Below are 56889 nucleotides of genomic sequence, written 5' to 3'. Positions count from 1 at the left end.
TGCGGCTCATGGGTGGACGTGCTCTGGTCCCACTCCAGCCGTTCGACGATCTGGGTACCCACGGCCTCCACCCGTACCGGTGTCCGCGCGAGATCCCCGGTCGTGTCTGCCGCGGACACGACGACGGCCACGGCCCCGTCGACGGGTACGTCGCAGTCGTAGAGTCCGAACGGTGTGGTGATCGTCCGGGCGTCGAGGTAGTCGCCCATGGTGAGCGGATCGCGGTACACCGCGGTGGGGTTGAGTGCCGCGTTGGCCCGCTGGTTCAGCGCGATCCAGCCTAGGGTCTCCCGTGTGGCCCCGTAGCGGTGCAGGTAACGGTGGGCCGTCTGCCCGAGGACGTGGGCGGCCGACGTCGCCCCGAACGGCACGCCCCAGCCCATGTCGCCGGTGATCCGGCCGCCTTTCGGACGGATCACGCCGTGGCGCAGCAAGTCGTCGTGGCTGGACTGCCAGACGGTACGGAAGCACAGCACATGACGGACCAGTCCCGCGGAGACGGCCAGCATCGCGGCGATGACCGAACCACCCGGACCGAAGGTCTCCGTCCCGCCGTTGTACCAGGTCGGGCGCAGGCGCAGCGCGGCCTCCACGGCGGTCACCCCGCCCTCTCCCATGCCGCTGTCCAGCGCGCCGCCGGGGTAGGTGGACAGGCCGTCGATGTCGTCCATGGCCAGGCCGGCGTCGGCGACCGCGGCCTCGCAGGCCTGGAGGGCAAGGGCGAGCGGATCCGCCCGAAGGCGTCGGCCGAGCACCGACTGACCGATGCCCGAGATGACGGAGTCGTCCTCGAACTTCCGCGTACCCAGCATGGGCCGTACGTGAGCGCGGACCTCCTCCGGGCCCATCTCGTCAGGCGGCAGCACAGCGGGGTCGGGCTGCTCGGCGGCCGGTCGGAACAGCGGCAGCCAGACGTCTTCGACCTGCTCGAACGTCACCTCCACGCGCATACCGAGGCGCACGTCGTCCGGCCGGCAGTCCACCAGCCGGGTGGTCAGCCGCGCCCTCGGGTCCTCGTCGAGGGCCACCTGGGCGACAACGGTCGGTGACGGCAGCCCAGGCAGCTGAAACCGGTGACTGACGGTGAAACCGAAGAGGACTCCCCGTCCGGACACCTCGCGCACGTCGAGCTCCCGGCCACGGCAGTGGGGGCACACCGGCTTGGGAGGGTGGACCAGGCCGGAGCAGCTCCGGCACCGCTGCAGCCGCAGTCTCCCGTCGGCGCCGGAGCTCCAGTAGAACTCCGTCTGCGGAGTGACGAACGGCAGGGGCCGTCCAGGTGCGCTCACTTGTGCTGTCTCCTGTTCTGGGAGCCGTGTCCTTACCGCTCGGCGGGACCCGGCGGCAGCGCGGTGACGGGCGCCGGGTCGGGCACGCTGCCGCTGGGCATGTTCTCCGCCCCGCCGGGCGAGCCGACGCCCGCGAAGAAGTCCGCGTTGTAGCGCGTGAACGCCGACCATTCCTGCGGCAGGTCGTCCTCGTAGTAGATGGCCTCGACCGGGCAGACCTGCACACAGGCGCCGCAGTCCACACACTCCTCGGGCTGGATGAACGCCATCCGGGCGCCCTCGTAGATGCAGTCGACGGGGCATTCGTCGACGCAGGCCTTGTCCAGGACATCGACACAGGGCTCGGCCACCACGTAGGCCATCGGGTACTCCAAGCGGGTCTCGCGGCACGGGACGGGGCCCGGTACCGGGGTCGGGAAGTCGGCAGACGAGCGTCGGCCGCGGAGCGGGGGACCGATCAGTCGTCGAGCACGGCCCGTTCCCTGCGTACGGTGACCGGTTCGGCGAGGCGTTGTTCGTCGACGGCACGCTGTAGCTTCGTGAGTGTCTCGGCCAGGCCGGCGCCGAGCCGTTCGCCCGGCGTGAAGGTGGCCGGCAGGTGCTTCATCCCGTTGATGACGCCGGTGGTGTCGTAATGCACTGCCCGCGCCGGGTCACAGGCGAAGTCCGGCATCCGGTCGAGCACGGCCCTGAGCATCGTCTTGAACGTCGCCCGGGCGACGTTGGAGCCGATGCACCGGTGGATGCCCAACCCGAAGCTGGCGTGCCGGTTGCCCGTGCGGTCCATGCGGACGGTGTGCGGATCGTCGAACACGGACGCGTCCCGGTTCGACATCGCCCAGGAGAGCCAGACCCGCTCTCCCTCGCCGAACCGGGTGCCGTTGATCTCGACGTCCTGGGAGATGGTGCGACCGTCTCCGACAGCGGGGGTGAAATAGCGGAGGAACTCCTCGGTGGCGCTGTCGCGCAGTGACTCCCACTGGCTGCTCAGCCGGTCCCGTTCGCCGGGGTGGTGCGCGAGCCACTCCAGGGAGTGCGCGGTCAGTGCGGTCGTGGTGTCGAAGCCGCCGCCGATGAGCAGTTGGACCACGCCGAGGGCTTCCCCGTCGTCCGGGCGGCTGCCGTCGATGTCCGCGGTGAGCACGGCGTTCACCAGACCGGGACGGGGATTGTCCCTGATCCCCCGCAGGCTCTCGGCCAGCCGTCCGGCCATCTTCACGGACAGGTCCCGCACCCGCTGCCAGTCGGGGGAGCCCGGAGGGGTGTAGACGCTGGCGTGCGTCGGCTCGCAGTAGACGCCCCAGTCCGCCAGCGGCAGGCCGAGCATCGCCATCGTCAGGACCGCCGGAACGATGTTGGCCAGGTCGTCGACGAAGTCGATGCTCCCGGTCTCGATCACCTCGTCGAGGCAGGCGCGGGTGATCTCGTCGATCACCGGCTGCCAGCGGGCGACCGCCGCCGGGGAGAGGTAGGGGTTCAGGGCGTTGCGGTAGTGCCGCTGGGCCGGCGGGTCCATCTCGATGAACCCGCCGACCATGCCGTTCCGGCGCTCCTTGGGGATCGCCGGGATGGAGATGCCGTCGTAGCCCCGCCGTTCGTTGCGGACGTCGGCGTCGTTGGAGAGCACGTCCGCGCGGCGGGCCAGGTCGAACAGCTGCCTGTTGCCGGTGACGAACCAGTGGCCGCCGTGCTCCTGGTTCCACGCCACCGGGCACTTGGCGTGGAACTCGTCGCTGAGTCCCTCGAAATCGGTGCGGTACCGGGTGCTGTGCCGGTCCAGGCTGATCCGGTCACCCGTGCGGCGGGAGTCACCGGTGCGGTCCTCTTCGGCGGTCATCGTCCTTCTCCTGTTTCCTTCGCGGGACCGGAATTGACGGTTCAGAACAGGACGATCGCCTGCTCGGGACAGGACCGGGCCGCCTCACGGGCGAGTTCCTCCTGGTCCGCGGGCACTTCTTCGGAGACCGCCTGCGCATGGCCGTCCTCGTCCCGCAGGACGAACAGCTTCGGGGCGGTCATCGCGCACAGGGTGTGGCCCTGGCAGACGGCCCCGTCGACGCGCACCTTCATCGCCGTACTCCTCGCCGTCTCAGACATGGAAGTCGTGGAACTTCAGGTAGGACCCCGCGTCGACCCGCAGTTGCAGCCCGGTGACGTAGCGGGACTCGTCGGAGGACAGGTAGACGACGGCGTTGCTGACGTCGAGCGGCTCGACGTACGGAACGGGCATCGCCTGCTGCCGGGGGAAGGACTCCAGGGCGTCCTCACGCGTGGGGTTCTCCAGGTCGGGCCGGAACGCCCGGTACATGGGGTCGCTGTTGAGCATGTCGGTGTTGCAGTTGGTCGGGTGGACCGCGTTGGCCCGGATCATCCTCGGGGCGACGTTGCGGGCCACCTCGTGGATGAACTCCGACAGGGCCTTCTTGGCGTACGTGTAGCCCGACCCTCCGGGGTTCACACCGGGCTCGGCGACCTTGTGGCCGGTCATGAACGCGGCGGCGGATCCGGTGGCGATGATCGAGGCACCGTCGGGGAGGTGGGGCAGCGCCGCGTGGACGGCGTTGACCACTCCGAGGAAGTTCGTGTCGACCGCGTCGGTCCAGGCCTGCAGCGGCGGCTGCCCATGCAGCGGCATGACGGCGGCGTTGGCCACGACCACGTCGACCCTGCCGAGCGTGGAGATGCCCTGCTGCAGGGCGTCCGCGAGTTGTGCCCGCTCGCGGACGTCGGCCTCCACGGCGACGATCCGCCGCCCCTGCTGTTCGACGAGCCGGACCGTTTCCTTGAGGTCGTCCGGCGAGGCGAGCGGATACCTGTTCGAGGCTATGTCCCGGCAGAGGTCCACGGCGATGATGTCCGCGCCCTCCTCCGCCAGGCGCACCGCGTGGCTGCGTCCCTGTCCGCGGGCCGCACCGGTGATGAACACGACCTTGCCCTCAACACGTCCCATGTCCGGGCCTTTCTGGGAAGAAGTGACTTGCCGTCCTTCGCGCCGCGGCGGCCGAGGCCGAAGGTGCGGGCCGGATCAGCCGGCCGCCGGATAGGCGATCGTCTTGACCTCGAGGAAGTCCTCAAGGCCCGCGACGCCCCACTCGCGGCCGAGGCCGCTCTGCTTGTAGCCGCCGAACGGTGACTCGACGTCGAACCAGCTGCCGCCGTTGACACCCACGGTTCCCGTGCGAAACCGCCGGGCAAGGGCCATCGCCCGGTCCAGGTCGGCGCTGAACACGGCTCCCGACAGGCCGTACATGGTGCTGTCGGCGATCCGCAGAGCGTCCTCGTCGTCCTCGAACGGGAGGACCACCATGGCGGGTCCGAAGATCTCCTCCTGCGCCACCGGGGCCTTCGGGTCGACGTCGGCGATCAGGGTCGGCTCGACGTAGTAGCCCTTCTCGAACCGGGTCTGCGGCTGCCCGCCGACCACGACGCGCCCGTCGCGACGGGCCGACTCGTAGTAGCGCAGAATGCTGTCACGCTGCCGGGCGTTGACAACCGGTCCCATCAGGTTGGCCGGGTCGGTCGGGTCGCCCCAGGGGACACGCGGCAGGGCCTCGGCGACGACGCCCACCGCCTCGTCGTACCGGGCCCGCGGCACGAGCAGCCGGGTGAGCGAGGCGCAGCCCTGTCCGGCGTGCGCGCACAGGCCCGTGACGAGCGAGGGCAGGATGCCCTGGAGATCGGCGTCGTCGAGCACGACCGCCGCGGACTTGCCGCCGAGTTCCAGCGTCACACGTTTGACGGTGTCCGCGGCGGCGGCCATGACCCTGCGCCCCGTGGCGGTCGAGCCGGTCAGGGTGACGGCGTCGACGTCGGGGTGGGTGGCGAGGATCTGGGCGACGTTGTTGTCACTGGTCGTCACCACGTTGAGGACGCCGGCCGGGATGTCGGTGTGCGTCGCGGCGATCTCGCCGAGCGCCAGCGCCGCGCTCGGGGTGTCCGGAGCAGGCTTGAGCACCACCGTGCAGCCGGCCGCGAGGGCGCCGGCGACCTTGCAGATGTTCAGGTAGAAGGGGTAGTTCCAGGGTGTGATGGCGGCGACCACACCGGCCGCCTCGCGGCGCACGATCCGGTTGGTGGGACGGCCGTGGATCTCCTTGACCGGCAGCGGGCTCTCGAACTCGTAGCCCTCCAGCAGGCGGATGTAGTGGTCGATGTACCGGATCGGCTCGTCCAGTTGGATGCGGTAGGTCAACCTGACCGGGCTGCCGGTCTCGGCGACGATCAGCGGCCGGAGCTCTTCGACCGCACCGAACAGCGCGTCACGCAGCTGTGTCAGGCACCGTCGGCGCAGTGCCACGTTCGTGGACCAGTCGGTGGTGTCGAAGGCCCGGCGGGCGGCTCCGATCGCCCGCTCGACATCGGTCGCATCACCGTCGGGCGCGACGCCGATCGTCTCCTCCGTGGCAGGGTTGATGTTGTCGTAGGTGCGGTGGGTACCGGACTGGACCAGGGCGCCGTCGATGAGCATGCGGGTGCCGAGCGTCGACATGGAAACTCCAGGAGAAGCGGCGTAGATCGGTCACGGCGCGGTGAAGTGCGCGCCGCGGGGGTGACGGTCGGCGCCGGACCGCTCAGCGTCCGGCGACCGCGGGAGATCTGGCGCACAGGGTCCGGTGCTTCAGGGCTCGGCCGGTGGCCCATGACGCGGTGTGCGTCGACCGGCCGACCGAGTTCCTGGCGGCGTTCGGACGCGGCGCCGCGGACCACGGCGATGTCGTTGCCGACGCACTCACTGGCGCCGTGCGCGAACGCGGCGGCCGAGCTTCGCCCGGCGGTCCCGCCCAGGGCGCGGCTGTCGGCGCCACCGCGCCCGTTCACCGGGGGCGCCCCATCGAGGCGAGGGCCGCGTCCGCGGCGTCGAGGACGATTCCGGGATGGCTTGCGGTGCCCTTGGCCACCTCGGCGATCAGCCGGACGTCCTTCTGCAGGAGCGCGCCTGCCCGGTCGCCGGCGGTGCGGAGAGTGAATTCCGGCTCGCGCACCATGCCCGCCCCGAAGCTCCTCCCCGTTCCGTGGGCAAGGACGACGGAGAGCTGTGCCGGGTCGACCCCAAGTTCCCGTGCGAGGGCGAAGGCGCTCTCGGCGACGCCCATGTTGGCTGCCAGGAGCAGGTTGTTGACGAGCTTGGCCCGCTGGCCGGCGCCCACCGGGCCGAGGTGGACGACCGGGTCGCCGTAGGTGACGAAGACATGGCGGCAGCGCTGCACGGCGTCGGTGTCCCCGCCCAGCATCACGAGCAGCCGTCCCTGTTCGGCGGCCGGTCCGCCGCCGCTGACGGGCGCGTCGAGGACCGCGATCCCGCGCTCGGCGGCCCGGTCGGCCAACCGCTCGACGGTGTCCGGCCGCACCGTGCTGTGGACGGCGATCACGCTGCCCTCGGCCAGGTGCCACAGGACTCCGCCGGGGCCGGTGACGACCTGCTCCACCGCGGCGTCGTCCAGGACGCATACGCAGACCAGGTCGCCGGCCGCCGCCAGTTCGGCCGGCGAGGCGGCCAGTGCGGCGTCGGTGTCCCGGAACTCCGCGAGTGCCTCGGGCCGGCGAGCCCACAACGTGGTGGGGATGCCCGCCTCGGCGATCCGTCGCGCCATCGGACCGCCCTGACTCCCCAGGCCGATGAAGCCGACCCGGCGCACCTCGCGCGGACCGCTCATGTGACCGCGCCCGCGATCTTGAGTTCCAGCAGCTCGTCGTCGGTGAGCCCGAGCTCGCGCAGGATCTCGTCGGTGTGCTCGGCGAACAACGGACCGCGTGTGAGTCGCGGTGCCTCCCGGTTGAACTGCACCGGGTTGGCAATCAGTTGACGGGTGATCCCGTCGGCGTCGACCACGTCGGCGATCTGCCCGAGCTCGCGCAGCGCGGGGTCGTGGCCGACCTCGTACGTGTTCTGGACGACCGCCCACTGGCCCTCGATGTCCGCGAAGGCGGCGACCCATTCGTCCTTCGTCCGGGAGGCCAGGATCTCGGCGACGAGGGCGGCCGCTTCCCCGGCGTTGGCCATCAGCTTCTCGGCGGAGTCGAACCGCGGGTCGTGGGCCAGCTCGGGACGCCCCGTTTTCACACAGAAGTCGGCCCAGTATCGGCCGGGTTGGAGCATGACCAGGGAGAGCCAGCGGTCGTCGGCGGTCCGGTAGAGGCCGCTCAGCGGATTGCTGGGATTGCCGATCCTGGGATCGGGCTTGGGCAGTGGCCCGCCCGCCATGAGCGCCAGGTTGACGTTGAGCTGGATCGCCCAGGCGCCGACGCCCAGGAGTGAGATGTCCACGGTCGGTGCGGTACCGGTCCGGTCCCTGGCGAAGAGTGCCGCGGCGATGCCACCGGCGATGGTCATCCCGCCTATGTTGTCTCCGTACGCGCCGGCGGGCTGCGGGATGACCCAGTCGGAGCCGGGCGGGGTCACCGAGTCGGCGGTGCCCGCCCGCGCCCAGAAGGCCGTCCCGTCGTAGCCGCCCTTGTCGGCCTCTGGCCCGCTGTGCGCGAAGCTGGTCCCGACGGTGTAGATGATGTCCGGGTTGACGGCGCGGACGTCCTCCAGGTCGATGCCCAGTCTGGCCCGGGCTCCCGGCAGGAAGTTCGTCAGGAACACGTCGCTGGACCGGATGAGTTCGTGCAGGACCCGCTTGGACTCGGGCTTCTCCAGAGAGAGGCCGATACTGCGCTTGCCCCGGTTGGGTCCGTCCATGATCGGCGCGAAGCTCGACCCCCTGGAGACCACGTCCTGGCCCAGCGCCCTGACGAGACCCCGCTGGGCGTCTCCCTTCTCCGCGTGCTCGATCTTGATGACATCAGCACCCCAGTCCGCCAGAACGGCGCCTGCGGAAGGGACGAAGGTGAACTGCGCGACCTCCAGGACACGCACACCTTCCATGGGTTTGAACACGCGACCGAACCTCGCTTCCTCAAGGGAACGAACGGCCTCCGGGGCAGTGACTGCGGCGGAAAGGCGAGACGTGGAGCGGAGCTCCGCCCCACGAATATTTCGATGTAAGTATATTCATCAAAACATCGAACTCAAGAGTCACGACGCCAGCAGCGCAACGAGATCACGACGGACGACCTTGCCGGTCGGCGTGGTCGGGAACTCCTGGACGAAGACCACACGATCGGGTGTCTTCGAGCCGCGCAGCCGGTCCCGCACCCACGTACGCAGTTCCGTCTCGTCCGTCCGGCCACCGGGACGGGTGATGACGAAGGCACCGATCACCTGGCCCCATTCGTGGTCCGGCACGCCGGCCACCACGCAGTCGAGGACAGCGGGGTGACGGCCGATCACTTCCTCGATCTCGGCGGGCGCGATGTTCTCCCCGCCCCGGATGATCGTGTCGTCGGCCCGGCCGCGGACGAACAAGTAGCCGTCCTCGTCCAGGTAGCCGCGATCCCGTGTGGGGAACCAGCCGTCCTCGCCGACCAGGCTGCCGGCCTCCAGGTACTCGCCCGCCACCTGGGCGCCCCGCACGAGGATGTCGCCGATCCGTCCCGGCGGGCAGGAACGGCCGCCCTCGTCCTGCACCTCGATCTCCACCGACGGCAGCGCCCGTCCCACGGAGCCGAGTCGGCCACGCACCGCCGGGTCCTGACTCGACAGCGCCGCCCGGTGGTCCTCGGGGCCCAGTACGGCGATCGACGAAGCGGTCTCGGTCAGGCCGTACGCGTTGACGAAACCAGCCTCCGGAAAGAGCCGCAGCGCCTCCTCCACCACGTCCCGGGCCACCTTTGCCCCACCGTAGGAGATGGACCGCAGAGAAGCGGGACCCTGCTCCCCTCGCCGGCGCAACTCGGCGACGATACGGGCCAGCATCGTCGGCACGACCATGGCATGCGTGACCCGCTGCTCCCGGACCAGGTCCAGCCAGCCCTCCGGGGTGAAGCGGTCCAGGTAGACCACCCGCCGACCGCAGTACAGGTTGGACAGGGCGTTGGCGACGGCGGCGATGTGGTAAGGAGGAACGCTGACCAGCGTGGCGTCATCCTCCGGCACCGAGCAGAACTCGACGGAACCGAAGATGTACGCGGCCAGGTTGCGATGCCTCAGGACCGCGCTCTTGGGGGCCGCCGTCGTGCCGCTGGTCATCAGCAGCACGGCGATGTCGTCCTCGCCGGTCACGAGCGCCGCGGACGGGTCGGCGTTCGCCAGCGGGAGCCGCAGGAAGTCGTCGGCCCCGACCGCGGGGAGTCCGGGCACCCGGTCGGGGGTGTCCGTCACGACGAGAGGTCTGTGCTGGCGACTCAGCACGTCTGCGAGTTGCTCCGCACCGAGTCGGTAGTTGACCGGCAGGAAGGGGACGCCGGCAAGAGCGGCGGCGAACAACGCCACCGGAAACGCCGGGCCGTTCGGGCCTAGGTACACCACTCGGTCCGCGCCGACCGCCGTCACGTGGGCGGCGCCGGCGCGGGCCCGCGCCCGCAGGCCCGCGCCGGTGACTCCGTCGACGCGGTCTCCGAGCAGTACGCGGCCGGGCATCCCGTCGGCCACCATGTCAAGGATCATCGGGAGGTTCATGGATCGCTCCGCTGCATCGGTGAGGCGGGCCGCCTCGCACGGCACCGCTGTCCTGACCGTGACCTCGCGAACTGCGCGACGGCAGCAACCGGCTGACGGCTCCTCGCCCGTGGCGATGCCCTGCGGCAACGGACTCACGGAACCGGACTGTCGCGCATACAGGGGTACCGGCGCGCCCCTCACCTGCCCAGTCCAGCCTCTTCATGGCCGGGCGGCGCCGACACCTGAAGCGGAGCCGCCTCATGGACGGCTCCGCCGTACCCGTCGCAACGGCGAGCAGACCACAAGCGTAGATGCTTGTCAATGTATCAATTTGCAGCTCCGGATCTCCAGAGCATGCTGAGGGCCCCGCGCCGCGCGACACCGAGCAGGCGGCCCGGACCTGCACACATCACACGCCCGCTCCGCGCACGGAGTGTTCGTCAGGCACCTGACCCGCGAACGCCGTTGCCCCCCTGTACAGTTTGCCCGTCGCAGAGGGAAGGGACCGACAGATGACGGCGGACGCGGTACTGGTGACGGAGCCCAGCCCGGGCGTCCGGGTGGCCACCCTCAACCTTCCCAAGGTCCGCAACGCCATGACGGAAGAGCTGACGCAGGCGTGGAACACGGCCGTCGACCGCATCGCGGCGGACCGCGACACCCGCGTGATGGTCGTCACCGGCGCAGGCAGTTCCTTCTGTTCGGGGGCCGACCTGTCGTGGCTGGACCAGGGGGCGGCGGAGGATGTCACCATCGACCGGCTGCGCGACCGGATGCTGCCTTTCTACCGCAGCTGGTTGCGCCCACGGGAGTTGTCCTTCCCCGTCATCGCCGCGGTGAACGGCCCCACCGTCGGAGCGGGTGTCTGCCTCGCCCTGGCCTGCGACCTGCGCTTCGCCAGCACCACAGCCCTGTTCAGCACCCCTTTCATCTACCGCGGCACCCATGGCGGCATGGGCGCCACATGGCTTCTGCCGGAGGCGATCGGCATGTCGCGGGCCAGGGAGATGCTCTACACCGGCCGCGAGGTGGGTGCCGACGAGGCGCTCGGCTGGGGACTGGTAGCGGGGGTCGCCGACGACGCCCTCAAGCACTCGCTGGACGTCGCCGCGCATATCGCGGAGGCTGGACCGATCGCGCTTCGGCTGACCAAGACGGGGCTGGAGCAGTCGGCCGCCGGACTTGAGGCGTCCATCCAGTGGGAGGCTCTCGCCCAGCCCGTCACGATGACCACGGCCGACCTGCACGAGGGCATCGAGGCATTCCGTCAGGGCCGACCGCCCCGCTTCCAGGGCCGGTAGCGCCGGACATTCTCCGCAACCGGCGGAGGTACGGCACGTGCAGGCCGATCACATCGATCTATTCTTCGATGTATTTACATTTATTCGCTAGAAGCCCTACGCTGGCGTGGCTTCCCGCAGCCACCCACAGGCTGGGGCCGGCCTTCTCATACCCATGCCCTTCGTCGCCGTGGGTCCCCGACCGAAACGAACGAAGGGCAAGAGCGCGCAACCGCGCTTCCGGACACATACCTGACGATTCACGCCCGCCCGCGTCGCTGCGGAGCCCGACGACACGACGGGGCAGGCGCATGACGGAAGGGAACCACGGACCATGGCAGGCAAGCGCTACCGAGTCGCGCAGTGGGCCACCGGCCACACCGGTATCAGCTCTCTCCGCTCGATCATCGAACACCCGCAGTACGACCTCGTGGGCCTGCGTGTGTACGCGGACGACAAGGTCGGCCGCGACGCCGGTGAGCTCTGCGGTCTCGCCTCGACCGGTGTCGTGGCGACCCGTGACATCGAGGAGATCCTCGCGGCCCGTCCCGACTGCGTCATGTATATGCCGCTCCTGCATCAGGAGTCGATCGACGACATGTGCCGGATCCTGGAGTCCGGCTCCAACATCGTGACCACCGTCGTCGGCTTCCCGCACGCGGGCACCTTGGATCCAGGCGTCCGCGAGCGCGTCGAGGCCGCATGCTCCCGCGGCGGCACGTCGTTGTACGGAACCGGTTCGTGTCCCGGCTTCATCACCGAGGTCGTACCGCTGGCCCTCCTGGTGATGGAACGCCGGTTCGACAACATCGCCATCGCCCAGTACGCGGACCTTTCCACGCGTCGCTCGCCCGAGTTCCTGCGGGAGATATTCGGCATCGACCCGGCCACAGCCGATCTGGCCGACGGAGCGGCCCGCTCGGAGCGGACGGACGGAGCGGCCCTGCGCCAGATCGCCGACGCGATGTCCGTGCCGATCGACGACATCACGGCCACGTCCGAGATAGCCGTCGCCACCAAGGACACCGAGATCGGCGTCATGACCGTTCCAGCCGGCACCGTCGGAGCCTGGCGCCAGGACATCACGGGCTACCACAGGGGAAGTCCGCTCTTCTCCTACTCCCGCGTCAAGTACGTGGTGCGAGACCTTGAACCGGCCTGGGAGGTCCTCAACACCGGCTGGCACGTCTCCGTACGCGGTGACGTCCCCATGGAGATGGACCTCCGCTTCGCCAGCGACGGCTACGGCACCTGGTCGCCCGGCATCAACGCGAACCTGCCGGTGAACAGCGTCGCCGACGTCTGCGACGCCCGCCCGGGCATTCTCACCACCGCGGAGCTGCCCCTGGTGCCGAACTTCAGCCGCTGACGTTCGGGACGCTCGTCCCGCGCCACGCACCATGCCTCGAAGGGGGTACTGCCGTTACCGGAAAGAGCAGGTCCTCCCGCACTCCCCTGGCTTGATGTTGCATCGATGCTGTGACCCGGCTGCGACTGTGTCGACCGGCCAGGGCACCTTGCGAACCGAATATCCGGACAGGACCGGGCCGGATCGGGCAATGGGCACAGGAGAGCGAAGTGAAGGCAGCACTGTTCAGGGCCGAGCGGCAGATCGAGGTCGGGGAGCGTCCCGACCCGGGCATCCAGGAGCCGACCGACGTGGTGGTCCGCGTCGTGCGTGGCTGCGTGTGCGGGTCGGACCTCTGGTATTACCGCGGTGTCAACCAGCACAAGGTCGGCAGCATCGGTCACGAGTACATCGGGGTGGTGGAGGAGACCGGCAGCGAGGTCCATGGGCTCGCCGTCGGCGACCTCGTGATCGCACCGTTCACCTACAACGACGGCACCTGTCCGGCCTGCCGGCACGGTTTCCCGTCCCAGTGCGAGCACGGAGGGTCGTTCGGCAACGGCGACACCGATGGCGGCCAGGGCGAGCGCGTACGAGCGCCCTACGCCGACGCGACCCTGGTCAAGGTGCCGGGCTCGGAGTTCTCCGACGCCCAGCTCGCGTCGTTCACGGCGCTGTCGGACGTCATGTGCACGGGCTACCACGCCGCGATCTCGGCCGGGGTGCGAAAGGGCGGCACCGTCGCCGTGGTGGGTGACGGCGCGGTCGGACTCTCCGCCGTGCTGTCCGCTCACCTGCTCGGAGCCTCGCGGATCATCGCGCTGAGCCGGCACCCCGCGCGGCAGGCCCTCGCCAAGGAGTTTGGCGCGACCGACATCATCGAGGAGCGCGGTGCGGAGGCCGTCGCGGCCGTCCTGCGCCTCACCGAGGGGGTCGGCGTCGACGCTGCGTTGGAGTGCGTGGGCACCGACCAGGCCATCGCGACCGCGGTCGGTTCGGCCCGGGCCGGCGGCATGGTCGGAACGGTCGGGTTCCCGACGTACACCGAGTTCGACTACAAGACCGCGTTCTGGAAGAACGTCGGCGTCCGCGGTGGGGTCGCCCCGGCCCGCCAGTACATCCCCGAACTGCTGCGGGCCGTCTTGGACGGCCGGATCAACCCCGGCAAGATGTTCGACTTCGAGACCGATCTCGACCACGTCGCCGACGCGTACGCTGCCATGGACGAGCGGCGGGCGATCAAGTCGCTGCTGCGGATCAGCCAGCCCTGAGCGGGAAACCGGCGAAGAGGTGCGTCCCCGGAGGGGGCGCACCTCTTCGCGTTGCGAGGGCGGAGTGCTCGTCAGGCCTTCAGCTCGGCGAAGCTCGCACCGTCGACGACGAACCGGTAGCGGACGTCGGAGGCGAGGATCCGTTCGTAGGCCGTGTTGATGTCCTCGGCGCCGATCAGCTCGATCTCGGCGGTCACACCGTGCTCGGCCGCGAAGTCGAGCATCTCCTGGGTCTCGGCGATGCCGCCGAACAGCGAGCCCGCGTACGCGCGGCCGTTCTGGAGGAGCGGGAAGACCTCCAGTGGCATGGGCTCTGTGGTCACGCCGACGCTCACCATGGTGCCGTGCAGCCGCAGCATCCCGAAGTAGTCCTTGAGCGATACCGGCGCGCTGATGGTGTTGAGGATGATGTCGAAGGTGTTGGCGAGTTCCGTGAACGCCGACCCGTCGCCGGTGGTGGCGAAGTGGTCGGCTCCGAGGGCCGCCGCGGCGTCGCGCTTGCTGTCGGACCGGGAGAGCACGGTGACTTCGGCGCCCATCGCCTTGGCCGTCTTCACCCCGAGGTGGCCCAGGCCGCCGAGGCCGACCACCGCGACCTTGGCGCCCGGCTTCGCGCCGTACCGCTTGAGCGGAGCGTAGACGGTGATGCCGGCGCAGAGCAGCGGGGCCGCGGCCGCCGGGGCGAGGCCATCGGGGACGCGGACGACGAAGTCCTCGGGGGCGACGATCGCCTCGGAGTAGCCGCCCTGGGTGTGGGCGCCCGGTTCGGCCGGGTCGGGGCTGCCGAAGACCAGGGTGTGGCCCTTGAGGCAGTACTGCTCCTGACCGGCCCGGCAGTTCTCGCACGCGCGGCAGGAGTTGACCATGCAGCCGATGCCGACCAGGTCGCCGACCCGGTGGCGGGTGACCGCGGAGCCGACCTCGGTCACCCGGCCGACGATCTCGTGGCCGGGCACGAGCGGGCTGACCGGCAGCGGGCCGAAGTCACCGCCGACGAAGTTGATGTCAGAGTGACAGATACCGCAGAACAGGATGTCGAGCTTGACGTCGTGCGGGCCGACGTCTCGGCGCTCGATGGTGAGGGGGGTCAGTGATTGGCGTACGTCGTGCGCGCCGAACGCCTTGACGGTGGTGGGCATGGTGGCTCCTTGCAGCAGGGGACGGACGTTTCAGGCCTCGGGGACGGCCCGGCCGTAGCGGGCGAGGGTGACGTTCTCGGGCTCGGGGCCGCCGCGCCGGCCGGTCTCGAGCGCGTCGAGAGCGGAGAGTTCGTCGGCGGAGAGCTCGAAGTCGAAGACGTCGAGGTTCTCGGCGATCCGGTCGCGCTTGGTGGACTTGGGGATGACCGAGCGTCCCTGCTGGACGCCCCAACGCAGCAGCACCTGGGCAGGGCTCTTGCTGTGGGCCTTGGCGATGGCCTGGACGGCGGAATCCTCAAGGACGCTCCTGCGGCCTTCGCCGTATCCCGGGTAGAACGTGATGCCCCCGATGGGAGACCACGCCTGGTTGAGGATGCCGTGCTCGTCGTCGAAGTCGAGGACGGCGCGCTGCTGGAAGTAGGGATGGATCTCCAGCTGGTTGACCGCGGGGACGACGGTGACGGCGTCGAGCAGCGCGGTCAGGTGGGCGACCATGAAATTGCTGACGCCGATGGCCCGGACCCTGCCGTCGGCCAGGAGCTTCTCCAGCGCCTGGTAGGCCGCGACGGTCCGGTCGAAGTCCGACGGCAGTGCCTGGTGCAGGATCAGCAGGTCGATCTGATCGACGCCGAGCTTGGCGGCGCTCTTCTCGAAGCCGTGCAGTGTCTCGTCGTACCCGTAGTCGCTGATCCAGATCTTGGTCTCGATGAAGATGTCGTCGCGGGGTACTCCGGAGTCACGGATGGCCCCGCCGACCTCGCGCTCGTTGCCGTACGCCGCAGCGGTGTCGATGTGCCGGTAGCCGAGCTCGAGCGCCGCGGTGACCGCCGCCTTGGTCTCGTCGGGCGGGGTCTGGAAGACACCGAGTCCGAGGGCCGGCATCTGGATGCCGTTGTTGAGAGTGAGGGTCAGCATCAGAGGGACCTTTCCTTGCGGGTGCCCCGTGAGGGCACGATGAGCGTGGCGACGGCCAGGACGGCCAGCGCCAGCAGTACGGCGGAGCCGGTCAGGGCCGCGCCCGAGCGGGCCGCGATGTCGGCGGCCGTGTGGCCGGTGGATACGGCGGCGGCCACGGCAGTCAGGATGCTCAGGCTCAGCGCGCTGCCGATCTGGTGCACGGTGTTGACCAGGCCCGAGCCGGCGCCGGCGTCCTCGGGCGCGACGCCGTCGACACCGCTGGAGGTCATCGGGGCCAGCGCCAGCCCCTGGCCTGCGCCGATGAGCACCATGGGCAGCGCCACGCCGGTCAGGTAGGAGGTGTGCAGGTCGAGACGGCTGAGCCACGCCATGCCCGCTGCGGTCAGGATCACGCCGGTGAGGAGCACCAGCGGCCTGCGGGCCTTCTCCAGCAGCCGGGGTACCTGGACGGCGAAGGCGAAGTTGACCAGCGTCATCGGCAGAAAGGCGAGGCCGGCCTGCAGCGGCGTCCAGTGGTAGACGCTCTGCACGAACTGCGCCGTGAAGAAGAAGAACCCCATCATCGCGCCCATGTAGAGCATCCGGGTGACGTAGGCGCCGCTGCGCTCCCGGCCGGCGAACAGCCGCAGCGGCACGATCGGCTGCGCGGCCCGGCGCTCCGCCTGCACGAACAGCGTCAGCATCACGACACCGGCCGCCAGCGGGATCAGGGTGGCGGGAGCGGTCCAACCGAAGTCGGCCGCGTTCACGATGCCGAGGACCAGAGCGGTCGAGCCCAGGGTCGCCAGCAGCGCTCCCGGGATGTCGAAGCGGCCTCGCCGGCGGTCGGTCTCGGGCAGGAACCGCATTGCCAGGACCATCATCACGATGCCGATCGGGACGTTGAGGAAGAATCCGGCCCGCCACGAGATCAGATCGGCGACCAGGCCGCCGACGACCAGGCCGAAAGCCGCGCCGAGACCGGCCACAGCGCTGTACGCGGCCATGGCCCGGTTGCGGGCCGGCCCCTCCGCGAAACTGCGCGTGAGCAGCGACAGGGCGGAAGGGGCCAGTACCGCGGCGCCTACACCCTGCAGCGCTCGGGCGCCGATCAGCCACCACTGGGTCTGCGCGGCGCCCACCAGGAGCGATGTCAGTGAGAAGACGACCAGGGAGAAAAGGAACACCCGGCGGTGTCCGAAGAGGTCACCGGCTCTGGCGCCCAGGAGCAGCAGCCCGCCGAAGACCAGGACGTAGGCGTCGGTGATCCACGAGAGGCCGGTCTCCGAGAACCCCATGTCGGACCGGATCTGCGGCAGTCCGGTGAAGACGATCGAGTTGTCGAGGATGACCATGAAATAGCTGATGCAGATGATCGTCAGGATCAGCGTCGCGTGGGCCGGGCCGCCGGTCGGCTTCCGCGCCGCGGCCGAGGCCGTGCGCTGTGCACTGGTGGTCATCGCGTCACCGGCCCTGTCGTCGGATTCCCGGCGCCGGCACTGGTGCTCGCCCTGGGGATGGACGGCCCTTCGCCGAAGCGTGCCGGAACGGCCACCTTGTCGGTCTCAGACTGCCTGTTCACGGCCGCACCAGCACCTTCAGTGCCTCGCGCGCGTCCATGGCCCGGTAGCCCTCGGCAACGCGGTCGAGGTCGACGGTGCGGTCGAACACCCGGCCGGGCTCGATACGGCCCTCCAGGATGTCGGGCAGGTATTCGCCGATGTAGGCGCGGGCCGGAGCGGGTCCTCCGGTGAGGGTGACGTTGCCGCCGAAGAGGCTGCCGAAGCCGACCGGGGCCTCCTCGTACTGGGGCACACCCACGCGGCTGATGGTGCCACCGGGACGGACCACTCCGTACGCCTGCTCGTAGGCGGGCCGGAGCCCGACCGCCTCAAGGACGATCTCACTGCCGCCGCCGGTGGACTCGCGTACCTTCTCAATGCCCTCGCCGCCGCGCTCGGCGACCACGTCGGTGGCACCGAACTCACGGCCGAGGTCGGTCCGGGCGGTGTGCCGACCCATGAGGACGATCTGTTCGGCACCGAGCCGTTTCGCGGCGAGTACGGCGAGCAGGCCGACCGCGCCGTCCCCGATCACGGTGACGGTGCTGCCCCGCCTCACCCCGCCGCGGACAGCGGCGTGGTGACCCGTGCCGAGGACGTCGGAGAGGGTGAGCAGGGAGGGGATGAGCGCGTCGTCGGCGCCGACCGGGAGCCTGACCAGAGTGCCGTCCGCCAGCGGCACCCGGGCCGCCTCTCCCTGGCCGCCGTCGACGCCGTTCACGGCCCAGAAGCCGCCGTGCACGCAGGAGGTCTGCAGCCCGGCCCGGCAGTATTCGCAGGTGCCGTCCGAGTACGCGAACGGGGCTATGACCAGGTCCCCCTTCCGCACGGTGCTGACCTCGCTGCCCGTCTCCTCGACCACGCCGATGAACTCATGGCCCATCCGGACCGGTCCGCCGGAGGCGGACATCGAGTGGTAGGGGTGCAGGTCACTGCCGCAGATGCAAGCCGTGGTGATGCGGACCAGCGCGTCGGTGGGTTCCTTGAGGCCGGGGTCGGCGACATCTCCGACGCGGACGTCGCCGGCTCCGTACATGAGTGCTGCGCGCACGGTGTTCCTTCAGGCTGGTGTTCGGACTGCGAGTCCTTGACCCTTGCCATGGAACGCGCTCCTGCGCGCACGTGGGAGTCCCTGCTGTTCCAGGTAATGGCAGTACCTCGCAGACCCTCGGCGCGGGTTCTACGGTGAAGGAACCGGCACAAGTTCCATGGCGACCGAGAAGGAGTCACCCGTGTCCCTGGACCCCCGACCGACAGCAACCCGAAGGATCGTCGGGGAGCCTCCTGAGCCGGCCTCGTTCACGGGCGAGGTCATCTTCGCCTCGCCCGTCGAGGGCGGGGACCGCGAACGGTCGCGGGCCGCCGGCCGGCCCCGGGCTGTGTCCGCGGTCGACGTCGCCGTCGATGTGATCGGGATCTGACCATGGCCAGCACCACCGACAAGAACGTGACCGCCGAGATCCGTGAGTTCCTGAGCACCCGGCGGGCACGGATCTCCCCCCAGCAGGCGGGCCTGCCGGTCTTCGGCGGCAACCGCCGTGTCGCGGGCCTCCGCCGTGAGGAGGTCGCTCTGCTCGCGGGTATGAGCGTGGACTACTACGTGCGGCTCGAACGCGGGAATCTCAGCGGCGCCTCGGACTCGGTGCTCGACTCTCTCGCCCACGCACTGCAGCTCAACGAGGCCGAGCGGGCCCACCTCTACGATCTGGCCCGTGCGGCGACTCCGTCGGGCCGACGGCCCGCGATGACCGCGTCCCGTGTGCGGCCCACGATCCTGCGGATGCTCGACTCGATGACCGATGTGCCGGCCTATGTGCGTAACGGGCGGTTCGACATCCTGGCCGCCAACGCGCTGGGGCGGGCACTGTACGCACCGGTCTTCGACTCCCCTCTGTTCGCACAGCGCGGACCGGTGAACACCGCCCGCTTCCTCTTCCTGGACCCGGCGGCCCAGGATTTCTGGGCGGACTGGGGCAAGGGAGCCGACGACTCGGTCGCCTTCCTGCGCACCGAGACGGGCCGAGCGCCCCACGACAAGGCGCTGACCGATCTGATCGGCGAGCTCACGACCAAGAGCGACGAGTTCGCACGCCGCTGGGCCCGCCACGACGTGAAGTTCCACCGCTCCGGCGTCAAGCACCTGTGCCACCCGACGGTCGGCGAACTCGCGCTTCCCTACGAGGCGATGGATCTTCCGGCCGATGCCGGCCTTCGCATCAACATCTACACCCCCGAACCGGACTCGCGTGAGCAGGAGGCCCTCAGCCTCCTCGCCAGCTGGGCGAGCACCGGCACTGTCGTCCCCTCGGGGAACGACTGACCACCCGACGAGGAGAACAGCTTCATGCAATACCGACCGCTCGGTCGCACCGGTGTCCAGGTCAGCCCGCTCTGCCTGGGCGCGATGATGTTCGGCCCCTGGGGCAACGAGGACGAGGCCGACTCCGTGCGGATCATCCATCGCGCCCTCGACGCCGGGATCAACTTCGTCGACACCGCAGACGTGTACTCCGGCGGGGTCTCGGAGGAGATCGTCGGCAAGGCGCTCAAGGACCGGCGTGCGGACGTCTTCCTCGCGACCAAGTTCTTCATGCCGATGAGCCAGGACGATGCCAACCACCGGGGCGGCTCGCGACGCTGGATCATCCGCGAGGTCGAGAACTCCCTGCGGCGGCTCGGCACCGACCACATCGACCTCTACCAGGTCCACCGCCCCAGCCCGGACACCGATGTCGCCGAGACCCTGGGCGCGCTCTCCGACCTCGTTCACCAGGGCAAGGTCCGTTACATCGGTTCCTCGTCGTACTCCGGTTCCCAGATCGTCGAGGCCCAGTGGGTCTCCCGGGAACGCCGCCTGGAGCGGTTCGTGACCGAGCAGCCGCCGTACTCGATCCTGGTCCGTGGCATCGAGGAGGACGTGCTTCCCACCGCGCGCCGCCACGGCATGGGCACGCTGACCTACAGCCCCCTCGCCGGTGGCTGGCTCTCCGGCCGCTACCGCAGGGACACTTCTTCCGGCCCCGCGTCCGCGGCACGTCCGCCGGCTCGCTTCGACATGAGCAGCCCGGCCAACCGGCGCAAGCTCGACGCCGTCGAGCAGCTCGCGGTCCTTGCGGAGAAGGCCGGTCTCACGCTCATCGAACTCGCCGTCGCCTTTGTGATCAATCACCCCGGCGTCACCTCGGCGATCATCGGACCGCGCACCATGGAGCAGCTGGAGGCGTTCCTCCCCGCTGCCGAGGTCACGCTCCCGGCCGACGTCCTCGACCGCATCGACGAAATCGTCGCTCCCGGCCTGACGGTCAACCCCGCCGACAACAGCTACGGCGACTTCGAGCTGCGAGGCGACCAGCGACGCCGCTGACCTGGACGGATGTGGCCCCGGTCTGCCGCCGGTCGCCCTGATCGGCGGCAGACCGTTGAACGGCGGAGTCCACCCACCCCTTCCATTCGATGAACATCGAATAATTTAGTTCGATGGATTTACATACGTATTTCGGATGGCGTACTCTGGCGGCACCTTGGTCGCCCCGGGGCACCCACCCGCGGGATCCGTCGACACAGTGAGGTGATCCGGTGCCGGAAGCGGTGATCGTCAGTGCGGTGCGCACGCCGATCGGGACGGCCCGTAAAGGAACCCTGACAGAAACCTCCGGAGAGGAACTGGCGACGCACATCCTCCGGGAGGCGGTCCGCCGCTCGGGCCTGGAAGCGGACCGCTTCGAGGACGTGGTGCTCGCGGAGTCCATGTACGGCGGCGGCGACCTCGCGCGCTACGCCGCCGTCGCCGTCGGCATGACGCAGGCTCCCGGTGTCGCCGTCAACCGGCACTGCGCCGGCAGTCTGACCGCCGTGGCCATGGCTGCGGGCAGCATCCGGGCGGGTATGGACCGGGCCGTCGTGGCCGGCGGCGTCCAGTCGACCTCCCTCTCCCCGAAGGTCCAATGGCGCATACCAGGAACCGAGTCGACAGAGATCCGCTCGGCACCGACCTTCCCCTACACCGATGACGCCAACGACGACACATCGCTCACCGTCGGCTGGAACGTGGCGCAGAAGTACCGAATATCCCGCGAGCGGATGGATGCCTGGGCGGTCCGTTCGCACCGTCGCGCCGTCGCCGCGACGCAGGCCGGCGCCTTCACCGATGAACTGGCACCGATCAAGGTGACGCGCCGGGACGGTTCCGTCATGGAGTTCTCGGCGGATGAGCACCCGCGGCCCACCACGTCGATGGAGAAAGTGGCCGCTCTGCCGCCCCTGCGTCCCGACATCCCGGGCTTCTCCATCACCGCGGGCAATGCCAGCGGAGCCAATGACGGAGCAGCGGCCCTGGCCGTCGTCTCCGATGCTCTGGCCCGCGCCGAGGGACTCACCCCCCTGGGGACTGTGCGTGCGTGGGCGGCTACGGGCGTGCAGCCCCGCGTCACCGGGGTCGGGGCCATCGATGCGGCCGTGAAGGCGCTGGACCGGGCCGGCCTCACCCCCGCCGAGATCGACCTGTGGGAGGTCAACGAGGCGTTCGCCTCGGTACCGGTGGCGACCTGCGACGTACTGGGGCTGGACGAGGAGCGGGTCAACGTCCATGGCAGCGGCTGCAGTCTGGGCCACCCCATCGCCGCGACCGGAGCACGGATGCTGACGACCCTGGTCCACGAACTCCGGCGGCGCGGGGGCGGCGTGGGAATGGCCACGATGTGCGCGGGCGGTGGCCAGGGCGGCGCCGTCGTCATCGAGGTCGACTGATCGTTTCTTCCCCCATGGCCTGCCCCCGCTACCCGAAGCGGCGTCCGCCGTCGCGGTGGGCATCGTCGTCCAGGTCGGTCGAGGAGACATCGCATGCGTGTCAAGAGAGTCGCCGTCGTCGGCTGCGGCACGAGGGGCGGCGGATTCGGTCAGCTCACCGAGGGGAAACCGTTCCAGGACAGGATCACCGTGCAACAGGCGGAGCAGGCAGCTGACTTGTACCGGAGTGCCACTCCGGGCATCGCCTCCGGGACCGGCCACGTCGTGGCGGTGGTACACGAGGGCCGCCGCACTGTCCCGTCACTGCTGCTCGACCGGTACGCACGGCGCGGCCTCGAACCCGGCCGGGGTCTCCACCACCATGGCAACTGACACGCCGGACGAGGCGACCGTCCTCGAAGCATGGGAGGACGGTCTCCGCTCCGCGGATCCCCTCCGGTTCCGTGGATATGTCCCGCCCGAGAGTACCGAGGAATCGGTCCGTACGGCCCTGGTCAACCTCGCCGGTATGAAGACGGCTTGGATCGACTGCGACTTCGGCCGCTACGGCGGGACGATGGGCTGCGTCGCCGGCGAGCGCGTCGTGCGCGCCTTCGACCGGGCCACCTCGCTGGGCGCGCCGGTGGTGGTCACGGTGTCCAGCGGCGGTGCGCGGCTGCAGGAAGGCATGCTCGCCCTGCTGCAGATGCCCCGGACCGTGGCAGCCCAGGCCAGGCACTCCTCCGCCGGACTGCTGTCCGCGGCCCACCTCCGCTCTCCCACGACCGGCGGCGTCTTCGCCTCCTTCGTGAGCCTCACCGATCTGAGAGCGGCCGAACCGGGGGCCACCATCGGCTTCGGCGGCCCACGAGTGGTGGCACAGGTGACCGGCGCGTACCCGTCGCCGCCCTCGCACACCGCCGAGTCCGCCCTGCGTCACGGTCTGGTCGACGCGCTGGTCCGGCCGACCCGGACCTGGGCCTGGCTGGCCTCCGTCATCGGCGCACGCCCCTGGGAGCCGCTGGCCGTTCCGCACGGCCGCCCGGCCGTGCCGGGCGGCAGCTCTCGGTGCGACACACCTTATGAGCACCTGTTGCACACCCGCTCGGCGTGGCGCCCGTCGGGCCTCGAATGGGCCGCCCGGCTCACTGACACCTGGCTGGAGATCGCCGGTGCCGACCCGTCCGTCCGGGCCGGCCTGGGCACCATCGACGGTCACCGTGTCGTGGTCGTCGCGATGGACCGGTACGCGGGTCGTATGCGTACCGGAGCCCCTGGCCCGGCCGCCTACCGGGTGGCCCAGCGGGCGATCCGGCTCGCAGGAAAGCTGGGACTACCGGTTCTCACCCTCGTGGACACACCCGGCGCGGACCCGGCTCCGGAATCGGAGGCGGGCGGTGTTGCGGGCGAGATCGCCCGAACGCTGCTCTCCCTCGCCGAGTTGCCCACGCCGAGCGTGTGCCTGGTGGTGGGTGAGGGCGGCAGCGGTGGCGCCGTCGCCCTGGCCCACACCGACCGGCTGCTGATGCTGGACGGATCGGTGTTCTCCGTGATCGGCCCCGAGGCGGGCTCGGCCGTGCTCTATCGCGACGCGACGCGGGCGCCGGATCTCACGTCGGCGTTCCGTATGCGCCCGGCCGAGTTGCTGACGCTGGGGGTCGTGGACCAAGTGCTCCCGGAGAACGTGACCGCGGTGCGCACCGCGGTGACCGACGCGCTGTCCCATGCACGGGTCGGCGCCCGCGGCGACCGTGCCGCACGGGCGACCGCCAAGGCGCTCACCGACTGACATGGCTGTGCCGCGGAACTCCGCGGCCGTTCGGCCCTCGGTCCACGAAGCCCGGATATGTGTAAGGAGCCACGGTGAAGAAGCAGGTCAAGGTGACCGGAGACCACGGTCTGGGCCAGATGGTCCACGTCGTCCACATGAGCGAGGACGCCCAGGAACTGCGGGAGTTCTACGAGCGGGTGTTCGGCGCCTTCGTCTACATGGGCGTCGATGAGCCCAACTACCTTCCGGTGGAGGACCGCTATGCCACCCTTCTCATGATCGGTGACCTCTGCATCGAGACCATGGCACCGAGGATGCCGGCCGACCCCGCTCTTCCCGTGGGCAGGTTCTACACGAAGTTCGGTCGTCACCTGCACTCGGTGGGCTACAAGGTGGACGATCTTCCCGGACTCACCAGCCGCCTGCTCGAAAAGGGCATCTACGTGGGCCGGCCCGGCGGTGGCCGGCTGGCCGCGGCGGACCCGGAGACTCTCTACTGTTTCCCGAGCCCTCGGGACACGGCGGGTCTCCTGGTAGAACTCAGCCGACTCGACATGCCCAAGGACCCGCGCGACCTGGAGACATGGTCGTCGCTGGCCCGGATGTGGCGCGACCACCCCCTCTCCATCGAGCGCTTCTCCTACGTCATCCTGGGAGTGACGGATCTGGAGGCCGCCGTGAAAACATACGTCGATGTCTTCCAGGCAATCCCCGTCGCGCGCGGCACGGACCACGATCTGCGGGCGGATTACCAGACCCTGCAGCTCGGCGACTGTCTTCTGCAGATCGCACAGCCACAGGCCGCGGAGTCCGCCCTCGGCCGCCATGTGACCCGGTGGGGAAACATGATCTACGGACTCCGCTTCCTCGTCCGGAACATCGACTCCGCCGAGGCATGGCTGAACAGGAACAAGGTGCGGACCACTCGGCTCCGGGACAGCCTGATCGTCTCGGACGCAGAAGACTGCTTCGGAGTCCCGGTCTTTCTGAGCTCGGAGGGGATCGAGAAGGACCCGTTCGCGGCCTGCTGACAGCTCCACTCGCCGTCGGACGAGGGGCAGATCCGTCCCGTCCCGCGCTTCATGCCGGTACGGCAGGAACCTGCCCGTGCGGAGGCAGACGGCCACCTCACCGGCGGGCTGCCGGCCGTGCCGCATGAGAAGGGCGACGGCCGCCGCCACCGCGCTGCGACCACCGGCGATCCAGAAGACCAGCGCACGGCCGTGCCCCGTGAAGAGCACGGTGCGGGCGTCGGCGGACAGCACATGGCGGGCGAGCACGGTACCGGCCACCGTGGTGCAGACGGCACCTGCGACGCTCTGGGCCGTGAACGCCATGCCGGACGCCACCCCATCTCCGAAGGCGCGGTGGCTGCGATGACGAGATGGGACGGGGCGGAGAAGCAGAACCCGGAACCGATCCCCTCGACGGCACCGATGAGTGCGTACTCGTAGAGATGACGACGCATCAGGGCGAGGAGCGCCATGCTCACCGCAGCCGTCAGGAGACCTGCGGCCATGACGAGTCGAGGCGCCCGGCCGCGGGCGGCCCAGCCCCCGAGCGGGCCTGCGACCATGGCCGCCACCCCCTGAGGCAGCGTCACCAGGCCCGCCTGCAGCAGGCTGAGGCCGAAGGCGTGGTCGGTCCCCGCTACGGCCGGGGATTCCAGCGTCTGCGGCACGGCGTACGGGAAGACGGACACCGCCCTCGCTGACGGCCGACAGGAACACGCCCAGGCCGATCGCCAGCAGTGACGCCCCGAAGAGATCGATACGCCCCTGGTAACGAGGTGGTGTCGCGGGGAGCAACGGTACTGCGATCAGTGCCGCCACGACGGCGTATCCGAACATGAACCAGAACGGGCCCCGGTAGCCGCAACGATCGGGGCACATGGATGGGGCACGGCTCAGGCAGCGGCGGCCCCACCGAGGTAGCGGTGCAGCAGTTCTTCGCCCGCCTCTTGCGCAGGACCGGACCAGCTCGAACGGCCGCGGTGCAGGATCAGCCCCTGGTCGGCGAAGTCCAGGGCACGCCTCGCGAACTGCTCGATCATGATCACCGAAACCCCGTTGTCGCGGGCGCGGGCAAGGCTGGCGAAGACGATGTCGACCGCCTTGGGCGACAAACCCAGGGACATCTCGTCGGCGATCACCAGCCGGGGACTGACCATCAGGGCGCGAGCGAGGGACAGCATCTGCTGCTCACCGCCCGACAGCGTGCCCGCGGGCTGCCGTCGGCGCTCCGCGAGGACCGGGAAGATCTCGAATGCCCGCTCCAACCCGGGGTTCCTGGCCTGTTTGTCCGCGGTGAGTGCCATGCGCAGGTTCTCCTGGACCGTCAGCCCGGGAAACACCCCGCGCCCCTCCGGAAGGTGTAGCAGGCCCGCCCGGCGGACCCGGGGAGCCGTCAGTTTCAGCAGATCCTGACCGGCGAACTCGGCGGAGCCACCGCACGAGGGCACGAGGCCGGACAGGGTTCGGGCAAGCGTGGTCTTCCCCGCTCCGTTCGGCCCCAGGACGGCGAGCGCGCTGTTCGGCGACAGGTCGAAGGACACGTCGAAAAGTGCTTGGGCGGAGCCGTATCGCACGGCGAGATCCTTGACGCGGAGCAGAGGCGCGTCGGTACTCATGCCGGTTCTCCCTGTTCCGTGACCGGTCGCCGGAAGTCGGTGGGTGCGATCTCCTCACCGAGGTAGGCAGCCCGGACAGCCGGGTCGGCGCGAATCTGCGCCGGGGTTCCTTCGGCGATCTTGACGCCGAAATCCAGTACGTGGACGAAGTCGCTCATGCCCAGGACCAGTTCGACGTCGTGTTCCACCATGAGCAGGGAGACACCGTGGTCGCTGACAACGCGCCGGAGCGTCCCGGCCAGTTCCTCGGTCTCCCGGGGATCGAGGCCCGACGAGGGCTCGTCGAGCAGCAGGACCCCGGGGTCGACCGCGAGCGCGCGGGCCACTTCCAGCAGGCGGGCGGTGCCCAGCGGGAGTCCGGTCACGGAACGGTGCTGGACGGAGGTCAGCCCCAGGGCTCCGACCAGTTCGTCCACCCGGCTCTTCTCCTCGGCCGGCTGGGGCAGAAAACCCCGACCGGTGATCAGGTCGCTCCAGAGGCGCCGCTTGGCGTGCCTGATCCGGTGAGCCAGTTCGACGTGTTCCCGCACCGTGAGGGACGAGAAGAGCTCAGGATGCTGGAAGGTGCGGGCAAGGCCGAGGCCCGCCCGTTTCTGCGGGCTCGTCCGAGTGACGTCCCGGCCGTCCATCAGAACGCTTCCGGCAGTCGGTCTCAGCAGTCCCGAGACCACTGCGAACAGCGTGCTCTTCCCCGCGCCGTTCGGCCCGAGCAGGCCGGTGATCGAGTGCGCGGGAACCTGCAGGCAGACGTCGCGGAGTGCGATCAGGCCGCCGAACCGGACGGTGAGGTGCCGGGCCTCCAGTCTCGGTGCCGTCGTCGACGCCGAGGACGTCGGCCCGGTGCGGGACGTCGCGGTCATGGCTGGCCTCCTGTGGGCAGTTGCTGGACCTCACCGCGCGCGGACCTGTCGTGGGGTGCGGCTTCCGCGGGGTCCGGCGGGGCGGTCAGCGTCGTGGCAGCGGTCCCGGCCCACCCTGGCCGCCGTGTGAAGAGCCTGGCCAGGTTGGCGCCGGTCTGCGCCACGACTCCCTCAGGATGCGTGGCGAGACCGATCGCTCCCAGTCCGAACAGAATGGTCGGCACGTCGGCGAACTTGTCCGGCAGATAGCTCGCGAAAATGCCCGGCATCACGTACAGCACGACGCCGGCGATCAGCGCCGCGACGATCGAACGCGACCCCATGGTGACCAGGACGGCGAGCCAGACCAGGCCCAGGGAGGGATGGAACGAATCCGGCAGGGTGTACCGGAAGTTCATCGCCAGGAAGCCGCCGCCCAGCGCGGCGATGTAGGTCGCGAGAGCGGAGAGGAGCACCTTGGTCTGGATCACGCTGATACCCAGGGTCTTCGCGCCGTTCTCGCTCCAGCGGACCGCGGCCACCGCCAGCCCCGCGGTCGACCGCCGGACGTTGAGGATGACCAGGCCGACGAGCAGGAACACCGCGAGCGCCAGGTAGGCGAAGACCTGGTTGTCCTGGGCGAACGACGGGCGTTCCATCGGTTGTCCGGACCCGAAGTCGTAGAACGGGTCCTGCGTGAGGACGAGGGTCTGCACCAAGGACCCGAAGGTGAGGGTCACGAGGGCCACGTAAAGGTCGCCCAGCCGGATGGTCAGCAGTCCCAGAAGGACGCCGACCGGAACGACGAGCACCGAGCCGAGGAACACCGCGAGCAACGGCGGCCAGCTCCAGCGGTCCACGAGTTCGGCGGCCACGACCGCGCCCACGCCCGCGAAGGTGATCTGGCTGAGCCACACCATTGCGCCCTCGCCGGTGACCAGCGTGTAGGACAGCAGCGCTATGGCGGCCGCGATGCCGGCGGCTACCAGCCCGGCCCAGTAGCGGTCGAGACCGGCCGGAACCACAGCGATCACGACCACCACCGCGAGGGTCCCGATGCTCGATGAGCTGATCCTGCCCTGCGGTACCGCCGCCGTCCGCATCAGTGACGGATCGCCGCCCTGCGGACTGATGGCCCGGTCGAGTGCCCCGCCCGCGACCGCGTCCCCGGCTTCGCCGCGCACCGCGTAGTACAGGAGGAAGACCAGCATGAAGGCGAAGGGAACGCTGGGGATCACCGCAGCGGTGAACGAACTCGACGGGTCCAGGTACTTCTGTACGACGTCGGTGACGACGCCCATGGTGAGCGCCACCACGACGGCCACGGCAAGGCTCCGCAGCCGTGCCGCGATGACGGCCGCGAACGCGGCGGACATCATGTAGGTCATGCCCTCCGCGGACAGTCCGGAGGTGGGCGCCACGAGTATCCCGGCCAGGCCGGCCAGGGTGCCGCTCACCGCCCACACGCCCAGAGACACGCGGCCGGGGTTCGTGCCGCTCAGGCTGGTGAGCGCCTCGGAGTCGACCAACGCCCGCACCCTCAGACCGACTTCGGTGAAACGCAGCACACCGACGCCGACGACCAGCACCACGGCCAGGCCGATGTACGTGGCCAGTTGGTCGGCGTTGAGCACCGCGCCGAACGGGTGGAACACCGCCAAGGGCCTCGGGGCCAGGGCGGGTGCCGTGACGTTGGTCAGATGTCCGAGGACCAGCTGGACCAGTGGCGGCAGAGCCACGGAGAGCCCCACCGTGGCCATGAGCTTGACCAGCGTCGAACGAAGTCGCAGGTGCCGGAAGAGAACGGCATACAGGAGCGCTCCGAACACGGGAGCGAAGATCATCAGCGAGACGACGGCCGCCGGCGGGATCGCCCAGCCCTGCTCGGTGTTCAGGAAGTAGTAGAAGCGCGCGACCGTGAAGGCCATCGCCGCGAACGCCAGGTTGAAGACCCCCGAAGCGACGTAGGTGATGACGAGTGAGCCCGCTGCCACGGCGTAGACGGCTCCGAGGGCTAGGCCGGCGAGGACATACGAGAGCACAGGGCACTCCAGAGGGCCGGGGTTGACTCGGAAGAGACGGCGGACCGCGCCGCGGCGCGCCGTAGGACACCCGCAGCGTCCTGCAGACCTGCAATACCCGTCAATACCTCGAAGTGTTTTTGATCCGAGGTGCCCCGGCTCCAACGACAGAAGTGCTCACCAAAGCCGAAAAATCGGGTCGAGATGGTGACACGGGTGCCTCGATGCTGCATCGTACGCCCAACGGATAGTTCGATTGTTCCATACTTTTCACACCGGGGAGCGATGCCCTATGCGCAGCAAGGCCTTGGCAGCGATGGGTGCGGCGTCCGCGGTCGCCCTTTTCGCATCCGCGTGCGGAGCCGCTGACGCCGGCTCCGGGGACGGCACCGTGAAGGTAGGCGTCCTGACGACCCTGAGTGGTGCGACCAGCGCCACGTTCGCCGCGGCCCCGGACGCCGTGCGCGCCCGGTTCGAGGCGTACAGGGCCGAGGGTGGCAGGTGCGCGAAGAAGCTTGACTTCAAGGTCGTCACGGCTGACGACACGTCGAGTCCCCAGGGGGCGCTGGCCGCCGCCCAGAAGCTCGTGGGACAGGATCAGGTGCAGACCGTCCTGACCATCACGCCCTTCTTCTACGGAGCCTCTCCCTGGCTGACGACCCAGGGCAGAAGCGTGCCGGTCGTCGGCGGCGCCTTCGACGGCGCCAAGGAGTGGAAGGACACGAAGAACAACCTCTTCCCCGACGGCCCGGTCCCCGATCCCGACGGCGTGTACACGACTTCGGGTGCCTACCTCGCCGAACAGGGCGGCACCGTGGCGGCAGGTATCGCCTACAACAACGCCGCGTCGCAGCAGGGTCTCAAGAACGCCTTGGCCTCGGCCAGGGCCGCCGGTCTGCGGACGGGCTACGTCAACAACAGCGTGCCGTTCGGAAGCACCGACGTCGGCGCGCTCGTGCTGGGCGTCATCCACTCCCACGCCGACGTCCTGCAGCTGTCCATCAACCCGGACACCTCCTTCGCCGTCCTGTCAGGGCTTCGCCAGGCCGGCTACCACCTCAAAGCCGCCGTGCTGGCGACCGGGTACGGGAAGGACCTGCTGGAGTCCGCTCCGGCCGTGCAGGCGGGCCAGAGCGCCAGCTTCACCACACTGATCACGCCCAACGAGATGAAGAGCAAGGCCACCGAGCAGCTGTCGCAGGCTCTGCGGAAGTACGCCGGCTCCAAGACCGGGATCCCCAGCTTCGCCGAGCAGCAGGGCTGGCTGGCGGCCGATCTGTATCTCCACGGTCTGGAGGTCGCCGGTTGCAGCACCTCGCAGGAGAAGTTCATCTCCGATCTGCGCAAGGACACCGGCTGGAACGCCGAGGGCCTCTATCCCGAACCCGTCGACTTCACCACGGTCAAGGCGAAGAAGCAGTGTCTGTACTACGTCAAGCTGACCGGCAAGGCCTTCGTGCCCGTGCCGGGGGCCACGCCCTTGTGCGGCGAAGCCGTTGACGCGAAGTGACGGGGTCGTCCGGCCCGGTGGCGACTGCTTCCTCCGGGCCGGAACGTCCTGCTCAGCCGCGGCCCCACCACCGGGCCGCACCCGAATGTGCGCGGCATCATCACGTGGGCTGTGCCCGAACGATCGTCTTGCCGTAGATTGGGGGGCGTGTCTGGTCAGATTTAAAATTGTTTGATTACCGAATTTTGGTGGGAGGGGACGCCATGTCTCGCGAGGAAATCGCCGCGCCCGAAGGATTCAAGGCTCTCGGTGACCCGATCCGCTGGAGCATCATCCAGCAGATCGCCGAGCAGGACGAACTGGCCTGCAGCCTCCTTGAAGACACCCTGCCCGTGTCCAAGCCGACGATCTCCTATCACACCAAGATCCTTGCGCAGGCCGGGCTGATCGAAGTGCGCAAGCGGGGCCGCAACTACTTCTACGCCCTCCGCCGGGACGCTCTGCGCAGCCTCATGGACGAGCTGTGGACCATGGCCCCGGGACCGCGTCCGGTCGGGGAGGCGCCGACGCCCCGCCCCGCGCCGGAGTCGGAGCCGGCCGCCGGCGACGAGGCGTCGCAACAGACGGCTCTGCTCACCTGGTAACCCGCCGCCCGCGCCAGAGGCCACGGCGCCGCGCCGGACCGCTCCCCGGGCCAGCCCTCGACGAGCTGCGGCCGTAGCTCGCGTGCGCAGCGCGCGGCGGCAAGCCCGGCCCGTCGGCCCGCGGCGGCCTTCCTGCTCGCTGCCTCCCTCTCGGACGAGGGGCCTTCGGCGTACTCGTCGAGCACCGCCGAGTACAGACCAGGCACCCGGTGCCCCTCACCGATGAGTACCTCTCCGGTCTCCTCGCCGACATGGAGCAGCTCCTGCCCACCCGCCGCGCGAATGCCGCCTGCCTGCGACGCGCACCACAGACGCACCCGCAGCTCTTTACCGGCGAAGGGCGGAAAGTCCGCTGCAACGCCTCCTGTTGACAGCGTGTCGGGCCGCTCCGGGCCGCCCCGGTCCCAAGCCACGCACTCGGCGGCCCTGACGGATGCCCAGGCGGCGGATCCCACGAACTCCCAGTGCTCCGGACCGACGGCCAGGACCACGGACGAGCACATGCTGGATCCCACCGTCGAGGCCCGCTCCCAAACGGCGTCGGCCCGCTCGCCGACGGCATCTCCGAGTCCCCCCAGACGCCCCTGGAATCGGTCCGCCAGGCGCGTCAGGCAGGAGTGTGCCAGTTCCGGACCCGCGGAGTTCTCCAGGGCGGTGTACCCGACACCGCAGACGCGACCGCCGTCGACGTGGAGTTCACAGACCTTGGCCGGCGCACATACCTTCGCGCCTGCCGCCAGAGCCGCGGCCCGAGCCGACCAGACTCCCGCCCGAGGCCCAGGGGGCAGGCCTGGGAGGCTCGGGAACCGGCCAAGCACGGCCAGCGTGGAGCGGAGACGGGTACTGGAGCCCCTGCCGTCGAGGACGAGAACGCGTGCGCCCGCACGGGCCGCCTCGCACGCAGCGGTGGCTCCGGCCACACCGAAGCCGATCACCACCACGTCGATGTGCCCAGCAGGCGACATACACGAGCCTCCTCGCCAGTGGCTGCCCCGCTGAAGTGGATCCACGGCAACGGGATTTCAATCCGGTTAACCCGACGGCACGACCGTACGAAGAACGGTGACGCGCGTCAATGGCCTTGACGGATACTGGAGCAAGCCGTTGGTTCTGTCTGACGGCACACAGAGTCCGGGGCTGGGCCGGGCAGTTGACCCGACTCAGGCCGTCTCGCCCTCCACCACGGAGATCACCCTCGCCTCAGCGGGCAACACGGGCGGGAGGATCCCGCCGTAGGTCTCCGCGATCGCCGTTCGTATCCCGCTGAGCGACACCCGCAAGTCCACGTACACGCTGGTCAGGCGTGGCGACACGATCTGGCCGACCGGGCCGCTGTAGGTTCCGATGATCCCTACGTCCCGGGGTACGTGCACCCCGGTGCTCGCGGCCCCGAACACCAGGGCGACGGCCACCTCGTCGCTGTAGCAGGCGATTCCCAGGGGAGTCACCCGCCCACGGAGCACGGCCGCGAGCGCCGCCCGAGCACCGCCCGGTTCGAGCGGAACGTCGAAGTACGCCGGCTTGGTCAGTCCACGGCGCTCGCAGACATCCATCACGCCACCCATCCGTTCCCGGCCCCAGGTGGCGTCGCGGTGCCCGGCCTCGAACGCGTAGACGATCTCCCGGTAGCCCCGCCGGTGAAGGTGGCGGGCCTGGACACGGCCGATCGACGCGTTGAGGTCGTCCCGCGCCGTCCGCGGGCCGCCCGTGCCGATCGTCGGGGAGATGACCGGACATCCGGTGTGCTGGAACTTCAGCAACTCGTCCTCGGAGAGCGAGCCGAGGTCGACGAGTCCTGCCGGCCGCAACGCCTCCACGAGGTTGTGCAGGCGCGTGGAGGTGACTTGGGCGCTCTCGGCCCGGCTGACATGCACTACGACGGTGAAGCCGAGCTTCTCCAGGTCCCCCGAGACCAGGTCGACTATGTCCTGGAGGTTGGTCAGCGTCGTGGGCGGTGCCACCAGGATGACGAAGTCGCTGCGCCCCATCGCCAGAGCCCGTCCGGCGGCCGAGCGGACGTATCCGAGTTCAGCGGCGGCCTGGCGGACCTTGTCGACGGTCTCCGGAAGGAACCGTTCGACCTGGCCGTTGAGGACGTGGCTCACCGTCGCCCGGGAGACCCCGGCGTGCCGTGCCACGTCGGCGCTCGTCGCCGACCGGGCTCGGTCCCCGGCGGCCGTGTCCGTCGGGCGCCCCGCGGTCGGCATGCCACCTCCTGGCTCGCAGCGTCGGTCGAGCAGGCTATCGCATGCGGACAACCCTGCCAGAAGGTACTCGTGCCCAGCAGGGCGCGGGAATCAGGAGGTGCACGCTGCGTTCGGGCCGCCACTGGTCGTGGGACGCTCATGCCAGGAGTTCGACGAGTGTGGCGTTCGCCGAGCCGCCTCCTTCGCACATCGTCTGAAGGCCGTATCGGATCCCCTGGGCACGCATGTGGTGCACCATGCGCGTCATGAGGATCGCGCCGGTGGCGCCCAGCGGGTGACCGAGCGCTATCGCTCCGCCGAGGGGGTTCACCAGGGCGGGCTCCGCCCCGGTCTCCGCCAGCCAGGCCAGCGGGATCGGGGCGAACGCCTCGTTCACCTCGAACACCCCTACCTCGTCAAGGCGTACACCGGTCTTGCGCAGCACCCGCTCGGTCGCCGGGATGGGTCCGGTGAGCATGAGTACCGGGTCGGAGCCCACGACCGCACCGCCGCGGTAGCGCACGATGGGAGTGAGGCCGAGTTCTCGCGCCTTGTCGGGGGTGGTCACGAGCAGCGCGGCCGCTCCGTCGGTGATCGGTGACGAGTTGCCCGCGTGAATCAGACCGTCGTCGAGGAAGGCGGGCTTGAGTGCGGCCAGCGTCTCCACGGACGTGCCGCGCCGCACCCCCTCGTCGGCCGAGACGGTGGCCCCGTCCCTGGTGACCGGCGCGATCTGGGCGTCGAACGCCCCCGTGTCCTGAGCCGCAGCGGCTCTCGCGTGCGAGAGTGCGGCGTACTCGTCGAGTCGCTTCCTGCTGAAGCCCCACTTCCGTGCGATCCTCTCGGCGGACAGGCCCTGGTTGAAGGTGAAGCCGTCGTAGCGTTCCAGTGCCCGGGGCCCGAAGGGCGTACCGCCCGCCCTCGACGCACCCATCGGGACGTGGCTCATCACCTCCACTCCCCCGGCGACCACGACGTCCTGCTGCCCGGACATGACCGCTTGGGCGGCGAAGTCAAGGGCCTGCTGGCTGGATCCGCAGGCGCGGTTCACGGTCGTCCCGGGGACCGTCTCCGGCCAGCCGGCCGCCAGCACGGCATAGCGCGCGATGTTGCTCGACTGATCCCCGACCTGTGAGACGCAGCCCCAGACCACGTCGTCCACGACCCGTGGATCCACACCGGACCGCTGCGCCAGGGCGTTGAGGACCTCGGCCGAGAGATCCACGGGATGCCAACCGGACAGGCCGCCCTGCCGTTTGCCCACGGCGGTACGTACCGCCTCGACGATGACGGCTTCACGCATCGGCAACCTCCACGGACGAAATGGACGACATGGACGACTCGGATCGGCGCCGGTCGCTGCCCGGCGCCCAGCGCCCCGTGAACCGGGGCTCTCGCTTTTCGAGGAACGCCGCGTACGCCTCGGGGGCGTCCGTCGTGGCGAGATTCGCGGACTGCGCGCGGCCCTCGCTCGCCAGCGCGTCCCGCAGCGTGCGGTCGGCGCCTTCGTTGAGCAGTGCCTTGGTCTGGGCGAGCGCGACGGGCGGTCCCTGCGCCAGCCGCTCCCCCAACCGGTCCACGAAGGCGTCGATCTCAGGGCCTGGTACCACCCAGGTCACCAGGTTCAGGGACCTGGCCTCCTGCGCGTCGATGAAGTCCCCCAGCAGAGCGAGCCGCTTGGCCTGTTGCAGTCCGGCCAGTTTCGGCAGCAGCCAGGAACCTCCGCAGTCGGGTGACAGGCCGCGGCGCGCGAAGATCTGGGAGAACCTCGACTCGGGCGTCGCGACGACGAAGTCGCAGCCGAGCGCGAGGTTCCAGCCCGCCCCCACCGCCACGCCGGTCACCTTGGCGATCGTGGGCACCGGGAGTTCGTGCAACATCAGCGCGACGTCGGTGAGCGGGCGCATCCGTCGCAGCGGATGGAGGTCGGCCTCGACAGCCGAGAGATCGGCACCGGAACTGAACTGGTCTCCCGCGCCCGTGATCACCACCGCCCGGGTCCGGGAGTCGTCGCGCACGACAGCGAGTTCGCTCCGCAGGGCCTCCCACAGTTCACGGTTGATCGCGTTCTTCCGGTGCGGTCGGTTCAAGGTCAGGGTCCGTATTCCCGCTCGCTCCTCGGTCAGCAGTACAGACGCAGTCACAGGGATCTCTCCTCGTCGGTCCGGTCGGAACCCGTCGCCGCGGGGCACGAAGTCGTCGGCCGGGAGTCGTGCCGGCCGCGGGCCGGGCCCGGCACACGGTCTCCCAAGATGCCTCGGTGCCGGGCACAGCCGGTGACGGGCGGCTCACATCACCAGGCCGCCGTCCACCGGCAGCACCTGTCCGGTGATGAACGACGCGGCGTCCGAGGCCAGGAACACGAAGGCGCCGGCGACCTCCTCGGGTTCCGCCCAGCGTCGCAACGGGATGCGAGCGAGCATGTGTGCGGCGAATTTCTCGTCCGTGCGGATGGTCTCGGTCATGGGTGTTGCCGCCAGCGGGGCGATCGCGTTGACGAGGATCTTCTTGCGTGCCAGCTCCCGCGCCAGGGACTTGGTCATACCGATGACACCCGCCTTGGCAACGGAGTAGTTGACCTGGCCCAGCGTGCCGGTGATCCCGGCCGCAGACGTGACGTTGATGATCCGTCCGGTGCCGTCCACCGGGAGATACGGCAGCGCTGCCTGAGAACAGTGGAACGCCCCCAGCACATGTGTGTCGACGACTCCCCGGAACGACGTCTCATCGATGTCGGCGAACATCGCGGGGGCCGTGACACCAGCGTTGTTCACCAGAATGTGCAGACTGCCGTTGGACCGCGCAGCGGCGCGGGCCGCGGCCTCGCTCGCGGCGTCGCGGTCGCGCACGTCCAAGGCCGCGGCATCGGCCTTGCCTCCGGCGGCGTTGATCCGCTCGGCGATCGCCGCCGCGGCGGCTGGATCGACATCGGTGACCAGCACCGACGCTCCGGCCGCAGCCAGGGCTCCGGCGACTGCGGCGCCGATTCCGCCGCCGGCACCGGTCACCAGCGCCGACCGGCCGGTCAGTTCGAACCGTTCGTTCCCGTAGACCATCCTCGTCCTCCTCGAATCCGGTCGCCGGCGCCCCGCCGGTCAGTCGTTCACGAGGCTGCGGCGGCGTGGCGCCGGTTGCGCACGGCCACGGACACCTGACAGCGAGCGTGTGATCAATTGCGCATGTAGAAGCCGCCGGACACGTTGAGGATCTCTCCGGTGATGAAGGCGGCCCGCTCGGAGGCGAGGAAGGCCGCGGCCTCCACGACGTCGTCGGCCGTGCCGGCCCGGCCCAGGGGGATGTCGGGCAACACCCGCTCGATGAGCTGTGGCCGGATGTCCGTGAACCTGGTACCGGTCACCAGACCGAGCGCCACCGCGTTGCAGCGGATGTTGTGCGGTCCGCCCACCCTGGCGATCTGGCGGGTCATGGTGTTGAGCCCGCCCTTGGCCACCGCGTAGGGCAGTTCACCCGAGCCGGCCGCGAGGTCCGCGCCGATCGAGGAGATGTTGACGATCGCCCCGCCCCCGGCCTCGCGCATGCCGGGCAGAGCGAGCCGTGTGGTGTTGAACGGCCCGGTGAGGTCCACGTCGATGACGCGGTCCCAGTCGGCGAAGTCGTACTCGAAGATGTCACCGAGGACGTTCCAGGCGGCGTTGTTCACGAGTATCCGGACGGTTCCGTACTTGCGGCCGACCTCGTCGAGGACCTCGGCCACCCTGGCCCGGTCGGTGACGTCCATCGGGTACCCCGCCACCGTGGCGTCGTGGTCCCTGCCGATCGCCTCGGCCACCTGCTGTGTCCGCCGCTCATGGGAGTCGGTCACGATGACGGTGGCCCCGCCCGCCGCGAACCGGCGTGCGATTCCCTGCCCGATGCCGTCTCCTGCGGCCCCTGTCACCAGCGCGACCCGGCCTGCAAACTCTGGCTCCACGTTCAGTTCAGCCCCTTCCGCACCACTGGGAGCGAGGCCCCGGCAGATCGTCCTGTGCTCCCGGTGACGGAGTGTCGGACTCACGGGACCCAGCGTCGAATCTTCTAAAAAATAGCATGGTTTCGTAGGCTGTCACATGAGTGCACCGAGGACGCCAATCTATTAAAGTTTTAGTTCATTGAGAGTCTTTCCGTTGGGAGGCTGCATGAAGACGTCGACCTCGGCGGCAACGGTGGCGCGTATCCCGGCCGGCGCGACGGTGGTGGTGGCGCCGGCGTGCGGCACACCGACGTCGCTGCTCGCGACCCTCGCCGACGAGGCGGGCCCTCGGGGTGTCACCTTGCTCGCCGGGCTGCTCCTCGATCCGGAGGTCCTGCTGCCCGCTCTCGACCGCGGAGCTCTCCGGCTCCGGACCTGGCACCCCACCGCCGCACTCGCACACCAACTGGACCAGGGCACCGCCGAGTACATACCACTGCGCGCTTCCGCCGTACCGTCACAGCTGCGTGCGTGGTCGCCCGATGTCGCCATGGTCCGCGTCTCGCCGCCCGATCGTCACGGCTGGTGCAGTCTGGGGGCGTCGGCCGGCTACGCACGCGCCGCTCTGGCCACGGCCGGGACCAGGATCGCCGAGATCGATCCCGCCGTCCCGCACACCTTCGGCGACACGCCGGTTCACCTCTCGTGCTTCGACGCGGTCACCGAGTCCACGACTCCCATGCCCGTCCATCCACCGGCGCGGCAGACAGAGGTGACCCGGGCGATCGCCGGACACGTACTGGAGCTGCTGCCGTCGAAGCCCACGCTCCAGCTCGGAATCGGCACGGTGCCCGAGGCGCTCCTCGGCGCGCTCGCCGATGCGGAGCTGGGCGGGCTGCGGTTCGTCGGCATGGGTTCGGACGGCATGGCCGACCTCTTCGAGCGCGGCTTGCTCGATCTGGACCTGGGCCGCGCAGGCCCGGCGATCAGCACCCCCGACATCCTCGGCACCAGACGCGTCATGGACTTCGCCGACGGCAACCCGGCCGTGGGCGTCTTCGAGTCGGCCACCGCGCACACACCGGCCCTTCTCGCACACCACGACCGGCTGGTCTCGGTCAATTCCGCCATCGAGGTGGACGTGTCCGGACAGGTCAATGCGGAGCTGGTCCGCGGCCGTCGGATCTCCGGAGTCGGGGGCAGCATCGACTTCGTCGAGGCGGCCACTCACTCCCCGGGCGGACTGCGGATCATCGCGCTGCCGTCGACGACACCGGACGGCACGACCTCGCGCATCGTCGCCCGCCTGGCCGAGAGCACGCCGACGAGCCTGCCGAAGGCGATGGTCGACGTGGTCGTGACCGAGCACGGCGTCGCCCGGCTCGCCGGCCTGTCGATGCGCGAGCGGGCCGAGTCACTGGCGAACATCGCCGCCCCACAGCATCGAGAGACGATCGCGGCCGGAAAGGCGGACCTGCGATGACCGTTCATCAGCGCAGAGGGCGCTACCTCGAGGAACTGCACCCAGGCGACGTGTTCGAGCACCGTCCCGGACGGACGATCACCGAGGCCGACAATCTGCTGCTCTCGGTGCTGTCGATGAACACCCAGAGCCTGCACCTGGATGCCGAGTTCGCGGCCCACCAGGAGTTCGGTCAGCGCCTCGTCAACAGTATGTTCACTCTGGCCACCGTGGTCGGCCTGAGCGTCGCGGACCTCACCGACGGCACGACGGTGGGAAACCTCGGCTTCGAGAAGGTCACCTTCCCCGCGCCCGTCTTCATCGGCGACACCGTCTACGCGAGCACCGAGGTCGTGAGTGTCCGGCCGTCAAGAAGCCGACCGGGGCAGGGAATCGTGATGTTCGAGCACTCGGGCCGCAATCAGCGCGGCGTCCTCGTCTGCGCGGCGCGGCGCGCCGCGCTCGTCCTTCGAGCACCCGCGGAGACCGGCGTCGACCAGTCGGAACAGTGATGGGCCATCCAGGAGGACAGGTATGTCGACCAGTGCAGTGAGCACACCGCTGAAGGTCGGTTCGGCGAAACTGCCGTCGCGCGTGACGGTGTTCGAGGTCGGGCCCCGTGACGGCCTTCAGAACGAGGCGACGCCAGTGCCCGTCGAGGTCAAGGCGGAATTCGTCGAACGCCTCGTCGACGCGGGTGTACGAGCCCTCGAACTGACATCACTGGTGCGTCCCGACCGGGTACCACAACTTGCCGACGCAGAGGAGCTGCTGCGCCGGCTGGACCTCCCGGAGGAGGTGCGGACAGTGGTGCTGACGCCGAACGAGAAGGCCGTTCGCCGTGCCGTCGACGCGGGCGTGCGGGAGATAGCCGTGTTCGCCAGCTGCACCGAGACCTTCTCTCGGCGCAACCTGGGACGCTCCGTCGACGAGAGTCTCCGCATGTTCGAGCCTGTGGTCGAGTACGCACGCCGCAACGGCCTTGCCGTGCGCGGCTACTTCTCCATGGCGTGCGGCGACCCGTGGGAAGGTGCGGTTCCCGTCGAACAAGCGGTGGCGGTCGCCCGTCGTCTCGACGACCTGGGATGCACCGAGCTCTCGCTCGGCGACACGATCGGGGTGGGCACGCCCGGACAGACCGTCGCGCTGATCGACGCCGTCGTGGCGGCCGGCATCGGCATGGACCGGCTCGCCGTGCACCTGCACGACACCTACGGTCAGGCACTCGCCAACGCCTCCGCCGCCATCACCCGAGGCGTCACAGTCGTCGACGCCTCGGCCGGCGGACTCGGCGGATGCCCCTTCGCCGGCTCGTCGACCGGGAACCTGGCCACCGAGGACCTCCTGTGGCATCTCCATGGCCTGGGTATCGAGACCGGCATCGACCTGCACGCGCTCGCCGGGACGTCGGCCTGGCTGGCCGGGCACCTGGGACGTCCCTCGCCCTCACGGGCGGCACAGGCGATCACGCAGGCGATGACGTAGCACAACGAGCGGGGGCGGGACCGTTCGCCGGCCGAAGGGCAGACGGTCCCGCACTCGTTCAGGAATCCGCCGGACGCCACCCGTCGGCAAGCCTGATGACCTGACGTGCCCACGGTGACGGCGGCACCTGGCCCACGGTGATCATCGCCCGCAACGGTGCGGACTGGCGGTCGACCAGCTCGACCAGGGTGCCGTCCCCCATCGCGTGGTAGGCCCAGGACACCGGCGACACCCCGTCGGCCACTCCGCCTCTGACCAGTGGGACCCCGAGAGCGGCGAGCGCCCGCGATGCCGCGCTGAGGTCGTCGACGTAGTAGCCCAGATGGTGCAGGCCGGTCCCGGCCGGGGGTACGAGATGGGTACCGGGCACCGCTTCCAGCAGCTCGATCTGGGGATGCTGTTCACGGGAGACCGCCATGCGCAACGGCGGCACCGAGTCGTCCTGGGTGGCGGCCTCCCTGGTCGGCAGCACGCCGTCGAGGATCACGGAGAACGTGTAACCGAACGCCTTGTGGTACTGCTCCACCGCGGCTTCGAGGTTCCGTACGACGAAGCAGATCTCGAACATGTCGCCAGGGACGATCATCCTCGGCTCCCTTCCGCCGCCTCCGCGGCCATGGGTGGTCCTCGACCAGGGCGAGCGGGCGAACCCGCTGCGTGTCACGCGCCGCGCAGTCCCAGGAGCTGGTCGGCGACGATGTTCCGCTGGATCTCGGCCGTGCCGCCGTACACGGACGCCGCCCGTGAGTACATGTACGACGAGCGCAGCCACACCGCCTCGTCGGTGTCCGCGAACTCGAGTACGCCGTCGAGCGAGGTCCGGACCAGATCGAACAGCTCCTGCTCGGCCGTCGCCATGAGGATCTTGTCGATCGAGGTCTCGGGGGTCTCGATGCCGTCGGCCGCCAGCCGGTGCTGTGTCGTCCAGCTGCGCGCCCGCAGAGCCGCGACGGTGGCGAACAGCCGCCCTACCGCCTCGTCATCGGCGGCGGTGAGGCCCGCCGTGCCCGCCAGGCGCTCCAGCTCTTCGAGGAGCCAGGCCGAGAGCATCCAGAAGATTCCACCACGTTCGGACCGCAGCATCCGCATCGCGACGGACCAGCCGCCGTTGACCTCACCGATCACGCGGTCCTTGGGCACCCGGACCGAGTCGAAGAAGGTCTCCGAGAACTCCGCCATGTCGTTGATCCCGTGCAGAGGGCGGACCGTCATCCCCGGCGAGCCCATGTCGACGAGCAGCGCGGTGATCCCGCGGTGGCGGTCTTCGGTGGTGCCGGTACGCGCCAGCAGGACCATGCGCGACGCGAACTGGGCGTAACTCGTCCAGAGTTTCTGCCCGTCGACGACCCAGTGGTCGCCGGCGTCGACCGCCCGGCAACGCAGCGACGCGAGATCGCTGCCGGCCTCCGGCTCCGAGAACCCCTGGCACCAGCCCTCCGTGCCGTCGAGGAACGGCGTGATGTACCGCCGTGCCAAGTCGGGCGCGGCCTCGATCACGGTCGGACCGAGGACCTCGCCGACCGCGGCGAGGGTGTCGTAGTACAGCCCCCGCCGGGCGGCTTCCTCCGTCACGGCAGCCCTGAACAGACGCGAGCCGCCCATGCCCCCGACCGACTCCGGCCAGCCGTGCCGGAGCCAGCCCGCCTGCCACAGCCGGTGTTGGTTGGCCCGGCTCCGCGCCACCTCGCCGGCCAGCGACATGCCGGCGGCACGCCGCGGGAAGAAGGCGTCGTTCTCATCGAGCCACGCCGTCAGCTCGGTCTGGAAACGCCCAAGGCCCCCAGGCCCGTCATACGGGCCGGTCTTCGCTGTCATCGATCCCGAACCTCTCGGCCGTGGCGCACGGGCTTGCCTCCCAAATAACCTTAAGACTATAAATCATTTAGGTCTTACGCAACGCGTCGGGAGCAGTCGGCACCTGACGACACCCTGCCAGGGAGAGAGGCCCCCCGTGGACGCTGCGTCGACGACTACGGATCCACTCGGAATCGCCGCCGAACCGGTCGAGCGCTGGCTCACCCGTCATCTGCCGGGCGCCCGACCGCCTTTCCGCTACACACGCATCACCGGCGGACATTCGAACCTCACCTATCTGGTCGACGACCTCGACGGCAGGCGTTGGGTGCTGCGCCGCCCCCCTGTCGGCCGACTCCTCGCGACCGCCCATGACGTCGTCCGCGAGCACGAGGTGATGCTTCGGGTGGCCGGCACCGGCGTTCCCGTTCCCCGCATGCTCGGAGCCTGCGACGACGAACGCATCACGGGCGCCCCCTTCTACGTGATGGAGTACGTCGAAGGAGTCGTGGTGAACACGGCCGCCGACGCGGACGCCCTGCTGCCCGGCGCGGACGCTCGCGACCGCGCCGGAACCTCCCTGGTCGACGCACTGGTGGCCGTGCACCACATCGACATCGACGCCGTAGGACTCGGCGGGCTGGCCCGCCGCAGCGGCTACCTCGACCGGCAGCTCCAGCGCTGGGCCGGACAGTGGCAGGCGGCCCGTCTCGGCGACCTCGGCGGAATGGCCCGGCTCCACGCATGGCTGACGGCGCATCGGCCCGAGGAGACGGGACCCCATCTGGTCCATGGCGACTTCCGGCTCGGCAACACCCTGACCGACCGAGCCGGCTCGGTACAGGCGGTCCTGGACTGGGAACTGTGCACGCTCGGCGAACCGCTGCTGGACCTCGCCTACTTCCTGCGCTCGTGGACCGCGCCCGACCTCCGGCCCGGATTCGCCCAGCCGATCGCCGCGCTTCCCGGCTTCGCGAGCGGCGAGGAGCTCGCGGCCTACTACGCCCGGCAGTCCGGGCGCCCGATCGAGGAGCTCGACTACTGGCGCGCCTTCACTGCCTGGCGGTCCGCCGCCATCCTCGCCGGGGTCTACCGGCGGTATCTCGACGGACAGCTGGGCGAGCGGCCCGACGGCCTGGAGGCGTACCGCGCCGAGGTGGTCTCGAGGATCGAGCAGGGACTCTCGGTGGTCCGGTGAGCCGGGGAGTACGGCGGCAGACGGTCCGGTTCGGTCGAGAAGGTTCCCTGGCCGCTCGCGTCCCGTGCCCTGAGGTCGAAGACCAGGAGCGCCTCGGCGTCACCATGGTCGGAGTCCGACTTCCTCATGTCGAAGACCATCCACCGGAAGTCGGGGAGATCACCGGCTGGTTGACGCCGTGGCCGTCGAATGCGGTGAAGTAGGTGAGCCGTTCCCAGACCGCCCGACCGTCCAGTGACAATCGCCAGATGCCGATGTCGTGTGCCCCTGGGGTCGTGCTCGTTCTGGTGGCCAGACCAACGCCGAGCACTTCGCCGCCACCGCCGGGCATCCAGCCGGACAGGGTGAAGACCAACGCCTGGTCCGCACCGGGCCGACCCGACCCGGCACGGCACGGTGCGGAAGTCCTGGGGTTCGAGCAGGGCGAGCGGCTCCGCGACATCGTGGCGGTCCAAGAGCAGCTTCTTGTCCACCAGTGCCGGGCGCCCCTTCCGGTCGTAGGCTCACACCGGACGGCGGCGGGCGAGGCTCTGGCGCGTGGCGAGGAGCGTCGCGATCGCACGGCGGTCGGGCTTGTTGCTCGCGAGCACCGGAATGTCGGTGTCCGCGAGAACGTGGATGTCGGTGGGCACCTTGAAGGGCGAGAGGGCAACGCGGCACTCCTCCAGGAGCGCCTCGACGTCGAGAACGTGACCGTGCTCGGCGACGACCCCGGCGACCACCTGTTCGCCGTGGGCCTCGTGCGGAAGTCCGACGACGAACGAGACGCGGACCTCGGGCCGACGGTTCAGGACCGTCTCCACCTCCGCCGGGGCGACATTCGCGCCCTTGGTCTTGATCATGTCCTTGAGACGGGCCGAGAAATAGAACTGCCCCTTCTCGGTGTAGCCGAGGTCTCCGGTGGCATAGAAGCCGTCCGGAGTGAAGACCTCCTCCCGCTCGTGCTTGTACAGGCCCTGCATGAGGGAGTAGCCGCGCACCTGGAACTCCCCGACCGCACCCTCCCCGAGGAGGTCCCCCGTCACCGGGTCCACCACTCGGCATTCGAACCCCCGGACCGCGTTCCATCCGCCGAAGGTCTCCGTCATGCCGATGCCGTTGGGGATCTGCCCTCTGCTGCTGGGCGGACCGTCCCAGGGGCGTTCGGGCAGATCCCGTAGCGAGGGGATCACCGACTCCAGGTCGGTGGCCCCGAGCAGGGACCGCATCGTCTGCGGGTTGCCCATCACACTGGTGGCGCGCTCCCGGCGGCCGAGGTCCAGGCCGGCGGCCGCGTCGAGGCGTTCGAGCGTCAGTATCGCGGCGCCGCTGTGAAGTGCGGCCAGCATCTCCTGCATCCCGCCGATCCAGAAGAACGGCATGAGGCAGAGCACCCGCCCGCCGAAGATCGCGTTCAGTGCGGCGTCGGCCGTCGGGGCGGTCTTGCGCAGTACCGCGCCCTGGCTGTGGACGACGGCCTTGGGATCGGCGGTCGTCCCCGAGGTGAAGACGACCACACCTTGGTCGGCGGGCGTGACTTCGGCCTCGACGGCTCGCAGGAGCCGGTCCTCGACGCCTCCGATCTCCTCCTCGCCGCCCTCGGTGCGGATGCCGAACGGCTCCGCCCAGGCCCGGGTGCTGTCGCCCACCAGGCGTACCGACCGCAGATAGGGAACCTCCGGATCCCGCAACCGGCCTGGAGAGGAACGCCCCAGGGCGGAGATCGCGTCCTCCAGCTGAGTCTCGTTGTCCTTCCCGAGCAGTAACGGAGCGGACACCAGCACCGAGACGTCCCCGGCGCGGATGGCCGCGCGCAGTTCGGGGGGCCGGTACAGGGTGCTGAACGGCATCGCGATGGCACCGATCCGGGTGACCGCCAGGAATGCCACCGCCCACTCCGGACCGCTGGGCAGGTGGATGCCGACCCGGGTTCCCTTGCCCGCGCCGGAGGCGAGGAGTTCCTTGGCGAGCCGCCGCGAGGCGATCTCGGCCTGCCGGAAGGAGATCCGGCGATCGGGCAGGACGATGTAGTCGTCGTCGCCGAAGCGGTCGGCGGCCCGTCGTAGTACGGCCGGCACCGTTGGCCGGTACGGAAGCTGGGGCACATCAGCCATGGTGGTCACGACCCCGTGAACGTGGGCTTCTCCTTGTTCAGGAAGGCTTCGGCGGCGATGCGGTTGTCGTTGGTGAACTGGCAGAGGTTCTCCGCGTAGGTCGCCACGCCCATGACGGGCTGTGCGGTCGCCTTGAGACCGGCGTTGATCGCGGCCTTGGTGAACCGGATGGCGTGGACGGCGCCGGAGGCCATGCGCCGGGCCATGGCGTCGACGACCGCGTCGAGTTCCGGGTCCGGCACGGCCTCGGTGATCAGCCCGATGTCGGCCGCCTGGGCTCCGGTCAGGGGATCGCCGGTGAGCAGGTGGCGGCGGGCCCGGGCGTAGCCGACCAGCTGCGGCCACATCACCGCGCCGCCGTCGCCGGCGACCAGGCCCACCTTCACATGAGGGTCGGCGAACACCGCGTCCGGCGTCGCGTACACGAAGTCGCAGAAGACGGCCAGCGAGCACCCCAGTCCGACGGCGTACCCCCGCACCTTCGCGATGATCGGCTTCTCGAGGTCCAGCAGGGCCTGCTGGATCCGACGGCCGGTGCGGTTGGCCGCGGTGTTCATGGCGAGGTTCTGCCACTGCTCCCGCATCCACGCGACGTCTCCGCCGGCCGAAAAGGTTCCCGCCGCACCCGTGAGCACGACCACGTCGCACGCGTCATCCCGGTTGAGATCGGCGAAGATCGTGCCGAGCTCCTCGTGGAGGGCTCCGTTGAGGGCGTTGCGTACCTCGGGGCGGTTGATCGTCACGGTCACGATCCGCTCGTCGCGTGTGACCTGGAGGAGTTCATAGCCCGAATAGTCGACCGTCCGCTTGTTGTCGCTCATGTTCACCTGTCTCCAAGGTGGTTGACGCAGGACACGGTGTTCAGCAGAGAAGAGACCGCTTCGTTTTTATCTTTCTCCAACAATCGAAGTAAAGCCCCGTGCACCCTTCGATCGAGCCAAGCGGCTCACCGTGTCCCGTACGAACGGGGAAGCCCGAGTACGTGTTCTGCGAGATAGTTCAGGATCATCTCCTGGGGCACCGGCGCCAGACGCATCAAACGTGCCTCCCGCCACCAGCGGGAGACGTCGTACTCCAGTGCGTAGCCATATCCGCCGAGGGTCTGCACGGCCTGGTCGGCCGCCGCGAAACCGGCCTCCGCCGCCAGCCACTTGGCCATGTTGGCATGCTCCCCGCAGGGCCGGCCCTCGTCGTAGCGCCAGGACGCCTCCCGCACGGCCAGTTCAGCCGCGTGCAGCCGGGCGTAGGCCTCCGCCAGGGGAAAGGCGACGCCCTGGTTGCGCCCGATCGGATGGCCGTAGACGACACGCTCGTTGGCGTACTCGACCGCGCGCACGATGGACGCCCGTCCGATGCCCAGGGCCTCGGACGCGACCAGGATCCGCTCGGGGTTGAGACCGTCGAGCAGATACCGGAACCCCTCGCCCTCCTCGCCGACCCGGTCCGTGACCGGGATCTCGACGTCGTCGAAGGTGACCTCACAGGAGACCACGGCGTTGCGTCCGACCTTCGGGATCGGGGTGATCTCCACCCCCGGAGCCTGCAGGTCGGCGAGGAGCAGGGTGAGCCCGTCGGTCTTGCGGGAGACCGCCTCGACCGGAGCCGTCCTGACGAGCAGCAGCGATCGCTGGCTCAAGGACGCCTTGGTCATCCACACCTTGCGCCCCCGGACCACGTACTGGTCACCACGGCGGGTCGCCGTCGTCCTGATGCGCGTCGTGTCGGTGCCGGCGTCGGGTTCGGTGACCCCGAACGCCACATGCAGTTCCCCCGAAGCCACCTTGGGCAGATAGGTACGGCGGAGGTCCGCGGAGCCGTAGCGCACGACCGGGTTCATACCGAAGATCGATATATGGATGGCGCTGCAGCCGTTCATCGCCGCACCCGACGCGGCGACCTCCTCCAGCACTATGGACGCTTCGGTGATCCCCCGCCCGCCGCCGCCGAACTCCTCGGGGATGGCGATGCCGATCCAGCCCCCTTCGGCCAGCGCGTTGTAGAACTCCCAGGGGAACTCGCGGCGTTCATCGCGCTCCCGCCAGTAGGTGTTGGGGAATTTGGAGCACAGCTGACGGATTCCCCTGCGTATGTCGGTGTGCTCTTCGGGTTCGTCGAAGGCGATCACGCGGTGCTCCCCTCTGCGGCGGCCGGTTCGCCCCCGGCCCGGGCCCGGCGGCCTTGGCGCCCCGAGCCCGCCCGGGGCACACGGCGGTTCTCAGCCGAGGCCGTGGACACGTGTGGCGTTCTCGTGCAGGAGCTTGCGCAGTACCGCGTCGTCAAGGTGGCCCAGCCGGTCCCTGATGAAGTCCTTGGCCGCCACGGCAGAGCTGGCCGGCCCCGGGGACATGCTGGTCGGGTGCGGGAAGTCCGTCTCGTACAGCAGGTTGTCGGGACCGAGGGTCTCGATCGTCGCGTCCAGCATCGGACCGTGTTCGAACCAGAAGCAGGCGTAGATCTGCCGCTTGAAGTACTCGCTCGGCAGCAGGTCGTACTCGGGGTGTTCCGACCGCACGTCGGACTCCACCCACATCCAGTCCATGCCGTGCATGAGGTACGGGATCCAGCTCACGCCGCTCTCGACCGAGATGAAGTCGAGATCCGGGAAGCGGTGGCACACCCCGCCCGCGATCAGGCTGGCGATGCAGCGGCTCTGGGCGATGTTGAACGTCACCGAGACCGCCGCGTAGTTGGCAACCTTGCCGGCGCCGGGAGCGAGCATCTTCCAACCGGACATGTCGCCGCCACCGATATGGAAGCTGATGGGCAGGCCCATCTCCTGTGCCGCCGCCCACATCGGGTCCCAGTGCGGGTCGCTGATCTTGGGCTGCCCGTAGTGCTCGGGCTCCTGCGACATGATCACGCCCCGGTGCCCGGCCGCCCGGCAGCGCGCCATCTCTTGGATGGAGAGGTCGAGGTCCCAGAAGGGGATGCCCATCACAGGAATCAGCCGGTCGGGCGCGGCGCTCGCGTAGTCGGTCAGCCAGTCGTTGTACGCCCGGATGAGCAGGAGGTTCAGCTCGGCTTCCTTGGGGTCGGAGAACCGGCCACCGCCGAAGCCGGCGACGTTGGGGTAGAGGACCTGGGCGTGGACCCCGTAGTCGTCCATCGCCCGCAGTCGGTCCTCGACGCGCCACGTGCTCGGATCAGCGTCGCTCAGGCGCGGCGGGTAGGTGGGCGGCGGGAAGCGGTACCCGGCTTGCGCCGGTGCGGCCGCGGCACCCAACACCCGGTCGCCGCTGAGCCAGATGTCCTCCTGGCGCTTCTCGCTCCACACGACGTGCGGAACCTTGTCTCCCCACTTCGCGGTGGACACACGTGAGGTCCACAGGTCGTACGGCTCCACGACATGGGTGTCGACGTCGATGACCTTGATGCCGGCAATCGTCTCGGGTACCGCCATGTTGCTTCCTCCACTCAACCGATGTCCTGAAAGCTCGAACGGCCCCCGACCGGGAAACCGCTGTGTCCGGGAACGCAGGGAGCCGACCCGCTACGGCTGCGCCTCTCCTGCCTCGTACTGGATGCCAAGGCTGTTCACCGCGAAGGCGACCGCGTGGTAGTTCCCCACCAGCATCGGGAGTTCGATGAGCAGACGTTCGTCGTAGCGCTCGGCGAGCACGGCCCAGGTCGCGTCACCGACCCTGCTGTCGCGGTGCAGTTCGTCGGCGGCTCGAAGAAGCGCGGCGTCCCACTGCGACCAGCCCGCCCACTCCGGTCCCTGCAGGACGGCCTCGACCTCCTCGGCCGACACACCACGCCGCTGGGCGAGCTGCTTGTGGTGCTCCCACTCGTACGCGCACCGACAGTTGTGCGCGGTCCTGAGGACGACCAGCTCGCGGTCCCGCTCGGGAATCCATCCGTAGAGCAGGACCGCACCGAACCGGGTCCAGCGCTTGAAGACGCGGGGATGCCGCAGGATCGTTCGATAGATGTTGTTGGCCGCCGTGCCGTCCTGAACACAACTGTGCAGCAGCTCCGCTGTCGCGGCGTCGAGTCCGTCGACTTCGAGCGGGGGGATCCGTGGCGACGCTGTCACGTGGCCTCCATGACCGATCCGTCAGATGCCTTCTCGCTTACTCTAAATCATTAAATAGATTCTCGTCACGGGCTGTCCATGATCAGGTGCCGCGTTCGGATCAGAAATCTATAGATCATTGCCATCTTTCGATGGTTGTGCCAGTGTGGTCACATGCTGCGCAGTACGCCGAAGAGGAGTCACGCGTGGACACGTTGGCCGAGGGCGGCTCGTTCTTCGAGGGGCCTCGATGGCACGCCGGCCGCTGGTGGGTGTCGGACTTCTTCCGGCACGGTGTCTTCAGCTGCGCCGCAGACGGCGGCGACCTCCGCCTGGAGGCGGTGCTCGACAAGCAGCCGTCCGGCCTCGGACGGGAAGCCGACGGCTGCCTCCTGATCGTGTCGATGCTCGACAGGCGCTTGCCGCGCCGCACGAGGAGTGGCGCACTCGAAGTGGTCGCCGACCTCGGCTCCCTGGCCGAGGGACCGTGCAACGACACGGTGGTCGACCCGGCAGGCAGAGCCTGGATCGGCTCCTTCGGGCGTGTCGCCGACCGCATCCCGTGGCACGGCGACTTCGGCATGCTCGCCGGAGCGCCTCCGTACGCCCCGTCGGCGCTCCTGCGCGTGGATCCCGGCGGTACGGCGTCGGCGGCCGCCGACGGTTTGCTGTTCCCCAACGGTTGCGTCATCACCGGTTGCGTCATCACCGGTTGCGTCATCACCGCCGACGGCTCCACTCTGATCGCCGAAGAGATGTTCGCCGCCCGGTACACCGCGTTCACGATCGCCGGCGACGGCTCTCTCGTGGACCGCCGGGTCTGGGCCGAACTCCCCGGCGCCTGTCCCGACGGCTGCTGCCTGGACGCCGCGGGGCGCGTGGTCCGCCGACGCCGGGGGCTCCGGGTGTCGGCTGGTCGAACAGGGCGGGCGCGTCGTCGCCAGGGTGGCCCCGCCCGACGGATACACGACGTACGCGTGCATGCTCGGCGGCCCCTGGGGCGTCACGCTGCTCCAGTGCTGTGCACCCGATGCCCATGTGCAGCGCCGGGCGCCCGCCGATGAAGCGATCCTGGTCACCACCACCGTCGAGGTGCCCCGCGCGGGGCTCCCCTGAAGCGAGGGCGAACGATGTGGGATTTTGAGACCGATGCGGACTTCCAGCTGCAACTCGACTGGGCCGGCACCTTCGTGCGCGACGTCGTCGAGCCACTCGATTTCGTCCTCGGCAACCCCTACGACAAGAGCGACGAGCGCTCACTAGCGATGGTGAGGCCTCTCCAGAAGGAGGTGCGCAGCCGAGGGTTGTGGGCCTGCCACCTGGGCCCCGAACTGGGTGGACCAGGCTATGGCCAGGTGAAACTCGCCCTGCTCAACGAGATACTGGGGCGCTCCCGGTGGGCGCCGTCGGTCTTCGGCTGCCAGGCACCGGACTCGGGGAACGCCGAGATACTCGCCCACTACGGCACACCGGAGCAGAAGGCCAGGTATCTGCAGCCGTTGCTGGACGGTGAGATCACCTCGTGCTACTCGATGACCGAGCCCCATGCCGGCGCCGATCCGACCCTGTTCAAAGTCAGAGCGGAACGGGACGGGACGGATTGGGTCATCAACGGCGAGAAGTGGTTCTCCAGCAACGCGCGTTATGCCAGTTTCTTCCTTGTCATGGCGGTCACCGACCCGGAGGTGAGCCCCTACGAGGGCATGTCGATGTTCATCGTTCCGGCCGAGACGCCGGGCATCGACATCGTCCGCAACATCGGCGTCGCCACGGAACCGCCCGGGCAGGTGTCCGCCGCGGGCGTCCGCGAGGACCACGGGTACGTCCGCTATCAGAACGTCCGGGTACCCGCCGACCATCTTCTCGGTGCACAGGGACAGGCATTCGTCATCGCCCAGACACGTCTGGGCGGCGGGCGCATCCACCACGCGATGCGCACGGTCGCCCTGGCTCGCCACGCGTTCGACCTGATGTGCGAGCGCGCGGTCTCCCGCCGGACCAGGCGCGGCCCGCTCGCGGCGTTTCAACTCACCCAGGAGAAGGTCGCCGACAGCTGGATCGACCTTGAGTCCTTCCGTCTGCTCGTGCTCCGGACCGCGTGGCTGATCGACAAGCACCAGGACTACAAGAAAGTGCGCAAGGACATCGCGGCGGTCAAGGTCATGCTGCCGCGCGTCCTGCACGATGTCGCGCAAAGGGCGCTGCATCTCCACGGAGCGCTGGGCGTGTCGAACGAGATGCCCTTCATGAGCATGATGGTGACGGCCGAGGCACTGGGCATCGCCGACGGCCCCACCGAGGTCCACAAGATCACGCTCGCCCGGCAGGTGCTGGCCCAGTACACGCCCGTGGACACGCTCTTCCCGTCCGGCCACCTCCCGAGCGTGAGGGAGAGAGCGCTCGCCGCCTTCGCCGAACACGTCGATCACGAGGCGGCCCAGTTCTAGCCTCCCTCCTCCAGCCACAGCGCGATGCCCTCAATGGGGACCTCATGGCGCCCCCGACACGTCGGTGCATACCGCCAGGCGGCGGCGAAGACAGCCCGTGCGCCGCGACTCCAAGGAACCGGCCGATCAGTGTTACGGGCAAATTCGGTGCGCCCATGACGAGTGCGTTACTCAACACGAACAGCAATACCGCCAGCACGAGCGCGGTCCGTCGAGGCATCTTCAACGCCAGACGGGTCAGGTGCAGCACCGCATCGTGTGGCGACTCGGTCCGGCATTCAGCGGCGAGAAGTCGCAGGTCCGCGCATGGTTCACCACCATCGGTGCCCGCCAGTGGGCCACTTTCGTCAAGCAACGACGAGTTGACGTCATGAGCTGACCGGGGCTCGCGGGACGTCATGATCTACCGCACGCTCCGCAGCATCTCGAACGCGGCCACACCGACCACACGTCCCGGCGGCCGACAGAGGTCCGGAAGGCGGCGAGCCGTGTCCCGCACCGTGCTCGGGCGCGGGACACGGTCGCGCGCTCTCGACGTGGAGATGTACTGCCGAGGGCCTGCTCAGCGGGGCACGCCACGGCACTGCGCGCCATCACCCTCACATCTCTGGGCCAGTGGACTAAAACAATATATTCTTTTAGAGCCTTTCGGAGCAGAACAGCTGTGCATACGAGGGAGGACGTCGAACGCGCCCTCAGCTCGCTCGGCGATCACGCTGAAGCCTTACAATCTAGTTATGCATTCGCCATCGACGGCCTCGCTCACCGAAGGCCCCGCCCAGCCCCATCGGCTCCCCGATGTCGTCGCGGGACGGATCCGTGAACTGATCCTCCTGGGAGAACTCAAGGACGGCGAACGGCTCCCACCTCTCGAGGGCCTGTTGAAGCAGTTCGGCGTGAGCGCCCCGACGATGCGTGAGGCGTTGCGGATCCTGGAGACCGAGGGCCTCATAAAGGTGCAGCGCGGCAGCATCGGCGGCGCGATCGTCCACCGCCCCACACCACAGACCGCGGCCTACACCCTCGCCATGGTCCTGCGCAGCCAGGGTACGAACAAGGGTGACGTGGTCGAGGCACTGTCGCAGTTGGAACCGCTCTGTGCCACGCTGTGTGCTGGCCTTTCCAACCGCAAGAGCACGGTGGTGCGCGAACTCCGGAAGATCAACACTGCTTCCCGTGCCCTGCTCGACGGTGACGAGCTCGCCTTCAACGAGACGATGACCCGGTTCCACACCGCCCTGGTGCAGCGGTGTGGCAGCGACACGCTCAAACTGCTCACGGGCGCGCTCGGGTCGATTTGCCTGGCGGATGTCCGCACGTGGGCCAGGTCCACCTCCGCGCACGGTCATTACCCGACCGCGGCAGAGCGGGTTCCCTCGATCGAGATCCACGAGCGCATCACCGATCTCATCTACGCCGGCGACGCGGTCGAGGTCGCGTCGGTGATGACCGCGCACGCCAAGGTGACACGGAAACACGTCTACGGTGGCGGCGATCTCACGGCGCCGGTCGACCCCCGCACGGTGCACCGCAGCAGCTGACCTGGGCCGGCCGAAGCCGACCGCAGCCGCAGCCGCAGCCGCACGGTAGGCCACGTGCGAGGCGAGTCCTGCACGTGGCCGCAGAAGGCCGGCCGATAGCCATCGCCCACGAAGGGCACGGACCTGGGCTGACGCGTGCGTCAGCCGCCCACCCCCGCCCGGACGCCGACCGTCCGCCGTACCGCGTCCGCGATGCGCTCAGCGTCAGGGAAGTGGGCGGCTTCGAGCACCGGCGCCGAAGGGATCGGGGTGAACTGGGCACCGACACGTGCCACCGGCGCCACAAGTCGGTCGAACAGGTTCTCGGTGAGCGTCGCCGCGATCTCGGCACTGGGTCCGCCGAAGCGCACGGAGGTGGTCACCACCACGGCCCGGCGCGTACGGTTCACCGCCTCCAACATGGCCGGAACGTCCAGCGGCAGCAGCGTACGCAGGTCGAGGATCTCCACACTGATCCCCTCGGCTTCCAGTTCGGCGGCTGCCGCCTGCGACATCGGTACACCCCATCCGTATGTGACGATGGTGACGTCGGTGCCGATGCGTACCGTGTTGGCCTGCCCGAACGGAATGGCGTGCTCCTCGACGGGTACCATTCCACGCGCGCCGAGCAGTTTGACCGGCTCCAGGAAGAGCACCGGGTCGTCGTCGAAGATGGCCGTGGTGAGCAGACCCTTGGCATCGGCCGGTGAACTGGGCATGACGACCTTGATGCCGGGAACACCCATGAACCAGCTCTCGAGTGACTGCGAATGCGTGGCACCGGTGCCCATACCGGCCACCACGGCCGCCCTCACCGTGATGGGTGAGGTGGTACGTCCCGCGGTCATATAGCGCATCTTCGCCGCGTGGTTGACTATCTGGTCCATGGCGATGCCGATGAAGTCCATCATCATGATCTCCGCCACGGGACGACGCCCGTCGAGTGCCGCGCCGATCGCAGCGCCCGTGATGGCGGCCTCGGAGATCGGTGTGTCGATCACGCGGTCTTCGCCGTACTTCGTCGACAGGCCGTTGGTGACACCGAGGATGCCTCCCCCGGACGCGTCCGCGATGTCCTCGCCGAGCAGGAAGACCCGCTCGTCCCTGGCCAGTGCCTGTTCCAGCGCGAGGTTCAGCGCCTCCCGCATCGTCATATTGCGTTCCGCCACCGCGTTCCTCCTCAGGCAGGCATGTTGTGGTCGTCCACGTACCGGTGGTCCAGCAGCCGCTCCGTCGACGGCTCGGGTGCGTCCGTGCACTTCTTGACGGCCTGGTCGACGACGTCCGCCGCGGTGGCCTCCACCGCGAGGAGTTCGCTCTCCGAGCAGACGCCCATGTCGAGCAGGCGCCGGCGGTAGGCGGGCACCGGATCCCGCTCCAGCGCCGCGGCCAGCCGTTCCCTGGGCATGTAACTCTGGCTGTCACCGTAGGAGTGACCGCGGAACCGGAAGGTCACGCACTCCACGAGCACGGGCCCGCCACCGGCCCGGGTTCGCTCGACGGCCTCCGCGAGCGAGCCGAAGACCGCGTCGGGATCGTTGCCGTCCACCCGGAGACCGGGCATCCCGTACGCGGCGGCCCGCTCCGCGACCGTGGCCACCTTCATCGTCCGCTCGACCGGAGTCTTCTCGCCGTACAGGTTGTTCTGACAGACGAAGACGACCGGCACATCGAGCACGGCGGCCATGTTCATCGCCTCGTGGAACGAACCGGTGTTGGTGGCGCCGTCGCCGAAGGACACCGCGACGACGCGGTCGAGTCCCTGCTGACGGACGGCCAGGCCGAGTCCGACCGCGATGGGCAGGCCGGCTCCGACGATGCCCGTCGACAGCATGGCCCCGGCCTCCGGGTAGGCGAGATGGGAGGTACCGCCCTTCCCCATCCCCGGAGCCGTCTCCTTGCCGAGCAGCTCGCCGATGATCGCTTCGACGGGCACGCCCTTGCCGATGTGGTCATGCAGGCCGCGGTACGTGGTCACCAGTTGATCAGTCGACCGCAGCACCACGCCGAGCGCGGCGGCGACGGCCTCCTGACCGCGGTGCGGCCAGTAGACGCTGAGGAACTCACCGCTGCCGATCCCCTTCGCGAGACGGTCGTCCGTGAGCTTCATCAGGGTCATGAGTTCATACATCCGCCGCTGCTGCTCAGCGGCGGGGACCGGCCGCTTGGGCGTCGTCACCGCCATACCCTCTCCCAACTGCGCGTCTGGCACGGGCAAGCCAGAGGCTAGCGAAGGATTTAAATATATGAAAGTCTATGGCGAGAACGATCGTGAGCCCAGCGAACTTCCCAGCTGGGGCCGCACGTTGCCCAAAAGCGCTCAATGATGCAGCGCGTTTTCGCCGGACGGGCCTCGATGAGGAGGACACATGGCAGAGGTGACCACGGAAGAGGCGGCCGCAACCGCGGTGGGGCCGTTCGCCATCACCGACCGGGCGTTCATTCCCCGGGAGCGGTACTACGACAAGGAGTTCTTCGAGCTGGAGAACGAGAGGCTGTGGCCGCGTGTCTGGCAGATGGCGTGCCGTCTGGAGGAGATACCGAAGGTCGGCGACTACGTCGAGTACTCGGTCGCCATGTACTCCGTGCTGGTCGTACGGACCGGTGCCGACGAGGTCAAGGCCTACCAGAACGCCTGCAGGCACCGTGCGACACAGCTGGCGCTCGGCTGCGGCACCTTCGGTGGCGGTCAGATCGTCTGCCCGTTCCACGGCTGGCGCTGGAGCATCGACGGCGCCCCGTCCGGGCTCTACGGCAAGGAGGGGTTCGACCCCCATGTCATGGACCCGGAGGAGCTGAGGCTCATCGAGTGCCAGGTAGGCACATGGGCAGGCTGCGTGTTCATCAACATGGACCAGAGCGCGCCGCCTCTGCAGGACGCGCTGCGGCCGCTGCCCGTCCATCTCGACCCGCTGAGGGTCGCCGACATGCGGGTCGACTGGTGGAAGGCGATACGCCTCAAGGCCAACTGGAAACTCGCCATCGAGGCGTTCATGGAGGGCTGGCACCTCATGGCGACACATCCGCAGGTCGTCCAGGGAGCGGGCGAGGCGTTCCCTGCCGACTTCCTGTCGGTGCAGCACTCGTACGAGAACGGCCACGCGAGCCTGGCGCAGGGACATGACGAGTCAGGGGTCGGCCTCGGCGTCGACGGCCGAGCCGAGGCCGAGAAGGCACTGGCCTTCATGCGCGTGGTCGCCGAGGGACTGCAGGCCATGGTTCTCCAGAAGGACGTCGCGGTCATAGAGGCTCTGCGCAACACGGACTGCCGGGCCGAGGACTTCTCGTCCACGATGGTCGAGGCCCTGTACGCCTGGAACACCGGGGCCGGCATCAGACTGCCCGACCCGGAGCCGGAGACGCTCGCCAACTGGGGCAGCCAGTGGTTCGTCTTCCCGAACTTCATGCTGCACCCCATGTACGGCAACGCCA

52 protein-coding genes and 1 pseudogene (2 of these 53 running past the window's edge) are annotated in these 56889 nt (G+C 69.3%); 21 read left to right on the top strand and 32 right to left on the bottom strand.

The annotated features are described in order from the left end of the window. The 9 genes from IEZ11_RS09380 to IEZ11_RS09340 all read right to left on the bottom strand — a co-directional run. Positions 1-1289, bottom strand: the 5' portion of a protein-coding gene (locus tag IEZ11_RS09380) for a thiolase C-terminal domain-containing protein (RefSeq protein WP_189262153.1). It extends 373 nt beyond the left edge of the window; the window shows 1289 of its 1662 coding nt (coding positions 1-1289); its start codon is at positions 1287-1289; the stop codon falls past the left edge of the window. A 32-nt stretch (positions 1290-1321) separates the two neighbouring features. Beyond that, on the bottom strand, positions 1322-1651 hold the full coding sequence (gene fdxA, locus IEZ11_RS09375) for a ferredoxin (protein ID WP_189262152.1): 330 nt from the start codon (positions 1649-1651) through the stop codon (positions 1322-1324). 95 nt (positions 1652-1746) lie between these two features. Next, positions 1747-3126 (bottom strand): cytochrome P450, encoded by a 1380-nt coding sequence (locus IEZ11_RS09370; protein WP_189262151.1) that lies wholly within the window; start codon positions 3124-3126, stop codon positions 1747-1749. A 41-nt stretch (positions 3127-3167) separates the two neighbouring features. Continuing rightward, entirely contained in the window at positions 3168-3359 is a 192-nt protein-coding gene (locus IEZ11_RS09365) for a ferredoxin (protein ID WP_189262150.1), read from the bottom strand. 19 nt (positions 3360-3378) lie between these two features. Then, on the bottom strand, positions 3379-4239 hold the full coding sequence (locus tag IEZ11_RS09360; RefSeq protein ID WP_189262149.1) for a mycofactocin-coupled SDR family oxidoreductase: 861 nt from the start codon (positions 4237-4239) through the stop codon (positions 3379-3381). A gap of 75 nt (positions 4240-4314) precedes the next feature. Beyond that, the gene (locus IEZ11_RS09355; RefSeq protein ID WP_189262148.1) at positions 4315-5778 is read right to left on the bottom strand and encodes an aldehyde dehydrogenase family protein; all 1464 of its coding nucleotides are present in this window, start codon (positions 5776-5778) and stop codon (positions 4315-4317) included. Between the two features lie 325 nt (positions 5779-6103). After that, entirely contained in the window at positions 6104-6943 is an 840-nt protein-coding gene (locus IEZ11_RS09350; protein WP_189262147.1) for an NAD(P)-dependent oxidoreductase, read from the bottom strand. Next, complete coding sequence (locus tag IEZ11_RS09345) at positions 6940-8157, bottom strand: CaiB/BaiF CoA transferase family protein (RefSeq protein ID WP_189262146.1); 1218 nt, start codon at positions 8155-8157, stop codon at positions 6940-6942. Before IEZ11_RS09345 ends, IEZ11_RS09350 begins: the two co-directional genes overlap by 4 nt. Before the next feature lie 150 nt (positions 8158-8307). Continuing rightward, a complete protein-coding gene (locus IEZ11_RS09340) occupies positions 8308-9789 on the bottom strand; it encodes a class I adenylate-forming enzyme family protein (RefSeq protein ID WP_189262145.1) in 1482 nt (493 codons plus the stop codon). Between the two features lie 494 nt (positions 9790-10283). On the opposite strand from IEZ11_RS09340, the gene IEZ11_RS09335 reads away from it, so the two are divergent. The 3 genes from IEZ11_RS09335 to IEZ11_RS09325 all read left to right on the top strand — a co-directional run bounded on the left by IEZ11_RS09335 (position 10284) and on the right by IEZ11_RS09325 (position 13670). Further along, entirely contained in the window at positions 10284-11072 is a 789-nt protein-coding gene (locus tag IEZ11_RS09335) for an enoyl-CoA hydratase/isomerase family protein (RefSeq protein ID WP_189262144.1), read from the top strand. Positions 11073-11385: 313 nt separating this feature from the next. Continuing rightward, positions 11386-12420, top strand: a complete 1035-nt coding sequence (locus tag IEZ11_RS09330) for an NAD(P)H-dependent amine dehydrogenase family protein (RefSeq protein WP_189262143.1) — start codon at positions 11386-11388, stop codon at positions 12418-12420. Positions 12421-12629: 209 nt separating this feature from the next. Then, complete coding sequence (locus IEZ11_RS09325) at positions 12630-13670, top strand: zinc-binding dehydrogenase (protein ID WP_189262142.1); 1041 nt, start codon at positions 12630-12632, stop codon at positions 13668-13670. Between the two features lie 71 nt (positions 13671-13741). Here the strand turns inward: IEZ11_RS09325 and IEZ11_RS09320 are convergent, their stop codons facing one another. The 4 genes from IEZ11_RS09320 to IEZ11_RS09305 all read right to left on the bottom strand — a co-directional run bounded on the left by IEZ11_RS09320 (position 13742) and on the right by IEZ11_RS09305 (position 18319). Beyond that, on the bottom strand, positions 13742-14809 hold the full coding sequence (locus tag IEZ11_RS09320) for an NAD(P)-dependent alcohol dehydrogenase (RefSeq protein ID WP_189262141.1): 1068 nt from the start codon (positions 14807-14809) through the stop codon (positions 13742-13744). Between the two features lie 30 nt (positions 14810-14839). Then, on the bottom strand, positions 14840-15724 hold the full coding sequence (locus IEZ11_RS09315) for an aldo/keto reductase (RefSeq protein ID WP_189262140.1): 885 nt from the start codon (positions 15722-15724) through the stop codon (positions 14840-14842). After that, on the bottom strand, positions 15724-17166 hold the full coding sequence (locus tag IEZ11_RS09310; protein WP_189262139.1) for an MFS transporter: 1443 nt from the start codon (positions 17164-17166) through the stop codon (positions 15724-15726). The genes IEZ11_RS09315 and IEZ11_RS09310 overlap by 1 nt, the downstream gene beginning before the upstream one ends. Before the next feature lie 118 nt (positions 17167-17284). Beyond that, the gene (locus tag IEZ11_RS09305) at positions 17285-18319 is read right to left on the bottom strand and encodes an alcohol dehydrogenase catalytic domain-containing protein (RefSeq protein ID WP_189262138.1); all 1035 of its coding nucleotides are present in this window, start codon (positions 18317-18319) and stop codon (positions 17285-17287) included. Between the two features lie 157 nt (positions 18320-18476). On the opposite strand from IEZ11_RS09305, the gene IEZ11_RS09300 reads away from it, so the two are divergent. From IEZ11_RS09300 to IEZ11_RS09270, 7 genes are all read left to right on the top strand, one after another. Continuing rightward, positions 18477-18689 carry a hypothetical protein gene (locus IEZ11_RS09300; protein WP_189262137.1) on the top strand — a complete coding sequence of 71 codons (213 nt, stop codon included), beginning with the start codon at positions 18477-18479 and terminating at the stop codon, positions 18687-18689. Positions 18690-18691: 2 nt separating this feature from the next. Then, complete coding sequence (locus IEZ11_RS09295) at positions 18692-19588, top strand: helix-turn-helix transcriptional regulator (RefSeq protein WP_189262136.1); 897 nt, start codon at positions 18692-18694, stop codon at positions 19586-19588. 24 nt (positions 19589-19612) lie between these two features. Then, the gene (locus IEZ11_RS09290; RefSeq protein WP_189262135.1) at positions 19613-20632 is read left to right on the top strand and encodes an aldo/keto reductase; all 1020 of its coding nucleotides are present in this window, start codon (positions 19613-19615) and stop codon (positions 20630-20632) included. Positions 20633-20844: 212 nt separating this feature from the next. Beyond that, the gene (locus tag IEZ11_RS09285) at positions 20845-22014 is read left to right on the top strand and encodes a thiolase family protein (RefSeq protein WP_189262134.1); all 1170 of its coding nucleotides are present in this window, start codon (positions 20845-20847) and stop codon (positions 22012-22014) included. Between the two features lie 93 nt (positions 22015-22107). Continuing rightward, positions 22108-22386 carry a hypothetical protein gene (locus tag IEZ11_RS09280; protein WP_189262133.1) on the top strand — a complete coding sequence of 93 codons (279 nt, stop codon included), beginning with the start codon at positions 22108-22110 and terminating at the stop codon, positions 22384-22386. Then, the gene (locus IEZ11_RS09275; RefSeq protein ID WP_189262132.1) at positions 22376-23782 is read left to right on the top strand and encodes a carboxyl transferase domain-containing protein; all 1407 of its coding nucleotides are present in this window, start codon (positions 22376-22378) and stop codon (positions 23780-23782) included. The genes IEZ11_RS09280 and IEZ11_RS09275 overlap by 11 nt, the downstream gene beginning before the upstream one ends. 74 nt (positions 23783-23856) lie before the next feature. Next, complete coding sequence (locus IEZ11_RS09270) at positions 23857-24795, top strand: VOC family protein (protein ID WP_189262131.1); 939 nt, start codon at positions 23857-23859, stop codon at positions 24793-24795. Between the two features lie 875 nt (positions 24796-25670). Here the strand turns inward: IEZ11_RS09270 and IEZ11_RS09265 are convergent. The 3 genes from IEZ11_RS09265 to IEZ11_RS09255 are packed head-to-tail and all read right to left on the bottom strand — an operon-like array spanning position 25671 to position 29274. After that, positions 25671-26393, bottom strand: a complete 723-nt coding sequence (locus tag IEZ11_RS09265; protein WP_189262130.1) for an ABC transporter ATP-binding protein — start codon at positions 26391-26393, stop codon at positions 25671-25673. Continuing rightward, the gene (locus IEZ11_RS09260; protein WP_189262129.1) at positions 26390-27253 is read right to left on the bottom strand and encodes an ABC transporter ATP-binding protein; all 864 of its coding nucleotides are present in this window, start codon (positions 27251-27253) and stop codon (positions 26390-26392) included. Before IEZ11_RS09260 ends, IEZ11_RS09265 begins: the two co-directional genes overlap by 4 nt. Beyond that, entirely contained in the window at positions 27250-29274 is a 2025-nt protein-coding gene (locus IEZ11_RS09255; RefSeq protein WP_189262128.1) for a branched-chain amino acid ABC transporter permease, read from the bottom strand. The genes IEZ11_RS09260 and IEZ11_RS09255 overlap by 4 nt, the downstream gene beginning before the upstream one ends. A gap of 370 nt (positions 29275-29644) precedes the next feature. Here IEZ11_RS09255 and IEZ11_RS09250 point away from each other — a divergent pair, with 370 nt between their 5' ends. Both IEZ11_RS09250 and IEZ11_RS50655 read left to right on the top strand, forming a co-directional pair. Further along, positions 29645-30763 (top strand): ABC transporter substrate-binding protein, encoded by a 1119-nt coding sequence (locus IEZ11_RS09250; protein WP_189262127.1) that lies wholly within the window; start codon positions 29645-29647, stop codon positions 30761-30763. A 203-nt stretch (positions 30764-30966) separates the two neighbouring features. After that, complete coding sequence (locus IEZ11_RS50655; RefSeq protein WP_229712906.1) at positions 30967-31347, top strand: ArsR/SmtB family transcription factor; 381 nt, start codon at positions 30967-30969, stop codon at positions 31345-31347. A gap of 698 nt (positions 31348-32045) precedes the next feature. On the opposite strand, the pseudogene IEZ11_RS52390 reads toward IEZ11_RS50655, so the two are convergent. The 6 genes and pseudogenes from IEZ11_RS52390 to IEZ11_RS09220 all read right to left on the bottom strand — a co-directional run. Further along, a pseudogene (locus tag IEZ11_RS52390) lies at positions 32046-32312 on the bottom strand (FAD-binding protein); the annotation flags it as partial. Positions 32313-32507: 195 nt separating this feature from the next. Next, on the bottom strand, positions 32508-33554 hold the full coding sequence (locus IEZ11_RS09240; protein ID WP_189262125.1) for a LacI family DNA-binding transcriptional regulator: 1047 nt from the start codon (positions 33552-33554) through the stop codon (positions 32508-32510). A 136-nt stretch (positions 33555-33690) separates the two neighbouring features. Further along, positions 33691-34836 (bottom strand): thiolase family protein, encoded by a 1146-nt coding sequence (locus IEZ11_RS09235; RefSeq protein WP_189262124.1) that lies wholly within the window; start codon positions 34834-34836, stop codon positions 33691-33693. Continuing rightward, positions 34829-35677 carry an enoyl-CoA hydratase/isomerase family protein gene (locus IEZ11_RS09230; protein WP_189262123.1) on the bottom strand — a complete coding sequence of 283 codons (849 nt, stop codon included), beginning with the start codon at positions 35675-35677 and terminating at the stop codon, positions 34829-34831. Before IEZ11_RS09230 ends, IEZ11_RS09235 begins: the two co-directional genes overlap by 8 nt. Before the next feature lie 144 nt (positions 35678-35821). After that, positions 35822-36589, bottom strand: a complete 768-nt coding sequence (locus tag IEZ11_RS09225) for an SDR family NAD(P)-dependent oxidoreductase (RefSeq protein WP_189262122.1) — start codon at positions 36587-36589, stop codon at positions 35822-35824. A 113-nt stretch (positions 36590-36702) separates the two neighbouring features. Further along, positions 36703-37464 carry an SDR family NAD(P)-dependent oxidoreductase gene (locus tag IEZ11_RS09220; RefSeq protein WP_189262121.1) on the bottom strand — a complete coding sequence of 254 codons (762 nt, stop codon included), beginning with the start codon at positions 37462-37464 and terminating at the stop codon, positions 36703-36705. Positions 37465-37669: 205 nt separating this feature from the next. Between IEZ11_RS09220 and IEZ11_RS09215 the strand changes: the two genes are divergently transcribed. Genes IEZ11_RS09215 through IEZ11_RS09205 form a run of 3 tightly spaced genes read left to right on the top strand, consistent with a single transcriptional unit; the run spans position 37670 to position 40390 of the window. Continuing rightward, the gene (locus IEZ11_RS09215) at positions 37670-38926 is read left to right on the top strand and encodes an acetyl-CoA hydrolase/transferase family protein (protein WP_189262120.1); all 1257 of its coding nucleotides are present in this window, start codon (positions 37670-37672) and stop codon (positions 38924-38926) included. After that, complete coding sequence (locus tag IEZ11_RS09210; RefSeq protein WP_189262119.1) at positions 38923-39417, top strand: MaoC family dehydratase; 495 nt, start codon at positions 38923-38925, stop codon at positions 39415-39417. The genes IEZ11_RS09215 and IEZ11_RS09210 overlap by 4 nt, the downstream gene beginning before the upstream one ends. A gap of 22 nt (positions 39418-39439) precedes the next feature. Continuing rightward, entirely contained in the window at positions 39440-40390 is a 951-nt protein-coding gene (locus IEZ11_RS09205; protein WP_189262118.1) for a hydroxymethylglutaryl-CoA lyase, read from the top strand. A gap of 58 nt (positions 40391-40448) precedes the next feature. Here the strand turns inward: IEZ11_RS09205 and IEZ11_RS09200 are convergent, their stop codons facing one another. Together IEZ11_RS09200 and IEZ11_RS09195 are read right to left on the bottom strand one after the other, a co-directional pair. Further along, positions 40449-40976, bottom strand: coding sequence for a VOC family protein (locus IEZ11_RS09200; protein ID WP_189262117.1), 528 nt, complete (start codon positions 40974-40976; stop codon positions 40449-40451). Positions 40977-41050: 74 nt separating this feature from the next. Then, complete coding sequence (locus IEZ11_RS09195) at positions 41051-42205, bottom strand: acyl-CoA dehydrogenase family protein (RefSeq protein WP_189262116.1); 1155 nt, start codon at positions 42203-42205, stop codon at positions 41051-41053. A 136-nt stretch (positions 42206-42341) separates the two neighbouring features. On the opposite strand from IEZ11_RS09195, the gene IEZ11_RS09190 reads away from it, so the two are divergent. Beyond that, positions 42342-43382, top strand: coding sequence for a phosphotransferase family protein (locus IEZ11_RS09190; RefSeq protein WP_229712905.1), 1041 nt, complete (start codon positions 42342-42344; stop codon positions 43380-43382). Between the two features lie 124 nt (positions 43383-43506). Here IEZ11_RS09190 and IEZ11_RS09185 read toward each other — a convergent pair whose 3' ends face one another. The 6 genes from IEZ11_RS09185 to IEZ11_RS09160 form a co-directional block, all read right to left on the bottom strand. After that, positions 43507-43737, bottom strand: a complete 231-nt coding sequence (locus IEZ11_RS09185; protein WP_189262114.1) for a hypothetical protein — start codon at positions 43735-43737, stop codon at positions 43507-43509. A gap of 148 nt (positions 43738-43885) precedes the next feature. Next, on the bottom strand, positions 43886-45466 hold the full coding sequence (locus IEZ11_RS09180; protein ID WP_189262113.1) for a class I adenylate-forming enzyme family protein: 1581 nt from the start codon (positions 45464-45466) through the stop codon (positions 43886-43888). Between the two features lie 14 nt (positions 45467-45480). Further along, on the bottom strand, positions 45481-46296 hold the full coding sequence (locus IEZ11_RS09175) for an enoyl-CoA hydratase/isomerase family protein (RefSeq protein ID WP_189262112.1): 816 nt from the start codon (positions 46294-46296) through the stop codon (positions 45481-45483). A gap of 125 nt (positions 46297-46421) precedes the next feature. After that, entirely contained in the window at positions 46422-47600 is a 1179-nt protein-coding gene (locus IEZ11_RS09170; protein WP_229712904.1) for an acyl-CoA dehydrogenase family protein, read from the bottom strand. A gap of 90 nt (positions 47601-47690) precedes the next feature. Continuing rightward, positions 47691-48875 carry an amidohydrolase family protein gene (locus IEZ11_RS09165; RefSeq protein ID WP_189262111.1) on the bottom strand — a complete coding sequence of 395 codons (1185 nt, stop codon included), beginning with the start codon at positions 48873-48875 and terminating at the stop codon, positions 47691-47693. 90 nt (positions 48876-48965) lie between these two features. Further along, positions 48966-49511 (bottom strand): carboxymuconolactone decarboxylase family protein, encoded by a 546-nt coding sequence (locus IEZ11_RS09160; protein WP_189262110.1) that lies wholly within the window; start codon positions 49509-49511, stop codon positions 48966-48968. Positions 49512-49696: 185 nt separating this feature from the next. Between IEZ11_RS09160 and IEZ11_RS09155 the strand changes: the two genes are divergently transcribed. The 4 genes from IEZ11_RS09155 to IEZ11_RS09140 all read left to right on the top strand — a co-directional run bounded on the left by IEZ11_RS09155 (position 49697) and on the right by IEZ11_RS09140 (position 53478). Beyond that, positions 49697-50554: an SMP-30/gluconolactonase/LRE family protein gene (locus IEZ11_RS09155; protein ID WP_229712903.1), complete on the top strand. Its 858-nt coding sequence runs from the start codon at positions 49697-49699 to the stop codon at positions 50552-50554. A gap of 66 nt (positions 50555-50620) precedes the next feature. Continuing rightward, the gene (locus IEZ11_RS09150; RefSeq protein WP_189262109.1) at positions 50621-51937 is read left to right on the top strand and encodes an acyl-CoA dehydrogenase family protein; all 1317 of its coding nucleotides are present in this window, start codon (positions 50621-50623) and stop codon (positions 51935-51937) included. Positions 51938-52034: 97 nt separating this feature from the next. Continuing rightward, positions 52035-52316, top strand: a complete 282-nt coding sequence (locus IEZ11_RS09145; RefSeq protein ID WP_189262108.1) for a hypothetical protein — start codon at positions 52035-52037, stop codon at positions 52314-52316. Positions 52317-52674: 358 nt separating this feature from the next. Further along, complete coding sequence (locus IEZ11_RS09140) at positions 52675-53478, top strand: FadR/GntR family transcriptional regulator (RefSeq protein ID WP_189262107.1); 804 nt, start codon at positions 52675-52677, stop codon at positions 53476-53478. Between the two features lie 140 nt (positions 53479-53618). Here IEZ11_RS09140 and IEZ11_RS09135 read toward each other — a convergent pair whose 3' ends face one another. Beyond that, entirely contained in the window at positions 53619-54626 is a 1008-nt protein-coding gene (locus IEZ11_RS09135; RefSeq protein WP_189262106.1) for an alpha-ketoacid dehydrogenase subunit beta, read from the bottom strand. 11 nt (positions 54627-54637) lie between these two features. After that, positions 54638-55642 (bottom strand): thiamine pyrophosphate-dependent dehydrogenase E1 component subunit alpha, encoded by a 1005-nt coding sequence (locus tag IEZ11_RS09130; protein ID WP_229712902.1) that lies wholly within the window; start codon positions 55640-55642, stop codon positions 54638-54640. Positions 55643-55826: 184 nt separating this feature from the next. Between IEZ11_RS09130 and IEZ11_RS09125 the strand changes: the two genes are divergently transcribed. Beyond that, positions 55827-56889 carry the 5' portion of an aromatic ring-hydroxylating oxygenase subunit alpha gene (locus IEZ11_RS09125; RefSeq protein WP_189262105.1) on the top strand. The gene runs 290 nt beyond the window's last position, so the window shows 1063 of its 1353 coding nt (coding positions 1-1063); the start codon lies at positions 55827-55829; its stop codon lies beyond the right edge, outside the window.

Source organism: Streptomyces fuscichromogenes (assembly GCF_014645815.1).
In the GTDB taxonomy this organism is placed as follows: domain Bacteria; phylum Actinomycetota; class Actinomycetes; order Streptomycetales; family Streptomycetaceae; genus Streptomyces; species Streptomyces fuscichromogenes.
The sequence above is the reverse complement of the archived record's forward strand: the minus strand, read 5'-3'. Positions and strand labels throughout refer to the sequence as shown.

Coding starts and splice junctions, on each gene's coding strand:
- fdxA (WP_189262152.1), bottom strand. CDS start 1,651: ATGGCCTACGTGGTGGCCGAGCCCTGTGTCGATGTCCTGGACAAGGCC.
- IEZ11_RS09370 (WP_189262151.1), bottom strand. CDS start 3,126: ATGACCGCCGAAGAGGACCGCACCGGTGACTCCCGCCGCACGGGTGAC.
- IEZ11_RS09365 (WP_189262150.1), bottom strand. CDS start 3,359: ATGAAGGTGCGCGTCGACGGGGCCGTCTGCCAGGGCCACACCCTGTGC.
- IEZ11_RS09360 (WP_189262149.1), bottom strand. CDS start 4,239: ATGGGACGTGTTGAGGGCAAGGTCGTGTTCATCACCGGTGCGGCCCGC.
- IEZ11_RS09355 (WP_189262148.1), bottom strand. CDS start 5,778: ATGTCGACGCTCGGCACCCGCATGCTCATCGACGGCGCCCTGGTCCAG.
- IEZ11_RS09350 (WP_189262147.1), bottom strand. CDS start 6,943: ATGAGCGGTCCGCGCGAGGTGCGCCGGGTCGGCTTCATCGGCCTGGGG.
- IEZ11_RS09345 (WP_189262146.1), bottom strand. CDS start 8,157: ATGGAAGGTGTGCGTGTCCTGGAGGTCGCGCAGTTCACCTTCGTCCCT.
- IEZ11_RS09340 (WP_189262145.1), bottom strand. CDS start 9,789: ATGAACCTCCCGATGATCCTTGACATGGTGGCCGACGGGATGCCCGGC.
- IEZ11_RS09335 (WP_189262144.1), top strand. CDS start 10,284: ATGACGGCGGACGCGGTACTGGTGACGGAGCCCAGCCCGGGCGTCCGG.
- IEZ11_RS09330 (WP_189262143.1), top strand. CDS start 11,386: ATGGCAGGCAAGCGCTACCGAGTCGCGCAGTGGGCCACCGGCCACACC.
- IEZ11_RS09320 (WP_189262141.1), bottom strand. CDS start 14,809: ATGCCCACCACCGTCAAGGCGTTCGGCGCGCACGACGTACGCCAATCA.
- IEZ11_RS09315 (WP_189262140.1), bottom strand. CDS start 15,724: ATGCTGACCCTCACTCTCAACAACGGCATCCAGATGCCGGCCCTCGGA.
- IEZ11_RS09310 (WP_189262139.1), bottom strand. CDS start 17,166: ATGACCACCAGTGCACAGCGCACGGCCTCGGCCGCGGCGCGGAAGCCG.
- IEZ11_RS09300 (WP_189262137.1), top strand. CDS start 18,477: ATGGCGACCGAGAAGGAGTCACCCGTGTCCCTGGACCCCCGACCGACA.
- IEZ11_RS09295 (WP_189262136.1), top strand. CDS start 18,692: ATGGCCAGCACCACCGACAAGAACGTGACCGCCGAGATCCGTGAGTTC.
- IEZ11_RS09290 (WP_189262135.1), top strand. CDS start 19,613: ATGCAATACCGACCGCTCGGTCGCACCGGTGTCCAGGTCAGCCCGCTC.
- IEZ11_RS09280 (WP_189262133.1), top strand. CDS start 22,108: ATGCGTGTCAAGAGAGTCGCCGTCGTCGGCTGCGGCACGAGGGGCGGC.
- IEZ11_RS09275 (WP_189262132.1), top strand. CDS start 22,376: ATGGCAACTGACACGCCGGACGAGGCGACCGTCCTCGAAGCATGGGAG.
- IEZ11_RS09265 (WP_189262130.1), bottom strand. CDS start 26,393: ATGAGTACCGACGCGCCTCTGCTCCGCGTCAAGGATCTCGCCGTGCGA.
- IEZ11_RS09260 (WP_189262129.1), bottom strand. CDS start 27,253: ATGACCGCGACGTCCCGCACCGGGCCGACGTCCTCGGCGTCGACGACG.
- IEZ11_RS50655 (WP_229712906.1), top strand. CDS start 30,967: ATGTCTCGCGAGGAAATCGCCGCGCCCGAAGGATTCAAGGCTCTCGGT.
- IEZ11_RS09240 (WP_189262125.1), bottom strand. CDS start 33,554: ATGCCGACCGCGGGGCGCCCGACGGACACGGCCGCCGGGGACCGAGCC.
- IEZ11_RS09235 (WP_189262124.1), bottom strand. CDS start 34,836: ATGCGTGAAGCCGTCATCGTCGAGGCGGTACGTACCGCCGTGGGCAAA.
- IEZ11_RS09225 (WP_189262122.1), bottom strand. CDS start 36,589: ATGGTCTACGGGAACGAACGGTTCGAACTGACCGGCCGGTCGGCGCTG.
- IEZ11_RS09215 (WP_189262120.1), top strand. CDS start 37,670: ATGAAGACGTCGACCTCGGCGGCAACGGTGGCGCGTATCCCGGCCGGC.
- IEZ11_RS09210 (WP_189262119.1), top strand. CDS start 38,923: ATGACCGTTCATCAGCGCAGAGGGCGCTACCTCGAGGAACTGCACCCA.
- IEZ11_RS09205 (WP_189262118.1), top strand. CDS start 39,440: ATGTCGACCAGTGCAGTGAGCACACCGCTGAAGGTCGGTTCGGCGAAA.
- IEZ11_RS09200 (WP_189262117.1), bottom strand. CDS start 40,976: ATGATCGTCCCTGGCGACATGTTCGAGATCTGCTTCGTCGTACGGAAC.
- IEZ11_RS09195 (WP_189262116.1), bottom strand. CDS start 42,205: ATGACAGCGAAGACCGGCCCGTATGACGGGCCTGGGGGCCTTGGGCGT.
- IEZ11_RS09175 (WP_189262112.1), bottom strand. CDS start 46,296: ATGAGCGACAACAAGCGGACGGTCGACTATTCGGGCTATGAACTCCTC.
- IEZ11_RS09165 (WP_189262111.1), bottom strand. CDS start 48,875: ATGGCGGTACCCGAGACGATTGCCGGCATCAAGGTCATCGACGTCGAC.
- IEZ11_RS09150 (WP_189262109.1), top strand. CDS start 50,621: ATGTGGGATTTTGAGACCGATGCGGACTTCCAGCTGCAACTCGACTGG.
- IEZ11_RS09140 (WP_189262107.1), top strand. CDS start 52,675: ATGCATTCGCCATCGACGGCCTCGCTCACCGAAGGCCCCGCCCAGCCC.
- IEZ11_RS09130 (WP_229712902.1), bottom strand. CDS start 55,642: ATGGCGGTGACGACGCCCAAGCGGCCGGTCCCCGCCGCTGAGCAGCAG.